General features: G+C 44.7%; 47 protein-coding genes and 9 pseudogenes (2 of these 56 cut by a window edge). 24 read left to right on the top strand and 32 right to left on the bottom strand.

The window, feature by feature from the left end; translation table 11 throughout:
• The 5 genes and pseudogenes from UA76_RS05815 to UA76_RS05835 form a co-directional block, all read right to left on the bottom strand.
• Positions 1-150, bottom strand: the 5' end (the start) of a protein-coding gene (locus tag UA76_RS05815; protein ID WP_047043943.1) for a phosphate/phosphite/phosphonate ABC transporter substrate-binding protein. Its footprint begins 651 nt before the window's first position; the window shows 150 of its 801 coding nt (coding positions 1-150); the start codon lies at positions 148-150; its stop codon lies beyond the left edge, outside the window.
• Between the two features lie 10 nt (positions 151-160).
• A complete protein-coding gene (locus UA76_RS05820) occupies positions 161-853 on the bottom strand; it encodes a CpsD/CapB family tyrosine-protein kinase (RefSeq protein WP_047043945.1) in 693 nt (230 codons plus the stop codon).
• Positions 853-2,893, bottom strand: a pseudogene (locus UA76_RS05825) (SLBB domain-containing protein). Before UA76_RS05825 ends, UA76_RS05820 begins: the two are co-directional and overlap by 1 nt.
• A 55-nt stretch (positions 2,894-2,948) precedes the next feature.
• A complete protein-coding gene (locus tag UA76_RS05830; RefSeq protein ID WP_047044052.1) occupies positions 2,949-3,788 on the bottom strand; it encodes an OmpA family protein in 840 nt (279 codons plus the stop codon).
• A gap of 78 nt (positions 3,789-3,866) precedes the next feature.
• Entirely contained in the window at positions 3,867-4,184 is a 318-nt protein-coding gene (locus tag UA76_RS05835) for an STAS domain-containing protein (RefSeq protein WP_047043946.1), read from the bottom strand.
• A 271-nt stretch (positions 4,185-4,455) separates the two neighbouring features.
• On the opposite strand from UA76_RS05835, the gene UA76_RS05840 reads away from it, so the two are divergent.
• On the top strand, positions 4,456-5,328 hold the full coding sequence (locus UA76_RS05840; protein WP_420340900.1) for a DNA ligase: 873 nt from the start codon (positions 4,456-4,458) through the stop codon (positions 5,326-5,328).
• Positions 5,329-5,394: 66 nt separating this feature from the next.
• Here the strand turns inward: UA76_RS05840 and UA76_RS05845 are convergent, their stop codons facing one another.
• Entirely contained in the window at positions 5,395-6,765 is a 1,371-nt protein-coding gene (locus UA76_RS05845; protein ID WP_047043948.1) for an MATE family efflux transporter, read from the bottom strand.
• Between the two features lie 110 nt (positions 6,766-6,875).
• On the opposite strand from UA76_RS05845, the gene UA76_RS05850 reads away from it, so the two are divergent.
• Positions 6,876-7,484 (top strand): riboflavin synthase, encoded by a 609-nt coding sequence (locus UA76_RS05850; protein WP_047043950.1) that lies wholly within the window; start codon positions 6,876-6,878, stop codon positions 7,482-7,484.
• Between the two features lie 90 nt (positions 7,485-7,574).
• On the opposite strand, the gene UA76_RS05855 is transcribed toward UA76_RS05850, so the two are convergent.
• Together UA76_RS05855 and UA76_RS05860 are read right to left on the bottom strand one after the other, a co-directional pair.
• A complete protein-coding gene (locus UA76_RS05855; RefSeq protein WP_047043952.1) occupies positions 7,575-7,778 on the bottom strand; it encodes a CPXCG motif-containing cysteine-rich protein in 204 nt (67 codons plus the stop codon).
• 113 nt (positions 7,779-7,891) lie between these two features.
• Positions 7,892-8,758, bottom strand: coding sequence for a fructosamine kinase family protein (locus tag UA76_RS05860; protein WP_047043954.1), 867 nt, complete (start codon positions 8,756-8,758; stop codon positions 7,892-7,894).
• 283 nt (positions 8,759-9,041) lie between these two features.
• Between UA76_RS05860 and UA76_RS05865 the strand changes: the two genes are divergently transcribed.
• On the top strand, positions 9,042-9,386 hold the full coding sequence (locus UA76_RS05865) for a DUF3802 family protein (protein ID WP_047043956.1): 345 nt from the start codon (positions 9,042-9,044) through the stop codon (positions 9,384-9,386).
• On the opposite strand, the gene UA76_RS05870 is transcribed toward UA76_RS05865, so the two are convergent.
• Complete coding sequence (locus tag UA76_RS05870) at positions 9,383-9,898, bottom strand: C40 family peptidase (protein ID WP_047043957.1); 516 nt, start codon at positions 9,896-9,898, stop codon at positions 9,383-9,385. The two genes, UA76_RS05865 and UA76_RS05870, sit on opposite strands and share 4 nt — an antisense overlap.
• 98 nt (positions 9,899-9,996) lie before the next feature.
• Here UA76_RS05870 and UA76_RS05875 point away from each other — a divergent pair, with 98 nt between their 5' ends.
• On the top strand, positions 9,997-12,027 hold the full coding sequence (locus UA76_RS05875) for a methyl-accepting chemotaxis protein (RefSeq protein ID WP_047043959.1): 2,031 nt from the start codon (positions 9,997-9,999) through the stop codon (positions 12,025-12,027).
• Positions 12,028-12,093: 66 nt separating this feature from the next.
• Here the strand turns inward: UA76_RS05875 and UA76_RS05880 are convergent, their stop codons facing one another.
• Positions 12,094-12,882: a sterol desaturase family protein gene (locus tag UA76_RS05880; protein ID WP_047044055.1), complete on the bottom strand. Its 789-nt coding sequence runs from the start codon at positions 12,880-12,882 to the stop codon at positions 12,094-12,096.
• A gap of 74 nt (positions 12,883-12,956) precedes the next feature.
• Between UA76_RS05880 and UA76_RS05885 the strand changes: the two genes are divergently transcribed.
• On the top strand, positions 12,957-13,691 hold the full coding sequence (locus UA76_RS05885; RefSeq protein ID WP_075202543.1) for a tRNA-uridine aminocarboxypropyltransferase: 735 nt from the start codon (positions 12,957-12,959) through the stop codon (positions 13,689-13,691).
• A 160-nt stretch (positions 13,692-13,851) separates the two neighbouring features.
• Positions 13,852-14,760, top strand: coding sequence for an N-acetylglucosamine kinase (gene nagK, locus UA76_RS05890; RefSeq protein ID WP_047043963.1), 909 nt, complete (start codon positions 13,852-13,854; stop codon positions 14,758-14,760).
• Between the two features lie 151 nt (positions 14,761-14,911).
• Here nagK and UA76_RS05895 read toward each other — a convergent pair whose 3' ends face one another.
• From UA76_RS05895 to UA76_RS05920, 6 genes and pseudogenes are all read right to left on the bottom strand, one after another.
• Positions 14,912-15,175: a DUF2960 domain-containing protein gene (locus UA76_RS05895; protein WP_047043965.1), complete on the bottom strand. Its 264-nt coding sequence runs from the start codon at positions 15,173-15,175 to the stop codon at positions 14,912-14,914.
• 127 nt (positions 15,176-15,302) lie between these two features.
• The gene (locus UA76_RS05900) at positions 15,303-17,120 is read right to left on the bottom strand and encodes a bifunctional molybdopterin-guanine dinucleotide biosynthesis adaptor protein MobB/molybdopterin molybdotransferase MoeA (RefSeq protein WP_047043967.1); all 1,818 of its coding nucleotides are present in this window, start codon (positions 17,118-17,120) and stop codon (positions 15,303-15,305) included.
• The gene (mobA, locus tag UA76_RS05905; protein WP_047043969.1) at positions 17,117-17,704 is read right to left on the bottom strand and encodes a molybdenum cofactor guanylyltransferase MobA; all 588 of its coding nucleotides are present in this window, start codon (positions 17,702-17,704) and stop codon (positions 17,117-17,119) included. The genes UA76_RS05900 and mobA overlap by 4 nt, the downstream gene beginning before the upstream one ends.
• Complete coding sequence (locus UA76_RS05910; RefSeq protein ID WP_047043971.1) at positions 17,682-18,398, bottom strand: energy-coupling factor ABC transporter ATP-binding protein; 717 nt, start codon at positions 18,396-18,398, stop codon at positions 17,682-17,684. The genes mobA and UA76_RS05910 overlap by 23 nt, the downstream gene beginning before the upstream one ends.
• A gap of 9 nt (positions 18,399-18,407) precedes the next feature.
• A complete protein-coding gene (locus UA76_RS05915) occupies positions 18,408-19,106 on the bottom strand; it encodes an ABC transporter permease (RefSeq protein WP_047043973.1) in 699 nt (232 codons plus the stop codon).
• Positions 19,107-19,882: pseudogene (locus UA76_RS05920) on the bottom strand (ABC transporter substrate-binding protein).
• A 417-nt stretch (positions 19,883-20,299) separates the two neighbouring features.
• Here UA76_RS05920 and UA76_RS05925 point away from each other — a divergent pair.
• The 3 genes and pseudogenes from UA76_RS05925 (at position 20,300) to UA76_RS24010 (ending at position 24,739) form a co-directional block, all read left to right on the top strand.
• A complete protein-coding gene (locus tag UA76_RS05925) occupies positions 20,300-21,760 on the top strand; it encodes a sigma-54-dependent transcriptional regulator (RefSeq protein WP_047044056.1) in 1,461 nt (486 codons plus the stop codon).
• Positions 21,750-23,799 (top strand): annotated as a pseudogene (locus UA76_RS05930) (sensor histidine kinase). Before UA76_RS05925 ends, UA76_RS05930 begins: the two are co-directional and overlap by 11 nt.
• 31 nt (positions 23,800-23,830) lie before the next feature.
• Positions 23,831-24,739 (top strand): GNAT family N-acetyltransferase, encoded by a 909-nt coding sequence (locus tag UA76_RS24010; RefSeq protein WP_052771963.1) that lies wholly within the window; start codon positions 23,831-23,833, stop codon positions 24,737-24,739.
• Between the two features lie 240 nt (positions 24,740-24,979).
• On the opposite strand, the gene UA76_RS24475 is transcribed toward UA76_RS24010, so the two are convergent.
• The 4 genes and pseudogenes from UA76_RS24475 to UA76_RS05950 all read right to left on the bottom strand — a co-directional run bounded on the left by UA76_RS24475 (position 24,980) and on the right by UA76_RS05950 (position 30,227).
• Entirely contained in the window at positions 24,980-25,309 is a 330-nt protein-coding gene (locus UA76_RS24475) for a glycerophosphodiester phosphodiesterase family protein (protein ID WP_238322191.1), read from the bottom strand.
• The gene (locus UA76_RS05940; RefSeq protein ID WP_238322192.1) at positions 25,237-26,520 is read right to left on the bottom strand and encodes a glycerophosphodiester phosphodiesterase; all 1,284 of its coding nucleotides are present in this window, start codon (positions 26,518-26,520) and stop codon (positions 25,237-25,239) included. The genes UA76_RS24475 and UA76_RS05940 overlap by 73 nt, the downstream gene beginning before the upstream one ends.
• Positions 26,521-26,947: 427 nt before the next feature.
• Positions 26,948-27,826, bottom strand: coding sequence for a mechanosensitive ion channel family protein (locus tag UA76_RS05945; protein WP_047044058.1), 879 nt, complete (start codon positions 27,824-27,826; stop codon positions 26,948-26,950).
• A 44-nt stretch (positions 27,827-27,870) separates the two neighbouring features.
• Positions 27,871-30,227 (bottom strand): annotated as a pseudogene (locus UA76_RS05950) (AAA family ATPase).
• 295 nt (positions 30,228-30,522) lie between these two features.
• On the opposite strand from UA76_RS05950, the gene UA76_RS05955 reads away from it, so the two are divergent.
• Positions 30,523-32,115 carry an ABC-F family ATPase gene (locus UA76_RS05955; protein ID WP_047043974.1) on the top strand — a complete coding sequence of 531 codons (1,593 nt, stop codon included), beginning with the start codon at positions 30,523-30,525 and terminating at the stop codon, positions 32,113-32,115.
• 184 nt (positions 32,116-32,299) lie between these two features.
• On the opposite strand, the gene UA76_RS05960 is transcribed toward UA76_RS05955, so the two are convergent.
• From UA76_RS05960 to UA76_RS05985, 5 genes and pseudogenes are all read right to left on the bottom strand, one after another.
• Positions 32,300-32,839, bottom strand: coding sequence for a DUF7840 domain-containing protein (locus UA76_RS05960; protein WP_047043976.1), 540 nt, complete (start codon positions 32,837-32,839; stop codon positions 32,300-32,302).
• Positions 32,815-34,247: pseudogene (locus tag UA76_RS24480) on the bottom strand (Lnb N-terminal periplasmic domain-containing protein). Before UA76_RS24480 ends, UA76_RS05960 begins: the two are co-directional and overlap by 25 nt.
• The gene (locus UA76_RS25145) at positions 34,153-34,551 is read right to left on the bottom strand and encodes a DUF3015 family protein (RefSeq protein WP_157617579.1); all 399 of its coding nucleotides are present in this window, start codon (positions 34,549-34,551) and stop codon (positions 34,153-34,155) included. The pseudogene UA76_RS24480 and the gene UA76_RS25145 overlap by 95 nt, the downstream one beginning before the upstream one ends.
• 295 nt (positions 34,552-34,846) lie before the next feature.
• A pseudogene (locus UA76_RS24015) lies at positions 34,847-36,720 on the bottom strand (methyl-accepting chemotaxis protein).
• Between the two features lie 140 nt (positions 36,721-36,860).
• Positions 36,861-37,676, bottom strand: coding sequence for a formate dehydrogenase accessory sulfurtransferase FdhD (locus UA76_RS05985; RefSeq protein ID WP_047043982.1), 816 nt, complete (start codon positions 37,674-37,676; stop codon positions 36,861-36,863).
• 233 nt (positions 37,677-37,909) lie between these two features.
• Here UA76_RS05985 and UA76_RS05990 point away from each other — a divergent pair.
• The 11 genes and pseudogenes from UA76_RS05990 to cobB all read left to right on the top strand — a co-directional run bounded on the left by UA76_RS05990 (position 37,910) and on the right by cobB (position 49,370).
• Positions 37,910-38,424, top strand: a pseudogene (locus tag UA76_RS05990) (DUF3305 domain-containing protein).
• Positions 38,414-39,034, top strand: a complete 621-nt coding sequence (locus UA76_RS05995) for a DUF3306 domain-containing protein (protein ID WP_047043983.1) — start codon at positions 38,414-38,416, stop codon at positions 39,032-39,034. Before UA76_RS05990 ends, UA76_RS05995 begins: the two are co-directional and overlap by 11 nt.
• Positions 39,035-39,241: 207 nt before the next feature.
• A complete protein-coding gene (locus tag UA76_RS06000; RefSeq protein WP_047043985.1) occupies positions 39,242-40,921 on the top strand; it encodes a 4Fe-4S binding protein in 1,680 nt (559 codons plus the stop codon).
• Positions 40,922-40,958: 37 nt separating this feature from the next.
• Positions 40,959-41,627, top strand: a complete 669-nt coding sequence (locus tag UA76_RS06005; protein WP_047043987.1) for a TorD/DmsD family molecular chaperone — start codon at positions 40,959-40,961, stop codon at positions 41,625-41,627.
• Positions 41,628-41,755: 128 nt separating this feature from the next.
• Complete coding sequence (locus tag UA76_RS06010; RefSeq protein WP_047043989.1) at positions 41,756-41,953, top strand: twin-arginine translocation signal domain-containing protein; 198 nt, start codon at positions 41,756-41,758, stop codon at positions 41,951-41,953.
• A gap of 11 nt (positions 41,954-41,964) precedes the next feature.
• Positions 41,965-44,818 (top strand): annotated as a pseudogene (locus UA76_RS06015) (formate dehydrogenase subunit alpha).
• 11 nt (positions 44,819-44,829) lie between these two features.
• A complete protein-coding gene (gene fdh3B, locus UA76_RS06020; protein ID WP_047043990.1) occupies positions 44,830-45,438 on the top strand; it encodes a formate dehydrogenase FDH3 subunit beta in 609 nt (202 codons plus the stop codon).
• Between the two features lie 14 nt (positions 45,439-45,452).
• Complete coding sequence (locus UA76_RS06025) at positions 45,453-46,502, top strand: formate dehydrogenase subunit gamma (protein WP_047044060.1); 1,050 nt, start codon at positions 45,453-45,455, stop codon at positions 46,500-46,502.
• The gene (locus tag UA76_RS06030) at positions 46,486-46,902 is read left to right on the top strand and encodes a membrane protein (RefSeq protein WP_047043991.1); all 417 of its coding nucleotides are present in this window, start codon (positions 46,486-46,488) and stop codon (positions 46,900-46,902) included. The genes UA76_RS06025 and UA76_RS06030 overlap by 17 nt, the downstream gene beginning before the upstream one ends.
• Before the next feature lie 334 nt (positions 46,903-47,236).
• Positions 47,237-48,456: pseudogene (locus tag UA76_RS06035) on the top strand (ammonium transporter).
• Between the two features lie 176 nt (positions 48,457-48,632).
• Entirely contained in the window at positions 48,633-49,370 is a 738-nt protein-coding gene (gene cobB / locus UA76_RS06040) for a Sir2 family NAD+-dependent deacetylase (protein WP_047043993.1), read from the top strand.
• Between the two features lie 13 nt (positions 49,371-49,383).
• On the opposite strand, the gene UA76_RS25405 is transcribed toward cobB, so the two are convergent.
• The 7 genes from UA76_RS25405 to potA form a co-directional block, all read right to left on the bottom strand.
• Positions 49,384-49,845 (bottom strand): GGDEF domain-containing protein, encoded by a 462-nt coding sequence (locus UA76_RS25405; protein WP_337588512.1) that lies wholly within the window; start codon positions 49,843-49,845, stop codon positions 49,384-49,386.
• On the bottom strand, positions 49,815-50,168 hold the full coding sequence (locus UA76_RS25410) for a hypothetical protein (RefSeq protein WP_337588513.1): 354 nt from the start codon (positions 50,166-50,168) through the stop codon (positions 49,815-49,817). The genes UA76_RS25405 and UA76_RS25410 overlap by 31 nt, the downstream gene beginning before the upstream one ends.
• Before the next feature lie 123 nt (positions 50,169-50,291).
• A complete protein-coding gene (locus tag UA76_RS06050) occupies positions 50,292-51,326 on the bottom strand; it encodes an extracellular solute-binding protein (protein ID WP_047043994.1) in 1,035 nt (344 codons plus the stop codon).
• 179 nt (positions 51,327-51,505) lie between these two features.
• Entirely contained in the window at positions 51,506-52,540 is a 1,035-nt protein-coding gene (locus tag UA76_RS06055) for an extracellular solute-binding protein (RefSeq protein ID WP_047043996.1), read from the bottom strand.
• A 96-nt stretch (positions 52,541-52,636) separates the two neighbouring features.
• Positions 52,637-53,407 carry a spermidine/putrescine ABC transporter permease PotC gene (potC, locus tag UA76_RS06060; RefSeq protein WP_047043999.1) on the bottom strand — a complete coding sequence of 257 codons (771 nt, stop codon included), beginning with the start codon at positions 53,405-53,407 and terminating at the stop codon, positions 52,637-52,639.
• Positions 53,407-54,264, bottom strand: coding sequence for a spermidine/putrescine ABC transporter permease PotB (gene potB, locus UA76_RS06065; RefSeq protein ID WP_047044001.1), 858 nt, complete (start codon positions 54,262-54,264; stop codon positions 53,407-53,409). Before potB ends, potC begins: the two co-directional genes overlap by 1 nt.
• Complete coding sequence (potA, locus tag UA76_RS06070; RefSeq protein WP_047044002.1) at positions 54,248-55,423, bottom strand: spermidine/putrescine ABC transporter ATP-binding protein PotA; 1,176 nt, start codon at positions 55,421-55,423, stop codon at positions 54,248-54,250. The genes potB and potA overlap by 17 nt, the downstream gene beginning before the upstream one ends.
• Before the next feature lie 269 nt (positions 55,424-55,692).
• On the opposite strand from potA, the gene UA76_RS06075 reads away from it, so the two are divergent.
• The 3 genes in view from UA76_RS06075 to UA76_RS06085 are tightly spaced (at most 14 nt apart) and all read left to right on the top strand, a layout consistent with a single transcriptional unit that may run on beyond the window.
• Positions 55,693-56,526, top strand: coding sequence for a hypothetical protein (locus UA76_RS06075; RefSeq protein WP_047044004.1), 834 nt, complete (start codon positions 55,693-55,695; stop codon positions 56,524-56,526).
• A complete protein-coding gene (locus UA76_RS06080; RefSeq protein ID WP_047044006.1) occupies positions 56,519-57,349 on the top strand; it encodes a glucosaminidase domain-containing protein in 831 nt (276 codons plus the stop codon). Before UA76_RS06075 ends, UA76_RS06080 begins: the two co-directional genes overlap by 8 nt.
• Positions 57,350-57,363: 14 nt before the next feature.
• Positions 57,364-57,671: the start of a DUF2987 domain-containing protein gene (locus tag UA76_RS06085; RefSeq protein ID WP_047044008.1), read on the top strand. Its footprint extends 346 nt past the window's final position; only the first 308 of its 654 coding nucleotides appear in the window; its start codon is at positions 57,364-57,366; the stop codon falls past the right edge of the window.

Below are 57,671 nucleotides of genomic sequence, written 5' to 3' on the forward strand. Positions count from 1 at the left end.
TCCGGTTTTTTCACTGAGGTGATCCATAATGGGTGTCCACAGTTCGGCTAATCGAGAAGCTGACTGCTGCGGTACAATTGCAAAAGTAAAACGCTCGGAATGGACAGCGGTAGATGTAAGTAGCAATAAAGCAACGAATAGTGTTCTCATTACTGGATCCTTATGCAACTTGAGATAATAAATCATTTCTGCGAACCCAACTTTCGATTCGACGGCGAATTGAACTAGGCAAAAAAGGAATACGACGTAACTCTCTGATCATCTCTTCACCTAAGCTAGGTTGGTCAACAACATTCAACACAGTACCGAGAAGGTTAATCTTATCGTTCGTGAGCATTTCCGTTGCTTTTTTGACCTGAGATTCTGTATTACTTCCACCGCGTACAACTAGAATCGTACGGTCACACGCCGTCGCAACACTTTGTGCCGGTACATTACCTCGGTTTATTTGTAGCAAAGGTGATGTATCAACGATGACCCTGTCGAACTCGTTTTGCCATTGCAACACAGCATTGGCCATCTGCTTTGGGTCCTTGTACGCCAACAGGGTGGACTGATTTTTGGGGATACTTAATCCGGTAAAGACTTGATGCGTTTTCTTGTGCTCAATCCAAGGCTCTTCGTCAGCGCTGTTTGCCAATAAATCGAAGTGGTCAAATGCGGGGTTAAACAAATTAAGATCGACCAACAAGGTTTTATGACCCCCCAAGAGATAACGCTCGGCGAGGGCAGAAGCCACTGACGTGACGCCGTCACCTGGATTGCAAGCGGTAACGCACAAGGTACGACAGGACTTAAGCTCAGCTTCGAGATACAGTTGTTCAATTTCGGCATGTGTCGCTGGAATGGTCATTACAGAGCTCCTATTAACACAATGGTGGTAGTGAGGCGTAGGATGTCTTCTAGCCCAACTCGCGCTTTTTCTAGGAAACTTTCACGGCGGTCTGGAATATAAATGGTATCGCCAGCGCGCAGCACAGGAAGCTGATAGATATTCGCGGTTTTACTGAACTCAATTAAATCAAAGGTACGCGCTTGACCTTGGCAGCAAGACATATTCACCACGGAGATCTTTTCCAAATAGGCGTTGTCACTTGGTCCACCTGCTTCAGCAAGGATGTCCAGAATAGTCATCGTATCGTTAAAGACATAGCGACCCGGTTTATTGACCGCACCTAAGATACGAATGGTCGATTCTTTTGAGCGGTCAAGCCAGTTTCGATCTTTCTCAGGGATGTAAATGGTGTCACCGGTTTTTACTCTCGGTAGAAGGTTTTCATCGCCAGTTTCAAAATAAAGAGAAAGGTTTAACTTACTAACCTGTGAGTAGGATTTATCGCGATGCGTGATGCGAATGTTATGTATGTCGGCATCTTTTGTCGGGCCATCTGCGGCAGACAAGATATCAAGAAAATGCATATCATCCGTAAAGCGGTAGCGGCCCGGCGCATTTACTTGGCCAAATACGTAAATTGATGCATCTGAGCTTTGGCGAACCCACTGAGATTTATTGTCTGAAGGGTCTTGTGGTAAGTCGTGAACTCGGACAATTGAACCGGCTTGAATGTTGGGTAGCTCGCCGCGAGGGCCGCCTTTTTGAATGAACGCATCAAGGTCAAATACTTCCATCTTGCCATTGCTTGTGACCACTTCTATTTTAGTCGTGTCAGCACGCAGCGTTGGGCCGCCAACGTGGGCAAGTAAATCAATCAGATCCATTTCGTCCGACCATTCGATTCTGCCAGGGCGAACAACCTCACCAATAACGCTAACTGCACGTTCTGGTGCGATTTTCAGCCATGATTTCTCGTTCATGTCCGTTTTTTCGGGAACAAATATAGCGTCGCCTGCTTTGACTTGTGGGGGCTTACGCCTGTAAGGCCTTCAGTGAAAGCCGTGAGGTCAAAGCGAACCACTTGACCGTTCGCGCGCAAGATTCGTATTTGGCGCGATTCAGCGAAGCGAGTAGGGCCTCCTGCATTGGCAAGAATGTCCATAAAGGTTGCCCCTTTTTTGCCTTCGTAGGCGCCCGGCTTAGCAACTTCACCCATGATGTAAACGGTATTTGAGCCTGATTTAATCTCTTCTTCTTGTTTCGGTACAAAAATGGTGGTCCCTGGAGCCAAATCTGGAAGTAGCTCTCGTCGCCACTATCTAAGTAACGTTTTAGGTTGAAAGTCGTTGGATTGTTATTACTGATCACTCGAATTTGCTCGACACCAGCATAGCGAGTTACGCCGCCTGAGCGCATTAAAATGTCGACAAGATCGGTGCCGTTTTTGTATGAGAATGAACCCGGAGCGTTGACTTCACCAAACACTTTAATGGCCATTCGAGCATCTGCACTATCACCTGAGTTGGCAAGTTTTGCTGGGTCAAATTCTTGTTCAATGTTGCCAACAAGTGGTGAAGCAGGTACGAACAAGGTGTCTAATGAATTTAGGTTAGGTAGGGTGCTTTCATCACCACTGTCTAAAAACGCTTTATAGTTGAAGGAAACGCGTTTGCTGCCGCGTTTTAGCAGCATATTGTTAAGCTGTGCACCTGAGCGTAGACCGCCAGCGGCATGCAAAGCCGTTTGAATGTCAGCACTCTGTGGCAACGTATATTCTCCCGGAGACATCACGTAACCTTGAACTGAAACCAATATTTGTTGCTCGGCGATAAACACTTTGGCGTTGGAAAGGTCTCGAAAAACGGAACTCAACGAGTCCAATACAGCCATCTTCAATTGCTCTTCATCGTAGCCCGCAACATATAAAGGGCCGACTTCCGGCAAAGTAATGCGCCCGCGTTTGTCTACTTGAAAGCCACGATTTAACGTTTCTTCACCCGGCAAGTTAATTTGAATCAGGTCTCCGATTTGGACAGTAGACGCTTCTTCTTGCGCCATAGCAATAAAGCTAGTGAGCAGGGTAAGTGTGATGAGCCATGTTGTGTTAAAAAACTTACTGGTAGTCATACAAACCTCCCATGTCAGCTTCTTGAGAGTGATCTTGTGTCGAGATAACCTCGATACTTACGCGGCGATTAGTCAGCCTAACTTCTGGCGCATCGCCTTCGTATAGTGGCAATGAAGAGCCGAGTGATTGAGTGGTAACACGTGAAGGGGCTAGGCCAAAAATAGTAAGGTAACGCTTAACTTGCTTCGCACGATCCATTGCCAATTTTTCGTTATAAGCTTCACCACCAACCGCATCTGCATGCCCGGTTACAGAAAGCTTCAGGGTAGAGTGTTCCTTCAGGATACTGGCTGCGTTAGCAAGGTGACCCATGTACTTGGGGTTAATTTCCGAAGAATTGAAGGCGAATTGGTTATCGACATTCAACAAATTAAACAGCTCGTCAATGACAGCCAGTTGACGGTTAAAGTCGTTCTGATTGCGTGGTGGTACGCATCGTGTCTGAGATTTCACATAATCGAGCTGCAGTTCCAATTCGTTAAGTCTTTTACGTTGGATAACCAAGTCGTTAGCAGCATCTAACAAAAGGCCACCTTCAAGCTCGCGAGCAATGCGGTTTTGTTTTTCTAAAGCTTGCACTACCGCGGCAGGAAAACACCATTTAGCGCCTTCTTGAATCAAAGCATCGAGGTGAAGCTTGGTGAGCTTCCAGTCAAAGCGAAGACCGTGCTCAGGGCCTAGAGGCTCGTCAGGCATTACAGGGCTGAAGTCTGCAGCCATATATTGTTCTGCAATACCGCCGCGACCTGGTTCTGGAGAGCTAGAACAACCGACTATCAAAGCGCTAAATACAATTATGGCTACGTCTTTGTTTATTAATTTCATGCCAACTTCCCCTGTTAGAACCATTATTCACTATGGTTTTTTCTAATCGTTGCTTGAATCTTTAAAAAAGCCTTCCCACTAAGCCCTTGAGTTCACCGGTATTGCTTGACCGATACGAAGTAAGTTGATGATCTCCAATGGTTGGCCAGTTACGTTTTCAATTCTCATGTTTCTTTCACGTTCAATAAGGCGTTTGTACAGGTAAACCAGTGCACCCACACCAGACGAATCTAAAAACTGTACATCGCGAAAATCTAACTCAACCTCATTGTGTTGATCGTTCGAAATCACGTCATCAATAGCGGGTTGAGCGCTACGGCTCCCTTCTGCGTCTAGGTTACCGCTGATCATTAAAGTTAGTATTGAGTCGTTTGCTTCAACTTTGCGTAGTTCCATGGTGCTATCTCCTATCTGTGTTTACCTAGATAGAGCATCTTCCATGCCATATTTATTCTCTTTTAATTACAACTAGTTAAATTCTTGCTGTCGCCATTTCTTATTCTGAGAAAGAAAGTTTCTCAATTTGAGAAATCGCTTTTGTTCATTTTGAGAACACCAACTTCGATTGAAAATGACAGTAAACCCACCATTAACTAACTATGATATCGATCGTATAGGTATGGTATATATATTGATGGTAGTACGTAATCGTGCAAAATGTATGGCCATGAATATCAATAACGTAACTTCAAAGTCTTTTCGTTACTCCTTGGTTGCCATCGCGCTTTTGAGTGCTATGCAATCATTGACAGGCGAGATGTCAAGCCAACAGCCTTTGCTAGTTAATGCCAAAAACTACGAGTCAGGAATTGACATCGATGAGTATTGGCAAAGTGAAAAGCTAGACGGCATTAGGGCGGTTTGGAACGGCAAGGAGCTTTTAACTCGTGCTGGGAATCGAATTTATGCTCCCGATTGGTTTACTAAGCCGTTACCAGATTACATGGTAGAAGGAGAACTTTGGGCAGGGCGCGGCAACTTCCACATAGTGCAGCAAACTGTTTTAGACAAGAAACCGAGCGACGAAGCATGGAAAAAAATCGACTACATGCTTTTTGACATGCCGTCTGCTGCGGGTGATTTTAGTAAGCGTTACTACAACGTCGTTCATTATGTGGACAGTGTTCGTCAGAATCACATCAAGTATATAGTCCATTATCCGATAGAGTCTGAAACTCAATTGTTTACCTTGTTAGATAACGTAGACAGCAATAAAGGCGAGGGCTTAATGCTCCGTAAAGTGAGTCGTCGTTATCAAGCTGGACGTAGTAATGATCTGTTGAAATTGAAGAAGCATCATGACGCAGAAGCATTAGTCATTGGCTACAAAGTTGGGAATGGTAAGTACAAAGGCAAACTCGGTTCGTTATTGGTTCGTTTAGAAACAGGCGTGGAGTTCTATATCGGTTCGGGCTTTACGGACCAAGTGCGGTCGCAACCCCCGAAACTGGGAAGTACCATCACTTTCAGGTACAACGGCATGACGCAAAACGGTGTCCCTAAATTTGCTCGTTATCTCAGGGAAAGGCCACAGCAATAGACGACCGAATATAAAAAGCCCGCAGTCAATGCTGCGGGCTTCTCAATGTTGGTATTCCAGCAGAAACTATCTCTCTGCCATGCTTAACTGAAAGGTCTCTGGTTGTTTGTGCATCCACCTCAGACGCAGGCCCAGCAGCAATGCGGCTGTAGATAAGCCAATGATAAACCCGATCCAGAAACCGTGTGCACCCATTGGATCAACTATCCAGTCCGTCATACCAAGAATGTATCCAATCGGTAACCCTAGAATCCAATAAGCGATGAAGGTTCGGTTGAAAATAGCCGCCATATCTTTATATCCACGCAGTGCACCTGCGGCTACAACTTGAATCGCATCGACACACTGATAAATGGCAGCAAACAGTAACAACTGAAGGGCAAGTTCAATAACCGCTCTGTTATCTGTATACCATAGGGCAATTTGCTCTCTAAATATGACCGTTAAGATAGCGGTAATCACAGACAACCCAAGACCGGTAAAAATGCCCACTCGAGAAGAAATAACCGCGCCTTCAACGCTGTTCTCACCAAGTTTGTGACCCACACGAATACTGACCGCAGCACCAATACTCATTGGAATCATGAACACTAATGATGAAAAGTTAATAGCCACTTGATGCGCCGCAACGGTTAGGGGGCCAAGCGGGGCCACAAGTAGTGCAACCACCGCAAACAAAGTTACTTCGAAAAAAATCGCAGCCGCTACCGGAAAGCCTAGCTTAAACAAGCGAATCTGCGCTTTCAGTTGTGGTTTATGGAAAGTCTTGAACAGCTCAATGTGGGTCAGTCTTTTCGAAGTAAGCACGTAAAACAGCATTAGAGAGAACATAACCCAATAAACGATTGCCGTTGCCACACCACAGCCAACACCACCAAGCGCTGGCGCCCCAAACTTGCCGTACACAAAGATCCAGTTAAGCGGGATGTTCACCAATAACCCAATAAAACCAATGACCATTGCTGGTTTGGTTAACGACATTCCGTCGGTGAAGCTGCGTAAAGTCTGAAATAATAAGAAGGCAGGCACAGCAAACATCACCGCAAACATGTAGCCGTTGGTTTTCTCAGCCATGAGAGGCTCAACATCCATCAAAGACAATATAAACTGAGTTTGGAAAAGAACGCCAATGATAGGAATGGATACAAGCAGTGCTAAAACAATGCCCTGATGAATTTCATAAGGAATCTTAACCTGACGGCCAGAACCATTAAGCTGAGCAACCACAGGAACAAGCGCCATTAGCAAGCCAACACCAAACAAAATGGATGGTAGCCAGATGCTCGCAGCGATGGATACAGCAGCCATGTCGGTTGCGCTCACGCCACCGGCCATTACGGTATCAACAAAGCTCATGCCGGTTTGCGCGATAGATGCGATCAGAACTGGTGTGGCCAGCTTAATCAAATTAACGGACTCTCGTTTATAACGATGCACAAAAAACTCCCAAAACAGCTTTAAAATAGATAAAAATAGGGGATGAGAAGTGGTATGCATAATAAAGAAATGTCACACTAACTACTAACAAAAATTTCAGGCTAAGAGATATGTTTACAGGTATTGTCCAAGGAATGGCACAGGTAGTGTCTATAGACGCGAAAGAAGCGTTCCAAACTCATCGTGTTCAACTTGTTGGTGACATGGCAGCTGGTTTAGAAATCGGCGCGTCAGTGGCACACAACGGTTGCTGTTTAACTGTGACGAAAATCGAAGGCGAAGTGGTCAGCTTCGATTTGATGCAAGAAACGTTGCGTCTGACCAATTTAGGTGACCTTAAAGAAGGCGATCACGTTAACATAGAGCGAGCGGCTAAGTTTGGCGAAGAAATTGGCGGACATAGTATGTCTGGTCACATCTCATCGGTTGTCGAAATTGTAGAAATCATTAATACGCCAAACAATCGAACCATTTGGTTCGAACTACCTGACGATATCGCCAAGTATGTTTTAGCAAAAGGTTACATCGGCCTCGATGGTTGTTCTTTAACGATTGGTCAAGTAGAACAAAATCGATTCAATGTTCATCTTATTCCAGAGACCCTTCAAAGGACTTTGTTTGGTTCGAAACAAGTCGGTGACAAAGTGAATGTGGAAGTTGACCCGCAAACTCAAGCAATAGTCGATACAGTGGAGCGGGTTTTAGCTGCAAAAATGTAAGCTGAGGAATGTGTAGACGTCCACATTACAAAGAATCGATAGACGAAAAAAAAAGAGCACTCGGTGCTCTTTTTTATTTTGAGGAACCAGCTAAAAAACCTGTTCATCATCTGAGTCTATAAACAATTCTATTCGACTATGCTGTTCATCTACCATCATGTTTAAGTGAATTGCATGGCAACAAGCAGGGCAGTCATCATAGAAGTTTTGATTACCGTTACTTGCGTCCAGAGTAATGCTAATAGTGTGTCCACAGTGCGGACAGTTAACCATTTTTTCCGTGTAGTTTCGCATATCTCATTCCTTACATCTTCTAGAGATATTTTCAGCTTAATGAAGTAAGTTTCTTATAGTCATGAATTAAGTACAAAGTTTGAGTTAACCCAAAAATTTACATAAAGACTTGGTTAATAAGTGAGAATTTGTTTCACAACTCTTTCAGCTTCATCCAAATAGTGTCCACCAAACAAGTTGTAGTGGTTGAGGATATGATAAAGATTGTAAATGTCTTTTCTTTGTTCATAACCGAGTTCTAAAGGCCATTCGTCTTCATAGCCTTGATAGAACTCAGGTTGGAACCCCTCGAACAGTTCTGTCATGGCGATATCACATTCGCGATCGCCCCAATAGCAAGAAGGGTCATAACAAATAGGACCAAAAGCGGAGTTCGCGACATTCCCATGCCACAGATCGCCGTGTATGAGTGAAGGGCGAGGTTGATGGTTCGACAAGAGATCCTTACAAACATCGACGAACTCATTCGTGCTAACTAGGTTAATGCCTTTTTCAGTTAACAGCTGAAGCTGCCAACCAATGCGCTGCTCAGCAAAGAATCGGCACCATTTTCTCTGCCATTGGTTAGGTTGTAAGGTACTGCCTATATAGTTGTCTTGATCGAAACCGAACTCTTTTTGCTCTCCCCACCGATGGAGCTTGGCAAGCTGTTGGCCAAACTGATAACTGGCCTTGGCATCGTCTAACGGTTTGGTCACTAGATAGTTGAGAACAATAAAAGCGTGGGTTTTGGTGGTATCGACCAAGACTGGTTCTGGTAGAAACACTGAGTTCGATTCTCTCATTGCGCGAATGTTTTCGAACTCAAGTTCAAAGTTACTGATAAAGTCGCGCTGATTTACCTTCACGAAGTAGCGCTGATCACCATCGCTGATCATGAAGCATTCGCTAATGTCACCACCATGCACCTTAACACGCTCAGTAATGTCGAATGTAAACATCAAACGTTCAGATAATCGTTGAGATATTGCTTGCCACATAGTCACTCCCAAACTTTACGTCACCATTGGCAAGTGTAGGTCAAGTTATGCGGAAAATCTGACTAAAGGCGCAAAGAATTGTTGTTTAATTTCTGAGAATTACCGACTTAATGATTTGAGTCAACTTCTATAAATGAAGTCGGTGCAATGTGACGCTGTACCTCTAAAACGTGGGAAGTATGCAAATTTTTACTATTGTTTCCCTTCGCTTATTGTTAAATGGGTTTGTTGTGTCTTAGTATTAGAATTAAAGCACGGGTAAAACATACACCGGAGATAAAAAGTGGTTGTAGAAACCGATGGATATTTAGCACTTATTGAGCATCTAGCATTCAATTTAGATGTGTTCGCTTCTGACGATAGCGATACAGGGGCAGAGAGTGTCGAAGACGTTGTGACCGATATGATCGCAACCAACATCATGGCTATTTTTGAACAAAACCCAGAGCTACACTCAAGCGTACGTTTCAAACTCCTAAAAGAGACCGATTCAGTACTAGAGGATTTGGGGGAAGTATTGGCAGGCGTTTGGAACAAACCAGCGACCAACGAGCAAATTACCTTCCTCGATGAATATGTTGCTCTGTTAAAGAATCTATTTGATACAGCCGTTGCCAAGTACGACTAGTTCAACTTTTCCATAGGCGAGTGCGATACTCGCCTAAATTGCCAAAACTTAGATGCCCAATATGGGTTGTCTACCCTCGATATAATCACACCTTTTGACGTCGATGCATGCATAAACTGCTTATTGCCAAGATATATCCCAACATGCCTCGTATTAAAGCCTGTTTTAAAGAACACTAAATCGCCGCCTCTTGCTTGTGAAAATTCAACGTATTGACCAATCTTACTCTGATCCTTAGTGGTTCTCGGTAAATTGACGCCTTTAGCATCTTGATAGGCAACCTGAACAAACGCAGAACAATCTATCCCATTCAAACTTGAGCCACCCAAGCGATAGGGTGCACCTTCCCAACGATCAAATACCAATAGAAAAGCATCCATTTTTGGATTCGGTAAAGCAGTACTTGCCTGTGACACTTGATTTGATGGTTTTTCAACATTGAGAGGATTAACACAGCCACTTGTGACTAAGACTGCTGAAAAAACAAAGGGTAAGCAAGTTTTCATTTCCATATTCACTGTCTTATTTTGGTCATTTAACTGAAATGTTTTCGTAATAAAGCACTCATAGAATCACCGACATAAACTTTAGTATGATGTTGGTTCCGTATATGAGCACTGCAAAACAAGGCCGTTTCGCTTTTTCTCTTGTTCACACCATCAGCGCGATATTCCTTACCATTTCTTTGTTAGTTATTACATTATCTATCACAAGTATCAAAGGAATTGAGCGTGTTGGTACACAATTTGAGACTCTGTCAGATAACGCACTCCCTCTTGCATTAACAAATGCCCAGTTAACCCAAACAATCTTAGAGCAGATTAAACAGCTCACCTATAGTTCTGTTGCGGAAGAACAAGAAGCCTTGGACATTATATCTGCCGAAATACTGCGATTGAGCAACAAAAGCGATGAGTTGTCGGAATCTGTATTTCACATCGCTAGCACTTTCGATTATGCGGTCTCGACAGAGCAGCAACAACAGCTGGCAGACAAAATCCAATCCTTACATTCGGTAACGAGCGCAATCATAGCGACCCAATCGTCGCTCATTGACAAGCAAAAGCAAATTAATGCCAAAGTGACCGAGTTTCGTTATGGAGCCAACACCATTGGCCCAGAAATGACCCGTATTAGTTCGTTTTTGTCAGGTGAAAATCCTGAGTCTATCGATGCTGCTAATCGATTCACATCCAGTGCGACAGCGATGGAAAGTACTTTCCTTATGCTATTGATGAAGGATGAGATGGAGGCTGCGGAAGAAGAGTACAAAGAAATGCGTTATCGCTTTTCAAGTATCAACTTAGCGTATGACGAGTTTTCTGATTGGCATCCTGACATCAAAGACTTCGCGAGTTTGGTTGCACCTTTCGATATGGTAAAAGCGGGCTTTGAACCAAATGGTGTTTTGGAGAACATTATGGAAAGGCTTGAACAGCGTCAGGTTCAAAAGCAGCAGTTAGCGGATGCGGCATTAGTCGCTCAAGAGACTGTCACACTCCTGAATGACATTTCGTCTAGGGCTGCCGATCTCATCGAAACCAGTGAAACGGTGGTGAATCAATCCATTACGCAAAACAAAGCGGTTTTGGTGGGTGCAGGCAGCGTTATCGTCGCCATTGTCATTGTTTCTTGGATTGTGCTTCGCCGTTGGGTCAATCGCTCTCTTAAACACATCCGCCGCCAGCTTAACCGCTTGGTTGAACATGATTACTCAGCATCGGTAAAGATTCTTGGTCCAACTGAGTTACAAGAAGTCGGTGGTAAGGTAAATCAAGTGATTGAATCGACGAGTGAATCGCTGCAAACCGTCACACGAAACTGTGAAACCTTGTATCAAAACGCAGAGATTAGTCATAGTGTTGCTGAAGAAAGCGACCAAAGCTTAATCGTTCAGAATCAGTCTTTAGATAGTATGGTATCCACTATTTCAGAACTTGAAGCTTCTATCCGTGAAATTGCGGTCGTCACCAATCAATCACACGAAGATTCCATCACAGCGTCTAACCACTGTAGCAAAGGCGTTGAAGTGATTGAGCTCAACCAAGTTCGACTCCAGCAACTTGAAGAATGTTTGCAACTCAACGAAGAAGCGATGAACGAACTCGATGGTCGAGTCAAACAGATCCGCGATATGGTGGATTTGATTTCAGGTATCGCGGACAACACCAACTTACTCGCATTAAATGCTGCAATCGAAGCGGCAAGAGCAGGGGAACAAGGTCGCGGTTTTGCGGTCGTTGCCGATGAAGTTCGACAACTCGCGAGCGGCACTTCTCAGCAAACGGCGAACATCCGTGAAAAGATGGCCGACTTAGACAAAGCCTCCGAGAAATCACGACAAGCAGTGACATTGTCACGTCAAGAAATGGGACTTGCAATGGAATCGAGCGTTGAAGTGAAACAAACGTTTGATGGTATTGATGATGCGGTAAAACACATCAGAGAGCGAATTGAGCAAATCAGTGTCGCAACGGAAGAACAGCAGCGCGCAACAGCAGATGTGAGTGAATCTATCCATCAAGTCTCTTCGCTAGGCGAGTCGACGAAACTCAAACTTGATACCATGGTTAAGAGCGCGGAAGAAGTAGCAGACATCGCTGGCCATCAACAAGCAATGCTCCATAAGTATCAGTTCTAGAACCTATTGAATTTTTTAAGCAAAAGGTCTGATGAAAAAGCGCACCGATTGATGCGCTTTTGGTTTTTACTTCTGCCTAAATGGTTGGGTGAGCATCTTATCGAGTCTCTGCTCATCGGGAAGTCGAAACTTGTCGATACCAATTTCAACTTCATGGTGGCCTTTTTCTGGTTGTGCTCGGTAGGTTGAAAAGATTCTGTCCCAAATTGATAAGAAGAAGCCAAAGTTGGAGTGCGTTTCTCTTACAATGACTGAATGATGAACACGATGCATGTCTGGCGTTACAATGAGTTTTCGCAGTACTTTATCCATAGACAATGGTAGCTTGGCGTTACTGTGATTAAACATCGCGCTACCATTGAGTATAATTTCAAACGCCACCACCGCAATGACAGGCGCTCCCAACAAAACGACCACCGCGACCTTTACCCAGATTGATAACCAGATTTCCACTGGATGAAAGCGTGCTCCTGTTGTCACGTCGATATCTTGGTCTGAATGGTGCATTCTATGTAGACGCCACAAAATTGGAACGCGATGAAACACGAGATGCTGAAGGTAGATGGTTAAATCGAGCAGCACGACAGAACCGATCACAACCAATGGCAATGGTAGTTCGTACCAGTTAAACAGCCCAAAGCCTGAACGGCTAGCAAACAAAGCAGCTTCAACGGCTGCAATAGGGCTAAGCAGCGCCATCGTTAATCCATTCAAACCGACTAACCCTAAGTTATTGGTCCACCGAAACCACCGGTTCTGTGTTAAAGCTTTCCTTGGGGCGCGTGTTTCCCATACCGCACACAAGAGCAAAATCACTACAAAACAGGTTAAACGTAATACATCGGGGTTGATCACCGCATCCTCCACTATCTTAATCAATTAAGTCTAAGTACAATCACGAACATTTTCTACGATAGTCAGTTTTCATCATGAGAGTTCACGCGTTTCATCGCCTTCTTCAATATCGCCAGTCCATAGCAACACGAGAGTTTTCAGCTCGTGGAGCCAAGATAGACCGGTGTAATCGCTGCCAAGTTTCAAAACAATATTGTCTTTGTGAGTATCAGCCAGACATTGAATCTAATGTTGCGGTGATGCTCATCATGTCGGAGAACGAAGTTTTTAAACCGAGTAACACAGGTCGATTGATTGCCGATGTAGTAAAAGAAGCCTTTGTTTTTCAATGGAACCGTACTGAACCTAGCCAAGAGATGCTTGATGTATTGGCGGATGAACAATACCAGCCATTTGTCGTATTTCCAGAAGAGTACGTTGAAGACAAGTCGCGGTTAATAACGAAAATAGATGCAGCGACAAACAGCTCGAAGAAACCTCTTTTGATCTTTTTAGACGGCAGCTGGCGAGAAGCAAGACGAATCTTTAGAAAGTCACCTTATCTTGCCACATTACCGGTTATCTCGATTAAGCCAGAAGTGGTGTCACAGTATGTGATGCGAAAATCTGACAATGAAAATCATCTTTCCACAGCCGAAGTGGCGAGCCTTGTTCTCCAGCACGCAGGGGAAACTCACGCTGCTGAAGAATTGCAAGACTGGTTTACGGTATTTCGCGAAACTTACCTGCTAAGTAAGACGCGTCTTAAGCCTGATTACACAAGACCCACGTTGAAACTTTTCTTGGAAAAGCGCGGAATCGCGAGGTAGCTCTAATATTTACAAATGCGTTGATTAGCCTTTGCTCAATTAATTAACTGACCGAACTAAATCCGTTTTAGGTCACAGATTGTAGGCGTAGCTATGTGGATAATGCCCAAAGATATTATTTTGGCTGTGTGAGCAATAGCCACTTCTAGGAGAGAAACGTATGTATTACGGCTTTGATGTCGGTGGCACTAAGATTGAGTTTGGTGCATTTAACGAAAAGCTTGAGCGAGTAGCAACGGAAAGGGTCCCTACACCTACTACTGACTACGATGCACTGGTAAGCACCATTGCAGAACTCGTGAGCAAGTATGACAACCAATTTGAGTGTGAAGGAAAAATTGGACTTGGTCTTCCTGGCATGGAAGATGCTGATACGTCAGAAGTACTCACCGTTAATGTTCCGGCAGCAAAAGGCAAGCAATTACGTGCAGACCTAGAAGCTAAGATTGGCCGTACCGTACAAATCGAAAACGACGCAAACTGTTTCGCATTATCCGAAGCGTGGGACGAAGAGTTAAAAGACTCACCATCTGTGATGGGCCTAATTCTAGGTACAGGTTTTGGCGGCGGTTTAATTTACAAGGGCAAAGTGTTCTCTGGCCGCAGCAACGTTGCTGGTGAACTGGGTCATATGCGCCTGCCTATCGATGCATGGTTCCACCTAGGCGACAATCCACCGCTTCTTGATTGTGGTTGTGGCAAGAAAGGCTGTATGGATAACTACTTATCTGGTCGCGGCTTTGAACTTCTTTACGCACACTACTTCGGCGAGCAAAAGAAAGCGATCGATATCATCAACGCACATGCTGAAGGCGAAGAAAAAGCAGTTGAGCACGTCGAACGCTTCATGGAACTGCTAGCAATCTGTTTTGCCAACATCTTCACAGGTAACGACCCGCATGTTGTTGCTCTAGGTGGCGGCCTATCAAACTTCGAACTTATCTACGAAGAAATGCCAAAACGTGTTCCTAAGCACCTTCTTTCGGTAGCGAAAATGCCTAAGATTGTGAAAGCGAAACACGGCGATTCAGGCGGTGTACGTGGTGCTGCATTCCTGAATATCGAATAATTCAATTCGATACACTCCCATTTAAAAAGCGCGCAGCAATGCGTGCTTTTTTGTTAATTGCAATCAACGCAAAAAGAAAAGGCTACTGATTACTTCAGTAGCCCAATTATACTCTTTAGCCTTAACTATGGCAGATAGGTTACGCCGTACTCTATTTCTTCTTACCAACGCCTAAGTTCTCACGCTGCTTTAGCGTGATTTTTCCAAAGCCAAGTTTTCTGAAATGATTGTCACGATAGTTGCGAACGGCCTTAGTGTCGGAGATCGCTTCGATCTGCTGCTCCATCTTTAGGTATTCAGAGATGTCGATGCCTTCTGCTTCAGCAACTGCTTCGTGGATATTGCGATGTTGTTGATAAGAAAATAGCAGTTCTTTCTCTTCGTCTTTGTAGGTGTATAAAATGGTGCGAGCCATAACGGTTCCTAAGTCTCTGTGCTCTATTAATAGAGCCTAACTAAATAATATCTTCATGCCGCCAACAAAAAAGGCCAGCTTAGCTAGCCTTTAGTGGGCGATATACTTGCAACACGTGCTTATAGGCCTAGATTCTGCCTTGTAGTGGGATAATTGTCACGCTTTCTCCCGCTTTAACCGTGTCTACTTCAGGTGTAATTTCGATTAAACAGTTAGCTTCGCTCATGGAGCGTAAGATTCCTGATCCTTGCTTACCCGTGGTTTTTACCGTTAGCTGGCCAAATTCATTGTGTGAATAGACGCCTCGGCTAAACTCGGTGCGACCCTGACGAGAACGTAAAGACTCTTCTGCCAATGCCTGAACTTTTAGCGGCTTCCAGTTGGCTTCACCTTGCATCTTACGAATAGCAGGTTCTACGAAATTCAAAAATGACACCATCACCGCCACCGGATTACCCGGCAAGCCGAAAAATGGCGTTGTATTGATTTGACCATAGGCAAGCGGGCGACCAGGGCGCATGTTTATACGCCAAAAATCAATATGGCCTAACTTATCGAGCGCCAGCTTAATGTAATCAGCATCACCTACAGACACGCCCCCTGAAGTCAGTACCATGTCACAAGTATTGGCTGCGTTTTCGATCGCTTCAATCATCAAAGATTTATCGTCTTCAATGATGCCTAAGTCGACCACTTCACAACCAAGTTTTTCCAGCAGTCCCATCAAGGTAAAGCGGTTGGAATCATAAATAGAGTTCGGCTTCAGTGGGGTGCCCGGTGCTTGAACTTCGTCGCCGGTTGAGAAGATAGCAACACGAATTTTACGTTTGACTCGACACTCGCCAAAGCCAAGTGACGCAATCATACCCATTTCTGCTGACTGTATTTTCGTGCCTGCTTCAAATACTGTTTGGTCTTTTGCTAGGTCTTCACCTGCTTGCCTAACATTTTGTCCAGCACGTATATCAGACGTGGTGAAGGATATTTGGTTTCGCTGGCCGTCGTTTTGGGTGGCTTGCTCACGCATGATGACAGTGTCTGCGCCCATCGGAGTCGGCGCGCCTGTCATGATCTTAACGGCTTCACCCTTTTTAAGCTCCTGTTCAAAAGAATGGCCAGCCATTACTTCGGCCACAACGTTATACGCAGCTTGCCCGATGTCATCACCACGAATCGCATACCCATCCATTGCAGAATTGGTGTATTGAGGTACATTGATTGGTGAAACAATATCTTCAGCCAGAATGCTGCCATAGCTATCCGCGACTGAAATGGATTGAATCAACTCAATTGGCTTAATGGTAGAAAGGATCTTCTCTTGGCCTTGCTCAACAGATAGAAAGGCTGGCGATAGGGTATCGCAGCATGCCGCGTTACTCGCACTCTTGGAAGCTATCTTTGAATGAGATTCAGAAACCGAATCAGATACGTAGTTTGAAACATAGCTAAAAACAAACTGAGCGATTGCATCGACGTCATTAATGTTGATTTGGGGAAGGTCAGTATCTACATCTGAATCGCTTGCCACCGCAATAATGTTACTGTCGTTTGGGTGCAACCAAGGTTTCTCTAATTCGTCACGATGAAGTTCAATCTTTGGAAACGCAATGTTCTTGCAACCCTCAACCAAAATAACGTCGAGCTCAGTCTGATCAAAACGTGTCAGCAGATATTCAAAACTAGCTTCTTCCTGCGGAGTTTCAGTCATCAAAGCATGGCGATTACGAGAAGAGATCAGCATTTGCGTTGCGCCAGCTTTGCGTAATCGATAACTGTCTTTGCCAGGCTTATCCACATCGAAATCATGATGAGCGTGCTTTAGTAAACCAATCGTAAGCCCAGCTTCGGTTAACTTCGGCAGTAACTGTTCAAGTAACGTTGTTTTACCTGTTCCAGAGTACGCTGCAAATCCTAACAGTGGGACAGAGGTTTTGTATTGAGTCATGATTGTAGAGTTCCGAATTGTTCAAGCTCTTCTGGCGTATTGAGGTTTACGAAGCATTCTGGTGAGTCGCTAAAATCGACATAATGGGTATTACACTCTTTGTAGAGCAAAATGATCTTTCGCTCACCCCGTTCCAAAAATGCACTCAGTTTAGGCAATACGCGTCGGTGAAACAGAGTGAAAACAGGCTGGAGATAGTCGCCGTCGTGGGCAACCAAAATGTCGTGTTCTGCTTCAACACTGCTGCAGAAGCGCTCAACAACGTCCGGAGTAATGTTTGGGCTGTCACATGGCACAAAGCCAACCCAATCTGAGGTACAATGTTTTAAGCCCGCATGGATACCACCCAAAGGGCCAGGGAAGTTGGTCACTTCGTCGCCAAAAACAGGGGCGAATTTTTGATAAATGTCGTGGTTACGATTGGCGTTAATTGCGATAGTTGTTACTTGTGGCGAGAGCTTATCAAGAACGTGCTCGATCAATGGTTTCCCATTTAGCTCAATCAACCCTTTGTCTTTTCCGCCCATGCGGCTTGCTTGACCGCCGGCGAGTATCACCCAATTAGTTTGAGTTGGATGTAGCATCTAAATTCTCGTAGTTTGGTTCGCGAATAATTTGTAGAAGAGGGGACTCAACCAGCGTCTTTTCTTTTATCCACCACTGCTTACGGCACAAATCCGTCAACGCGTTTTTCTGATGGCTGGTAATGACTAAGCTCGACCCTCTTTCCAACAGATCTTGCGCCATAATGACCAAACGGTCAATCGACTCTTGATCAAGAGACGCGCTAGGTTCGTCCATCAACAAAATAGAAGGCTTTAGGATCCACGCTCTTGCCATGGCGACACGTTGTTTTTCACCTCCGGATAGCACGGATACGTGCTCGTCGGCCAGCGTTTCTAACCCAACCATACGCAAGGCTTGAATCACGTCATTGCGTTTTTCTTGGTTCGCTTGTCTTTGAAATCGAAGGCCATAGGCGACATTTTGATAAACCGTGCCATCAAACAGGTAAGGGGACTGGTGCAAATAGACCACATTCTTTCTGCCCACTTGAAAAGGTAGCTTAGACCATAGGCTGTCGTTACCCGTTTGGACTTTTCCAGTTGTGGGTTTTAGTAAGCCCGCGAGGATCTTCAATAAGGTCGTTTTCCCTACACCATTATCACCTTTCAAATAAATAGAATCATTTGGGCCAATAGCTATTTCGGGAATATGAAAAAGCACTCGGTCTTTAAAGCGCATTGAGAGTTGATTAGCCGTTAATCGAATCGTCATACAAAGCCTTTACGTCCTTAAATAACCTTTGCCTCTCATGCTCGTCAGTAAGAAGTTGAGCATAAGTGCAAGAGACAATAACACGATACCTAAGGCCACACCTTGAGCGAAAGCCCCTTTGTGGCTTTCCATTGCAATAGCCGTTGGAATGTTTCGCGTAATGCCCATAATGTTTCCGCCCACCATCATCGAACAGCCGACCTCTGTGACAATTCGTGAGAATGCGGCAATGGTCGCCGCCATTAAAGGAAAACGCGTTTCCCAAATCATGGTCATGGCGACTCTTGGCATAGATGCGCCAAGCGTAATCGCCGTTTCTGTAATGCGGCGGTCACTCGATTGAAGCGCGCCGTGCATCATAGAAACCAACACTGGAAAACAGATGATCATTTGACCCACGATCATCGCCCTCTGAGTAAACAGCATTTGCCAATCACCCAAAGGACCTGAGCGCGACAACATCATGTAGAGTAACAAGCCAATCACCACCGTGGGAATTGCCTGTAACGTATTCACGATGGAAAGCAGTAGCCATTTACCGCGAAAATCGCAGTAAGCGAGCAAGAAAGCCGATAAGGTCGCCGGTATCAAAACTAGAGAAATTGCCGATAAAGAAACACTAAAGGAGACCGCAACGATCTCCCATAGCTCTTTATCGAAGCTGACCAATAAAGCCAGCGCATCGAGGGTAGTTTGCCAAAGGGTCATTTACGAGTTGGTCTCGTTAGCATTGGCGACAAATAGCTGTTTTCCGTTCAAACGGAAGTCGTTAATTAGTTTTTGACCTTTATCATCCACAAGCCATTGACTGAAAGCTTTCGCACCTTTTGAGTTAATGGTTGGGTAGCGTTCAGGGTTTACCAAAATTACCTGATAAGGGTTAAACAGCGCCTTGTCTCCTTGATACAGCAAAGACAAATCAAGCTTATTGTTATAGGCCAGCCAAGTACCACGGTCTGTTAGCGTATAACCTTGCATTTCGGAGGTCATATTGAGTGTAGGACCATGCCTTGCCCGACCGAACGATACCCTGAGAAGTTAGGCTCAATTTGGCTTTGCTCCCAAATGCCTTTCTCTTTCTTATGAGTGCCTGAATCGTCGCCACGAGACACGAACGTGATATTTTTCATCGAAATCTGTTTGAACACGTCAGTAACGTTAGACAGTTCTTTGATGTTTGCAGGATCGCTTTGTGGGCCAACGACAACAAAATCGTTATACATAAGCTGACGAGGTTCGATGCCGAAGCCTTTATCGACAAACGTCGCTTCAGCCTTTGGGGCGTGCGTCATCACAACATCAACGTCACCATTTTCTCCCATTTTAAGCGCTTTACCCGTACCTGCAGCAATGACGTCCACTTTGTATCCGGTGTCTTTTTCAAACTCAGGGAGTAGGTAGTCCAGTAAACCTGAGTGGTAAGTACTGGTGGTAGTTGCCAACCTGACATGGGGCGCTTCATCGGCAAAAGAGATTCCACTCATAGAAAGCAGAGTGACGGAAAGGGCTAAAGTAGGGAGCTGTTTCATTGATTATAATTCCATTTTTACTGTCGAACTGTCACCAAATACGCACTTGTTCCGTACGTTACGTCGAGGTGTTGGCATTCGACTAAGCTAACTTAAACGTTGTTATCGGCGCTTCTTCGCATAAACTGTTATACATAGTTAGGGCATTGCCTTACTGCATTCCAAAGTTTTTGCGACACCTTAATGTGCACACGCATATTGCAAAGACAATGCCAATAAATTGGGGCCAAAATGTTCCAATTTCAGAAATCATATCAAACGGTTAGAGTATAAAAACTTGAGTTAGGACAAAATGTCGCAATTTTGCCGATTTAAATCATGAAAATGTTGGTACACTCTGTCTCATCTAACAATAATCATGACGAAATCAGTATGTCTCACTCTACGTTCTCTTCTGCTGTTGAATCGAATACCACCTATCAAGCTTTTTCTGTACTTGTGGTCGATGACGAAGTCGGTATGCAAACCGTTCTTAAAAAAGCCATGTCGAAGCTGTTTTCCAAAGTAGACGCAGTGGGAAGTATTGAAGAGGCAGAAGTATTACGTTGCAAGAATCATTACGACTTGATCATTTTAGATATCAATTTGCCTGGGCGAGATGGCATTGAATGGGAAGAAGCGTTTAACGATCCAGACAAGAAAGCAGATGTCATCTTCATGACAGGATATGCGGATCTTGAAATCGCCATCAAAGCACTCAAACTTGGTGCCACAGACTTTATTCTTAAGCCATTCAACCTTGACCAAATGCTGTCTTCGGTGAAACGCTGCATGGATAAGCGGCTTAACGAGCGTATGCAGTACGCTCTGCAGCGCGATTTCAATCGTCGAATTACAACCAAGTTGGTCGGTGGTTCGGAGAAAACCAAACAGTTAAAGCAGCTGATGAATCAATTTGCTCCCTCACGCGCATCGGTACTCATTGAAGGAGAGTCGGGCACGGGTAAAGAACTCGTTGCCAGAGGCGTTCACGAGGCCAGTAAACGCTCAGGCCCATTCGTTCCTATTAACTGCGGAGCCATCTCACCAGAGCTATTAGAAAGTGAGCTATTCGGTCATACATCGGGAGCGTTCACTGGCGCTAAGAAGAGCCGAGAAGGCATGTTCCGTGTTGCCAATGGAGGAACTCTGTTTCTTGATGAGATAGGAGAAATGCCACTAAGCATGCAAGCTGCGCTATTGCGAGTGTTAGAGCAGCGCACAATAAGGCCTGTCGGCAGTGAAAAAGAGATCGCTGTAGATGTTCGAGTTGTGGCCGCAACCAACCGAAACCTTCAAGAGGAAGTCGAGAAAGGCAATTTCCGCTCAGACCTTTATTACCGTCTCAATGTACTTAAAATCGAAGTGCCACCGCTGCGAGAACGTAAAACAGACTTGTTAGAATTGGTGCCTTTCTTCACCAATATGCTCACCGCAGAATTAGGCGTTGCGGATCCAAAATGGGCACACGAAGATATGGCTGCTATGTTTGACTATGAGTGGCCGGGTAATATTCGCGAACTCAAAAACCTTATTGAGCGCTGTTTATTGATTGGAAAGCCACCAGCCCATCATTGGAGAGAAGTGAATGGAGGCGTTTCAGCCGCTAACATCACTATGACCGTAACAAGCAGCCAACAGATCCCTGTCATGCCAGAAGGGCGCGCCGACTTTGGTGAAGGTTACCCTAACGACTGGACACTTAAATCTGTGGAGAAGTCCCACATTCAACAAGTCGTCTCCCATTGCGATGGCAACAAATCTGCCGCCTCACGAATCTTGGGTGTCGCGCGTAAAACATTAGAGCGTAAATACAAAGAATGGGACAGCGAGGACGCATCCTATGCCGAATAGTCAAGACTTGCAGAGCATGGGCTTGCTGCAAAAGTGGCGCTATAGATTCAAAACCATGGTTCGATATCGTCTGCTGTTTTTGACCTCGGCACCGATCATTCTTACGCTGCTAGCATTGATTGCGATTACCATCTATTGGTCGATTCACTACACATGGAACAGTGCACTTATCGATGTGTCTGAGCGACTCACCGTTGCCGATAACACCATTACTCTTATTCAGCAAAAACAGTCTAATGCGGTGACGGGCTTTGCAAATTCTTACGAGTTCCAATCTAAGATCCGTTCTGAAAATGTCGATCTGAATGAGTTAAAAGCTTGGGTCAAACAACAGCCATTAACAGATGGTCTGGATTACCTGTTATTTGAAACCCCTGAAGACGCGCTAGGTTTATACGTTGAGTCTACGCAGCCTCAAACCTCCTTTGAAGTCGTAGATGAACAAACACTTTACGCAATTGCGCCTAGCCTCGCCGAGAGAGCTAAAACCAAGATGATTGCCAATGACACGGAAGAGAAACGAGGACTTGTCAGTCGCACAATCTTTCCACTGTATTCCGACAATCATGAACTGCTTGGTTATCTGCATGCCGGATCCCTGATCAATAACAGTAGTGAACTGGTTGATACCATTCGCGACGTCATTTATCCGATTCAAGATGCCTCAAGCCCGCACATTGGTACCTTAACTCTATTTCTAGAAGATCTACGTATCAGTACCAACGTGCCTTTAAACAGTGATGAGCAAAGAGGGCGCGCAAGTGGCTCGAAAGTGTCCCAAGAAGTTCAACAAGCTGTATTAGTCGAAGGTAAACGTTGGGTCGATCGCGCCTATGTTTACGATGCTTGGTACATTACGGCTTATAAGCATTAAGAGACAGCAATGATGAGATCGTTGGCATGCTATACACAGGTTACCTGCTTTGGCCATTCATTAAAGCTACCTAACAAACATCATTGAGATAAGCATTGCCACTCTGAGCTTACTGATCATTTCTGGCTTTATGGTGTATCGAGGATCACGCGATCTTTTTCGTCCTATCGAACAAATTCATAAAGTGGTCAAACAGGTGCAAATGGGCAAGAACAATCGCATCGGCAGCCTTGGTTTGGACGACAAACACGAGCTCGCGCAACTTGCAAAGCAGTTCGACAACATGCTCGATTCCCTTGAATCACGCAAAGAAGAGATTGAACGCGCCGCTCAAGATCTTGAATGTAAGGTCAACAAGCGAACGGCTAGCTTGAAAGAAAAAACGGAACAGCTTGAGCATCACATCAATTTGTTAAACCAGACGCGAGACAAGCTGGTCACCAACGAAAAGTTGGCCGCGCTGGGGGAGCTGACTGCTGGAATCGCCCATGAAATCAATAACCCAACAGCAGTGATCCTCGGTAACGTCGAATTGATCCGTTTTGAATTGGGGGAAGACTCGCTACGCGTCAATGAAGAGATAGACGCGATACTTGAGCAAATTGATCGCATCCGAAACATCACTAGGAGTCTGCTGCAATACAGCCGGCAAGGTGGCGTACAAGACCAAATTACTTGGCAGCACGTTAATCCAATCATTGATGAAAGCATTACCTTAGTAAAAACGGGCAGTAAGAAGAAAGAGATTCAGTTTGTTACTCAGTTAGACGCTCATACATCAGTGGAAGTGAATCGCCATCAACTACTTCAAGTACTAGTCAACTTACAAATGAACGCCATTTACGCAATGAAAGGTGAGGGCGTTTTAACCATCACCAGTCGTGATTGGAATGAAAACGGTGAGAATCTCGGGGCAGTCATCGATGTGATTGACGAAGGCTGTGGTATGAAACCCGCTCAACTGCAACGTATCTTTGACCCGTTTTATACCACTAAGCGCGATGGAACAGGGTTAGGGCTTTCTGTCTCTCAAAGTATTCTTAGTGAGACTGGTGGCGAGATTCGCGTTTCGTCCATTGAAGGCGAGGGAAGTACGTTTAGTATTTATCTACCTAAGAAATATGAAAAAGAAGAGCTTTGCGTGACGGCTGTGGGCATGTCTTAGGCTCTTATTGTGTAAACCCGAACAAAGAACTATGAACAACAAACAGATTTTGCAGCTTATTATTCAAGCGTCTCGCCATCTTATCTCGATTCTTATTGGCGCCGTCGCCGGTATTCTATTTGCCCTATATCACCAAGGTTCGATATTGGACATCGCACTATGGAGTTACATTGGCTCTATTGTGATTATGCTTGTGCTACTGCGAATCTGGCACGATGAATCATGGGCGCATAGTGTGTTTACCTCTTTCGTATCCGCAAGCCTTAGTGCACAGCTATTGTATTTTACTGTCACGTATATTTTGATTAATCATTACCTTACCGTGCCAGTTAACCAAATTAGCGACTTTGTTGTAGATAATGCTTCCTTTAAAGCATTCACTGGTTTCGATGTATTGAACGCAATTTTTGGCCATTTGATGCTTTTGGTTGCTTACGGCTACCTTGATGAAAAATTTTATAGCAAAAAAGCGGTTCAACGTTCATTAACGTTCGAGAAAGCTAAAGGTGACGAACTTCCTAAACATTTACTCCTCGATGCAGATCCTGATATGGAGACTGTTAAGACCTATATTTACGATGGCATAAACTATGTCGCGAAACGAAAAGGCCAAATAGTCGCCCTATGTTGTATCAAGGCATTAGACGAGTCGGCTAATGTGATGGAGATTCATAACGTTGCAGTGAGTGAGTCATTTAAGGGAAAAGGTTTAGGCACTTGGCTCTTAAAACGAGTCATCCAAGATCAAGAGTCCGCTGGCACTGCTAAGATTGAACTCAGTACAGGAGCATTTGGTTATCAACTTGGCTTTTATCAAAGAGTCGGGTTTCGAGTCATTAAGGTCTTCAAGAACTACTTCACCGACAATTACCCTGAGCCGATTTTTGAAAACGGCATTCAACATCAAGACATGTTGAGATTGTCTATCGATTTGCAATAGGAAAGTTGAAGAAAGGAAGTTAAAAAGGCAAACAGTAAACCTAACTTTGAAAAAGTATAGGGTCGCATGATGCGACCCTATTGATTAGATGATTCCTTTCGTTTTCTGTTTAAGTAGTACAGACATCCGAGCTGGACCACTTTTATCGATAACCAGATCATCGCCTCAAGTATAGCAAGGTAACGGCTAATTCATAGACTTACGATATTAAGAGAGGAGCCATATTCACAATTTCTATCGCTAGATCGACAGCCAATAGCGTAATGTAAGCAGCGCACGTTGTGAGAAGTCCATAGCTTCAATATCACGTTTCACTTGGTTCGCCATTTTCGGCTCGTCGGTAATAATCCCGTCGGCACCTAGCAATAACAAACGCTCCATAGCTGGGCGGTTATTGATCGTCCAAACTAACACCTCTTGTTCGCGCTGTTGTATCTCGATAATTCGCCAAGCTGTTAACCATTGGTCGCTGACCATTAGCATATCAACGTCACGCTCTAGGGCAGACTCGCCGACACTTGCCGCGTAAATAAGGGCGTATCGCAGTTTGCTAGGTTTATCTTCCCCCATGACATCCATAAACGCTCGAAGCAAGTCAGCATCAAGCTCGACACCACCATAGCTTGGTCATAGCTAACCAATAGCTCAGCCAAGACTTTTGCTAAACGTGTACTGGAATTGTAACGTTTTAACTCAATATTGAACTCGATGTCGGCAGCGTACTTATCAAGCAAGTCCTCCAAAAGTGGAGGCGGGGTTAAAGTGGCGTTTTGATAAGCCTTAACAATGTCCGCGTAGTTCGAGTTCTCGACTACTATCGGGCTGCCAGCCATTCTTCCAAGGTCGCGGTCATGAAAAACGATGATCTGACCATCTTTGGTTACTTGAACATCAATCTCGGCACTCCGTACACCCAAGGAAATCGAGTACTCAACGCCAGCCTTGCTATTCTCGACGTGGGCAAAACCACCGGCGCGATGGGCAACCACGTAGCCAGAAGTGTTGGTTTGAAGATGCTTAACAAAATCACGGACGTCAGCCAAGCCATTGAATATCGTAAATCCAATAAGAATCAGCGTTAATGAAAGAAAAATTTTGCGGTTACGTGTTGTTTGCTGAAGGCCAAGGGTGCGCTCTTGTTCGTTAACCAACTTCATTCGCTTGGTTTGCAAGCGCAGAACGTAGTACTGACAGCTTCCGTAAATGAAGCGGTCAAAAAAGCTAAGAAGGAAGGTCACAATCACCAGTAACACGCTGGCGAACAAAATCCACAGATATCGGTCTGGATCATACGTTGCCCAATTGAGGATTGGGCCAAGTAAGAATAGGAAACTCCATGCGAACGTTGCCGCGACCGCTACTCGCACGAACAACCAGGCAAAGTGGCCGATTACGATATGAGGGTAAATGTTTGAACTTAGTCGACGAGCCTGTTTGAACAACTCCCATTGAGAACAATTTTGGAAAAGACTTAAAGGAAGCGCTAGCCACCAGTTAGCCCAATACCGCACTACCACTAATACAGCAGGCAAGGTAATCAAAAACAGTAATAATACTGCTAGCCATATCGTGCTCATTTGATTGGAAAGGTAATAGTTAATGTCCCAATCGTTGAGCATTAATCCGTAAATCCATCGGCCACACCAAACTAAGGCCGCCAGCAGAAGACTCACACCAAAAGACTGAGCCAATACTACTTTGGCTACCCGCCAGCTTCTTTGAAGGATTAACCCGAGGGTGTCGACAACCGATCTTTTTCCAAGGTCGTGTTGTGCCAACATAATACTGATCGTTGATTGCTCAACGAAAAATGCAAAGCTAAGTTGGCTAACGAACCACAGACTGAGCAAGAAACCAACGGGGACAAGAAGAACGAAAGCAACTCTTGATTTGCAATGGCGCTAACACCATAGAAGCTCATCAGCTTAGATGTGACCCAAAGATCAAGAGGAACAAACAGAGTAAAAAGGGCGCTTCGAACCAATAGAAAACTCATAAGCATACGCAAGCCATTAGCTTTAAGTCGATGCCACATGAAATAGAGAATGTGTCGTGCGCGGTGAATGAATGCGTTGGTCAAAGTGTGTAGTGCCAAAATTTGGATAAGTGTTAAGGCCTTTGATTATATCACGGATTAGATCGCCCTTAACGCTAGAAAGAATAGTTGTACTGAACTAGAAGCCCCACGAATCTAATGTATCGTTTGTGCTAACTTTCAGATTGAACCGCGATGCGCGGCGGCAAAATACCATGCTTTTTAAACTCCTGCATAACGCGCAGAGTAATATCGGTTTCGAATAACTTCTCATACGCCGTATCCACAACGTAGGCTTTGCAAGTTAACTGGATAGCTAGGTAGTTATCAGTAATGGTTTGTTTCACCAACACGGTGACAGGCTTAGGCAGATGAATATAGCGACTGGAAGAGGCCGCTTCTTGAATCAGATCGCGCGCCAGCGTGATGTCTTCATTCATACCGACATAAAATGGAATAACGACCTGCATATCGAGCGCACCGTAGTTTCCGCTAACAGTCACTTCATTCAAAAACTTGTTATTTGGAATGGTGATGATGTCATCATTCAACGTTCGCATCCGCACCGAGCGCAGACCGATAGCGATGATGTCGCCATAATTGCCTTCAAACGTCACCCTGTCACCGACTTGGAAAGGTCGATCTATCATGACCGTCATCCCCGCAATGAAGGAAGCTGCCAAGTCTTTCAAAGCAAAGCCGACCGATACCGCCAGCGTACCGCCAATGAGCGCGAGAATGTGGTCGTTGATGCGAAAACTGAGCATAAACACCATCAAACCCGCCGTCATATAGATGAAGAACTGTAGGAACGATTGAAGCTTTTGTAGCAGCATGCGGTATTGCACAAACTGACTGCCCACACTTTCAACCATAGAGTTGATGAACTTCAACAATAGCCAGGTTGCCGCCACAATCAACAAAGAAAAGAACACGCCACTCCAACGGATTAAGCTCGCGAACTGCTGAATGTTGTCGACGCTCGCCACCTCTTCTGTGGCAAAAGCCATTGGGGTGACGAAAACGAATAATATGGAAAATAGTCGAGTCATTTTTTCACCAGACATTACTTAAATAATCTTTACTTAACCAACCATCACTTAACCAACAAGTGTTGGCGATCCAACACGTTCGTTATGTGCCTAAACCAATGATCAGAAACTCTGGCCTTGTCTTCGCTCCATTCGATGTATCCACGACTTTGAAAATAACGCAGCGTGCCGATGACTTCTGCAATAGTCAGTTGTGTACATTCAGACACATCCTCAGGTGATGCGATTTCGAGTTGAACGATTGAGCGCAAAACAGCCAGCATAGGCTTGGGCATTTTCTCAAGCTCTTGGGATTGAGGTGCGTTAAATAGGCGTACAACGACACGTTGACTTTCTTTGTCGCGATTAAGCGAAAAGCGGAAAAAGCGCAGGGCAACCGAAGGGTTCCCATCGGAATAGTGCCAAAGGATTCGGTAGAAACCCAGTTTCGCTCTTTCTTCTTCACTCACATCGGCTTGATCCCACTGCTTGGGTACAACAAGACCATCAAAGTGCAGCGAAGGTTTGTCAGGCTGATTTATTCGACTGTTTAATAGAGACTGCATTTGCGCCTCGTTCCATTTGGGAAGAAAAGTCACCCAATCAAACAGCAAACGTTCACCACGTGCACGATCAACAAATCGCCAACTGGCTTTTTCAATAGCGATGACTGCGCGATGATTCTTACGAGAACGCCTTAGTAGGTTAGTCAACTTAATGAGACCCGTTAATCCACCGACTTTCGGCTTAACCAATCTTTGTGCATTATCAATAGCGAGCAGATACGTTTCTTTGCTTTTTCTTAACCGTGCCAGAACCTGAATTTCTGTTGATTCTTTATCTAAGCCTAGGGCTAGGGCGAGTTCGCTAATCAATTCGGAATATCCAGCGTAAGGGCAGTTGAGATAAATCGGAGTGGCATTTTTCACTTTATACAAAAGGGTATTAAGCAAGGTTGTGGTTCCCACACCACGCTCGCCACTGAGCACACAAATCGCGGGGCTGTCGGTCAATACATACTTAGATAACTCTTTAATTTCATCTTGCGCATACTCGATTAACTCACTGTCTGGGCTGCCTGGCAAAACGTAGTCAAATGTCTCTTCGCCACGTACCCGAGCTAGATTATGATTACTTCTGTCTTGATTGGTTTGCTTAGCCACTTCGATACGAAATAGGTAGGCCAATATTTGGCTGAAGGCCGTGTATCGGGAAAGCGAGCCGATTAATTTATGTTGCAGAGTGTGGAGCGTAAGCCACGATGCACTGATAGCGGTAGCCACAATACTGATCAAGACAGTTCTCTGATGCGACACGGACCAATTAACAACGCTCGGCCTATCCTCGATGCTTCGACCGATTCAAACACCTTTTGACGCCATAACCTCAGCACGGATATAAAAATCAGCGCAAACCACAGCACCACAACATTGTAAATCCAGCTATAAATTGTTGCTTCGCCTACCGTACGTGCCGAAATTTGAAGAATCACACCGGCAACAATAAAACTCCACACAAAGCGGCGAATCGTTGAAAGTCTTAAGGCGGTCAGCTCTTTGCTGCTTCGCAAGCTGTGTCGGTACGTGAACTCAAGAATAAAGCTTACCGCAATCGATCCTCCAAGGATCCACCACGTAAAGATTTCAAGAAATATTAAATGACTCAAAGTCTCTATTTGAGTCAGAACTCGAAGCGATAGGGTAATCGCAAATAGCCAAGCAATGGCTTTATTGGCACGGCTTACATACCAAATCGCACGAATCCAAATTGGCGGGTTCGGATTGTTATCAAGCTGATTCTCTTTAAATAGCGTGATTAATCGCTGGCTATTTGCCAGCCACCACACTAGAGCAAAGTAAATCATCAACACTTTTAAACCCACCCAAATCACCGGAATGGGTGAGACAAGAATGTCATTGAATAGAGATTTAAAGCTTTGAAGCTGATAATGAACCAAATACTCCAAATTCAACGTGGTTAACTGCCACTCGTGTTGGAACTGACGCACTCCATAAGGGCCAAAGCCTGTTAGTTGATTGCGCAGTTCATTAGAAGTAAGAGTGAGAAGCTGTTGTTTCGATTGGCTTAAACTATTGAGGGTAAGGTAACTCTTTTGTACGGCCACCCAATTTTCTTTACTTGCATCAGATCGATAGATAACCAGATGTTCATCAAACTGTTTGGTCTGAATAGTGAGTTCATTAAGCACGCGCCCCAAAAGTTGATCGACACGTTTGATGTCTGAGGGCGTCATAAATAAAGGGTCGGGAAGAACATAAACTTGGCTAGCCAGCTCAGCAGCCGCATCATGAATTTTCAAATCATCATTGGGGTTAAAGTCCCAATTGGCGCTTGCTTTTAATGACACAGTCGCGAGGGCCAAGAAAAGACACAAAAAAGCCTGTCGGAATATCGGAGGCATAAAATCGACTTATAACGGTATTGGTTAAATTTAGTGTAGACGTAATTACACGGAAAGAACTGATTTATATGGCAAATGAAGGTTAACTGTGTAATCAACACGTCAATATTTCACCTTATCTTAAATTAACGACAAGACAGCAGATTTGATTCACAAACTGACGTAATCCATCTCTGTGAGCAACTATGGCAGCGGAAACTCGCCTTAGATAGGCCTAGAAAGCAAATCAACACTTGAAGTTAAGCCGAGTAACCAGTACCGTGGCGCCGATTTTTAAACTTTTTAGGTACGTATTTTGATCTCCACAGCGAATATCACTCAACAGTTTGGTGCTAAGCCACTTTTCGAAAATATCTCGGTTAAATTTGGCGAAGGTAACCGTTACGGTCTTATCGGCGCAAACGGCTGTGGTAAATCAACATTCATGAAGATCCTTAGCGGTGAACTTGAGCCAACTGGCGGTAACGTTAGCTACGATCCAAACGAGCGCGTTGCGAAACTAAATCAGGACCAATTTGCTTACGAAGAATACACAGTTATCGACACCGTTATCATGGGTTACAAAGAGCTGTGGGAAGTAAAGCAAGAGCGTGACCGCATCTATTCACTGCCAGAGATGAGTGAAGAAGAGGGCATGCTAGTTGCGGATCTAGAAGTTCAGTTCGCAGAGATGGACGGTTACATGGCCGACTCTAAAGCAGGCGAACTACTACTGGCTGTAGGTATTCCTGAAGAGCAACACTATGGTTTGATGAGCGAAGTAGCTCCAGGCTGGAAACTTCGTGTTCTTCTTGCGCAAGTACTGTTCGCCGACCCGCACATTATGCTACTCGACGAACCAACGAACAACTTGGATATGGATACCATTCGTTGGCTAGAAGATACACTAAACCAACGTAACTGTACGATGATCATCATCTCGCACGACCGTCACTTCCTAAACTCAGTGTGTACACACATGGCTGACTTAGACTACGGTGAATTGCGTGTTTACCACGGTAACTATGATGAGTACATGACGGCTGCGTCACAAGCTCGTGAACGCCTACTGTCAGACAACGCGAAGAAGAAAGCACAAATCGCTGAACTACAAACCTTCGTTGCGCGTTTCTCTGCAAACGCATCAAAAGCCAAACAAGCGACATCACGTGCTAAACAGATTGATAAGATCCAGCTAGACGAAGTAAAAGCGTCAAGCCGTCAAAACCCATTCATCCGTTTTGAGCAATCTAAAGAGCTGTTCCGAAACGCTTTGATTGTTGAAAACCTAACTCAAGGTTTTGAAGAAGACTTGTTCTCTAACTTCAACGCGATTTTTGAAGTGGGTGAGCGCGTTGCTATCATCGGTGAGAACGGTGTGGGTAAAACAACACTACTTAACACGCTTGCAGGCAAACTAGCGCCACGCGGCGGTGAGTTCAAATGGTCTGAAAACTCGAACATCGGCTACTACGCGCAAGACCATGCAGAAGACTTCGAAAAAGATATGGATCTAATGGAGTGGATGGGGCAATGGCGCCAAGAGGGCGACGATGAGCAAGTTCTACGTAGCTTCCTAGGTCGCATGCTGTTCTCTCAAGACGACATCAAGAAGTCGGTAAAAGTCCTATCGGGTGGTGAACAAGGCCGAATGCTGCTTGGTAAGCTGATGATGCACAAGCCAAACATGCTACTAATGGACGAGCCAACCAACCACATGGACATGGAGTCGATCGAATCGTTGAACAATGCACTAGAACAATACAAAGGTACCTTGTTCTTCGTTTCTCATGACCGTGTATTTGTAGACTCGCTAGCTACTCGCATCATTGAAATAAAAGACAACAAGATCACCGATTTCAAAGGCTCATACGCTGAGTTCCTAAAAACTCGCGGCATTGAAGGTTAAATACTTCAAATCTTACTAAACACACTAGAAAAGGAGCTCAATTGAGCTCCTTTTTTTGTAGGACGTTAGCCGCGGTAATTGTTGTTACCTTCATTTGCTCCGTCGCATTGTTCCAAAGCTCTCTATAACTGAAAATATCGTTGATCTTAGTTGGTTTAATCAGTGCAGTGACTGATAGCACCTCTTAAAAGTATCGGTTGTAATAGATACCTACTAATTTGTCATAGCTTTTCTCGATACTGATTCGGATGTCCGCTTCATTGCTGATGTAATAGCGCGAGTCCCCAAATAAGGTATAGTCCCAACCACTACCATTTAAACTCAGTGAAGGCACTATTCGAAGGTGTGTTTTCCAACGTTCAGGCCAATTGAATAGTACGCCTAACGGAAGCTGAAGGTCTGAATCATCAAGGTAGGCGAAATCGATCTGCCCACCAAGCATGGCATAGGCTGAAAGGCTGTGAGATTGACGAGTTGCGAAGCCTAAATAGCCTTTAAAATATGGGCGGTAACATTCATCATTCTCGCATTCACTATGCTCAAGGGAGAGCGCGAATTGCCATGCTAAGCGATCGTTTTCAAACAAAGACACATCATTAGTGTTGAGTGAAGCTACATTGAGAAAATCCAGAGATTTAAGGCGGAGTTTGTCATGGGTAAGGTGAAGCTCTGTATCCATTACTGTCAGAGCAGAATCTTTTAATCGTGCCGCATCGATAGACAAAAAGTCATAATACGCGCCATAACCGCGTAGCTGACATAACCGCCATAATCGTTGCTATAGCCAGTTCCGGCACCAAGGTTTATAGGTCGCTGAGCCAAATGAGGAGGCTTGGCTTTACTCTCCGGCCATTCAACACTAAAGCTGTCAAGTTTCAGTCTTGCCAGCAATAGCTTTCGTTTCTGTTCCTTGTAATTACTGTCTGCCTCATTCTGGGTGACTATCAACAGTTCTGTATATTCGGTTAACACATCGAGAACCTTCGCTTTTTCATAGTCCGAAAAAGCCTTAGACCGCATAAACTCATCCAATTCTGAAAGATCTTTGGCTATAGAGAGAGCTTGCTGTTTTTCTGAATCATTAAGGGCAAGGTACTTGTTTTGGATTCGGCTGTACTTTGATTGGCGTTGCTTAACCTTGGAAACCAAAGGCTGTCCATGGTGTTGAACGTCCGGAATGGCATGGAATATATCAATGGGCATATCCCAAGGTTGAAATCCGGTATCAAGAGGCTTATCCAGAACAATACTTAAAATATCTTTAAACGCGGTAGAGCAGTTATCACTTAGGAAGTAATAGCTAAATTCTACATCTTGTAGTTCAAAGAGATGCGCTTGTATCAACGCCACTTCTGGTTGAGTTAGGCTAAGTTCATATTCCCATAATTCCCGCTGCTCATTCTCAGCATAATTCCCAGTATGAAGGTAGTAAGTCGCCGTGGTATACGTGGCACTATAACCACCAAATATCCCATATAAAACATATTTTACTGGATTGTCATCAGGCGCGCATTGGCACCGAAATTAATCCCTGTATCGAGTAGCTCTATATCCGTTTTGTTGTCGCCCTGGCGGTTGAATTTCATCATCAGATGACCGAAAAAAGAGGCGGGGTTTCCAAGATATCCAGTGACATAAACAAGGCTGACTGATTCAGCTTTACTGTGCTGAATCCATTGCTGATAGTCTTCGCAATCTTGTAGAGACAGTGCTAAATCGACACCGAAGTTTTCTTTAACCCAGATGTAGCGTGCAGGGTAACGGCAATGTGCCGTGGTTGATGGCGCGGTAAAAGCGCTAAGAGTCGCAATTAGCTCTGATTCTGGATCAGAGTGGCCATGTTCGGAAAGGAAAAAGTCTGTACTAGTGATGGTGCTTCTGCCATTTTTAAAATGCAGCAACTTCGACCACTGGTTCATCTGCTCTTCATTCAGTGAAGACGAACCCAATGCAGACCAAGAAGACAAAAGAGCAACAAAGATCAGTAACCCCAAGCAAGACGACACGCCATTGCGTGTCGTCTGTTGGTTAATGCAGCTAAGACGCCGCGCACTGCTGTGAAGCATGTTTTGCGACAATGCGGTAATAACTGTCAGCCTTTTCGTGATGAGGCATTTCAGCGTAATGATCATCTGCTAACACTTGTGCGAAATCACTTCGGATTCCTTGACGTACTGCCTGTTGCTCTTCTTGCCCACACTCAAGGATATTCAACATCGCCACCATATGCTCGCCGTTACCTTGCACTGTTTCTTGTTCCAACTCTGGGTAGCTCTGTCGATAAACTGTGCGGCAGCGTAAAAAGGACCGGCACACGCCCCAGGAGTTGAATAATGAGAAATAGATGCAGTTGTACCTAAGTCCCAAGTTACATTGGTGGTAACGGCAAGCCAGCCGTTTGCATAGCCATTGGCGACCCAATGCCCTAATCCGCATCCTTTATAAATGCCATCTAAAGAAGCATTAGCTTGGGGCAGATAAGCAAAAGCCATAATGATCAAAGCAAAGATTCTGTTTCTCAAAATAGACCCCTTGTTCAAGCTCAATAGAGCGGGGCAAACAATTAGCCCGCTGCGTTCTTTAAACTTTAGATGCAAATTGAGAAAAGTAAAAACAAACCAAAGCATGGTGAGTTGTTAATCTTACATTGGAAGTTGCTACGAACTGGCAAACCAAACCCTTGATCTTACGTAGTATTTCTATACTCAGCATTAGCGTTCTCCTATAGATGTCAGTACTTAAACTGCGCGACAATCTTCTCGAGCTTGTCACTCACATCGTTCACTTGAGTGCTGCATTGCGCTGCTTGTTTCACCATCTCATGGGTATCACCGGCAAGATCTGCAATCTGAGTGATGTTCCTATCGATCTCTGCTGACACCATGGATTGTTCTTCAGACGCTGTCGCAATCTGACTATTCATATCAAACACTTCCGAGATATGCTCAGTGATAAGCTCTATTGCCTTGACCACTTCATCGTTCTTGTCGTTAGTAAGATGTGCTTGTTGTAGGCTGTTTTGCATCAATGAGACCGTTTCTGATACACCTTTGGTTAAGCCAGTGATGGTTTCCTCAATCTGATGAGTAGAATTGTTGGTGAGAAGGGAAAGCTGTCTAACTTCATCGGCAACTACTGCAAACCCCCGTCCGTTATCACCAGCTCTAGCCGCTTCTATCGCAGCATTGAGAGCGAGTAGGTTGGTTTGCTCAGCAATTCCTTGAATAGACGCAATGACAGTGTGGATCTCTTTGCTTTGCTCCTCCAAGGCAGAAACTTTTTGCTGTGATGCCTCAATGTCTTTAGTCAATTGCTCAATGTTGTGGTTAGAATCCGTAGTAATTGTTAGTCCTCTGTCTGCTTCATCTTTTACGCGAGAGGCAGTTTGAGCGGCACTCTCAATATTGGCGGTAATCTCATTTGAGGTCATCACTAGCTCATTAACCGCTGTGGCAACTGATTCCGATTCCATCTTTTGCTTGTCGCGTTGCCCATACTTTCTCTAGAGGATTGCTCACACAACTCAGAACTGGATTTGAGCACATTCATAACTTGTGCGATATCGCGAATGTTGTCATGAAGTTTGGAGATAAAAAGATCAAATGCATTAGCAAGTTGTGCTAGCTCATCGCTGCCTTGGGCATTCATTCTAACCGTAAGATCACCTTCGCCACGAGAAATGTCTTCCATTAACGCGGTGATTTGGCCGATACGTACCGTAATGCTTTTGGCTACAACAAGCAGCAAGAAAGATACTAGCCCAGCAATGACCGCACCAATCATATACAACTGACGTGTTATTTGGCCTGACACCTCGTCAATCACAATTTGAATCTGATCTTGAAGACTTTTTATTGCGGCCTCCGTTGCGTGCACATTATCACGGAGAACACCCAACATCCCCTGAGTTGGGCTCAAACCGAGGCTATCAAATGCGGCGAATAGGGTGTTACTACGTTCGATATAATCAAGATGAAGTGCTAGCAACTGCGGATCGCCCGCGACCAGTGAACTTAGTTCTTGCGCATAAGCGTTAAAGTCCGCAAGTATTTCAGGCGTTGGCTCCGCTAAGTAATGAAAGTCAGCTTCGACCAACTGCAAGTAGGCAACTTTGATGTCGTTGTCAGCCTTACGAACGACACCTTCTTTTAATACTTCGCGAGCTTGGGTTTGCTCACCTTTTAATCCTTGTGTTTCATTGCCCCCAATCTCAACTACGAGGTCAGCTAAAGCGTGAAATTGGCTTTGATAGGTACTCAGAGTTTGTTCAATGGTTTCCAGTTGCCCGCTTTTGGATGTTTGGTATTGACTAAGGTATTGATTTAAAGACGCGATGCGCGCACTTAGCGAGCGGAAAGTTGTATCAAAGCGCTCGATATATTTGGGATCTTTACGAGCAAGGAAGTCTTTTTCATGACGCCTTAGCGTGAGGAGCTCGATTTCACTGGCCTGATTCTGTTTCGCTGCGTTTTCAACTTCCCCTAAACGTTGAAAGCTATGTTGTTGATAAGCAGCGTAAGCGAGCACACCAGTTACAAGTGTGCCAATGATAAAATACAATTTCGTTTTGATAGAAAGCGACTGGAATAACGTTGAACCCTGCATAGGTCCTCCTTCTGACGTTGTGCTCCGCTTTATTACAGATTAATGACATTTTTATTACTGCGGATATACAACAGATAGCACTAGAGGGAGGATTTGCAAGGTTGCTTATTAGGAAGTTTTAAGTCGAAATAGGGGGTGCATTAACCCTTAACATCGAACTCAATTTTGTCTGCACCGCTAAAAACTTGAAAACGCAAGCCTTTCGCGCGAGCAATAGTAGTAATACCAAATTTATCGGCCAATTCTAATCCCATTTGGGTAACACCCGAACGAGAAAGAAGCACTGGAATTCCCATTTGTGCGACTTTTATAACCATCTCAGAAGTAAGACGACCCGTGGTGTAGAAGATCTTATCTTTACCGGTTTCTTGATTGAGCCACATTTCGCCAGCCAGTGTATCCACTGCGTTATGACGGCCAACATCTTCGACAAAAGAGAGCACCTCGTCGCCTTTACATACCGCACAGCCATGAACCGCACCTGCTTTTTTGTAGGTGTCGTTATAGTGGGTAAGGGCTTCAAGGGCCGTATATATCTCAGACTGCTTAATGGGCGTTTGCGGAACTTGATAATTTTCTAGCTGCTTCATGACATTTCCATACATGGTGCCTTGGCCACATCCTGATGTCACTGTTTTCTTCTTAAGCGCTTTATCAAGATGATCGGTATTCTCTTTAGTAATCACAGCTGCGGTATTTGTTTCCCAATCAACGATTACAGATTCGATTGATTCAATGTCAGAGAGAAAACTCTGGTTTTTGAGGTAACCAAGCACCAATGTTTCTGGCCTCGAACCCAAAGTCATAAGGGTCACAATCTCTTTCCAATTAAGCATCACGGTAAGAGGGCGTTCACATGCTATCTGCTTAACAAGCTTTTCGCCATATTCATCGAAGACTTCTACTTCAATGGTTTGTAGTGGGTTTTCAGTTGTTTTAATAATGTTGGGTTTCACTACTTTCTGATCCTAATTGTGAGTCTAACGTGCCTAATCTTATTGCTGTTTATATAGGTATGAATATTGCTTGATGCATTGCTGTTATAAACAAAGCTAGGCTGCCTTTAAAGCGTTATCACCATACTTTAATTCGGTGTATTTCCCAATAGAGGTGCCCACATTTTTAAATCTGGTGCTCACTTACGCCTCCAGACAAAGCCAAAAGCCGCATTAAGCAAAGGTTGAGATAAATGAACTTAAAACAAACGTCAGCGCCGACGGTTAACGATCAGCCCCAAGATTTTGAAGAGAGAGTCATTGAGAAAAACGACCTTGAGAAAACAGAAGAACTTTGGCCACTCAACTGCATACTGGAGTCCAAAAGTATTGAATCTAGTCGTTGGGTGACGACGCAATGGGAGCTAAATGGGTTTGAGCTTAAACCAGTAACCTCAGTGCAAGCTTGGCCTATTTAGAACTGTTTAAAGACGAAAGAACAGACTACCGATTTAATCTAAGTTCCCAACAGCCTAAGTTGTTTTTAGTGTTAGATAATAATGAAAGTAACGAACAACCAAAGATCGTTAGTCTTACTGCCTCTCAAAGCGTTGCTGCGCAGTACTTGGACGGGGACTACCTTGTACTCTCACACGACATGCCGTTAGCGATCCAAGCGTGGATGGAAGCTTTCATCGGCAGGCATGGCGAGCTCTTAGAACAAAGACGTAAGAAGCGCAAAGGAGCGGGGCGTTCCAGTGGCAAATAACTTCTTTTCACGTTGGTCCCAACGAAAACTAGAACCAGAACAGGCTACGTCGCAATCCACTGAGCTAGAGAAAGCAGAATCTAGGGTTGAACATTCAACTAGCCAATTTGAAGCTGACGTTGTATCTGCGGGGGATTTGGAGCTACCAACCGAGGCATCGACCCTTAATTCTGTCAGTGAAGAATCAACAGAGGGTTCGCTAGCCAATTTACTCGCTTCAGAGGTGGAATCGTCAGTTAAGAAAGCGGCCATGCGAAAACTGTTTCTGAGTGAAGAGTTCAACCAAGTTGACGCGCTCAATGACTATGATCATGATTTTAAAGCCGTTAAATCGCTTTCTTCGGATGTCGCTGAGCGACTACGTGACTGGGTTAACGATCATGATGATGAAGAACCAGTTGCAGACTCGCCTCCATCCCAAATAGACGCAGAAGAAGAGGGCGAGAACCTTGAATTAGGAAATAGCTTAGAGAATAGTTCTGAAACCAGTAACGAATGCGTTGGCGGACAAGGAACAGAAGGCGTTCAAGAGGACAAAAAACAACAAGAAGAGAATCTCGAACAAAGACCAGATGATTATAAGGGACAAAATATACCATATAAAAAGTAGGTACATTTTGACTCACGTAATCTCATCTATGAGTGGGACAAATTGTCTCACTTATAGGTTTGGCACACAGACTTACAAAATCATATTTAGCTGACAACCATTAACCTACTGTTATTTAAAGCTTTAACATCTATTTTTAAGTTGGTCTACTAATTGCTATGCACTCAGTAACGAGCATCAAATCATGTTCAACACTGGAAGCGAACCATGCTTAGAGAAACACAGCTTAAAGAACTATTACAAGAATCAAAAACAACGAATGGCAAAGCAAGATGGTTTGCTGTTAACAATACGGTAGAACTCACTAATCTCGTCCCACCTACAGTTAGCTATGAAAGTGGAGGCCATACACTCCTGATTGGCCCTACGGCAATCATACTCAGTGCTGCAGAACAACTGTCTGAGATGTCATCACTGACTCTGCTATCAACAGACGGTATCCCTTCAAAAGAGCACCACTTGTATTTTGCTAACCGAATCGAAGTCTCCGGTTTTCTGGGTACATTTGAAGTCGTTGTTGAAAGTGGCGTTACACAATCAAGCCTTGCTCCCATTGCGATTAATCAAGACTGTTTCGATATCGTCCTAGATCTGTCTTTGAACGGATGTATGAGCGAAGAAGTTCCTGTACCGGGTTATTACCCTGTAGGCAGGGGCTATCCAAGCCTTGCTGATGCACTATCCGAGATCCCAACGTTGATGGGAACCTTTGATAAACCGAAATATTTCCGACTTGATACCGACCTATGTGCTCATAGCCAACGTGGCGTAAAAGGTTGCGAACGATGTGTCGACGCGTGCCCTGCGGGCGCGTTGTCTAGCCAAGGTAATGACAAAATAGGGCATCGAATCGAAATCAATCCGTACCTTTGCCAAGGTATCGGAACTTGTTCAACGGCGTGTCCTACAGAAGCCATTCACTACGCGCTTCCAGAGCCTAAAGCGACCCAAAAATTCATTGAACGCACACTAGCAAACTATCGCTCTCAAGGTGGTACTGACGCCATAGTGCTGTTCTGTAGCTCTCGTCATGAGACCTACAACGTGATGGCGCTAAAAGCCTTGCCTGACAATGTCGTTCCAATTGTGGTTGAAGAGCTTCCAAGTGTTGGTATTGATACATGGTTTGCAGCTTTAGTAAACGGAGCAATGCAAGTGTTGTTTGCGGCGAGCCAACACATGCCAAAAACGATCCTAAAGGTACTTAATGGGGAAGTGGCTATTGCCCAAACTCTCCTTGAACAATTAGGCATGAACAAATCGATCGTAGACATTCTTTACTTGGAATCGCTACGTGACGCTAAACCAACCTTACTTAATGACAACCTTATTGCACCCATCGGGGAGTTAGAAGGAAGTAAACGTGAACGCCTGTTTCAAGCTCTTGACGCTTTAGCAGAACAGCCTAGCGATGCATCTCCAACAATCACTCAACTACCAAATAATGCACCATACGGCTCTGTCGATTGTGAGAGTAAGGATTGCACCTTATGTATGGGCTGTGTGGCGGTATGTCCAACCCGTGCGCTTCATCATGACGGAGACTCGCCATCGCTTAACTTCATTGAGCAAGACTGTATCCAATGTGGAATGTGTGAAAAGGCCTGTCCTGAGAATGCACTGACTCTAAACCCAAGATTTAACTGGGATAAAGAGACGCGTCAGAGCGTACAAACCCTGCATCAAGAGAAAGCAGCAGAGTGTATTCGTTGTCATAAGCCATTTGCACCTCAATCGATGATCACCATGCTTCAGAATAAGTTACGCGGTCACTCTCAGTTCAATAATGAACAGGCAATCAACCGAATCGCAATGTGTGAAGACTGCCGAGTGATTGATGTGTTTGAGTCGATGGCTGAAGACCCAACTGAGCAACTTAAGTACTGATTCACCGATATAAACCGCAAAAAATTAGGAAAAACCTATGGACAATCATCATTCTCAAACTGGTGAATCAAATACGCTCAGAGCGGATGTTTATCTTTTGATCGCCGCTTTGCTCAGACAAGCACCAAGCCAAGAGCTGCTTGGATTTATTGCTTCTCTAGAAATTGAAAACAATGGCAGTGACATGTCGAAGGCTTGGCAGTCCATCATTACTGCCGCAAACAAAGCAGATACAGAACAGTTAGCCGACGAATACCAGCAGCTTTTCATCGGTATCGGCCGTGGTGAAGTGGTGCCTTTTGCATCTTGGCACTTAACAGGATCATTAATGGAAAAGCCCTTAGCACTGATTCGACAAGATCTCGACCTGTTGGGTTTTGAACGAGAAGACACCGTTAAAGAGCCTGAAGATCATATGGCAGCCATTTGCGAAGTGATGGCGCATCTCGCGCAGGATGCCTCTAATGGAGAGCAAGAAAGCCTGGCGAATCAGCAAGCCTTCTTCAATCGCCATCTAAGCACTTGGTTTACCAAGTTCACCGAACAAGTGCGCCAAGCGCAAAGTTCTAATTTCTATCTGACGGTGGCTGATCTTATGGACACGTTTATTAACATTGAGAAAGTCATGTTCAGCGACAAAAAGATCACCAACAAAAACAAGTTAAAAATCGATGTGAAAAATCTAATCGACTCAGTAGATAGCTGACAGTTACTAGTTAATTCAGATCATTAGAGGTACATCAGCAGCATATATTAAGACGTAGCCAAAAATAAGACGTACCCAAAAAACATAAAGTCACCCATAGAGCAATAAGAAAGGGTAAGGAAGCAATAATGAAAAACGATAAACAAGTCGACAACAGTCGCAGAGAGTTACTCAAAGGAATGGCCACCGCAGCGGTTGCAGGTGCGGTCGTAGCGGGCACTACCACCGTTGCGTCAGCTTCTGAAGAGAAACCGTTAGACGTTAAGAAGAAAAAAACGGGCTATCACGAAACTCAACATATTCGTGACTACTACGATTCACTATAAGGAGCGATAAAATGAAACTAACGAAACGCTCTGACAACGTCAGTCGCGAAACCAATCAACTTGGCATCAGCCGCCGTTCATTCATGAAAAACACCTCGCTTGCTGCTGGTGGTGCGGTTGCAGGCGCATGCTTGCTATCTCCTGGAATGATCAAAAAAGCCGAAGCCAAATCGGTTCCTGCCGATGCTCAAACTGAAATCAAACGTACCATTTGTAGTCACTGTTCAGTGGGATGTGGCATTTACGCGGAAGTACAAAATGGCGTGTGGACTGGGCAAGAGCCCGCGTTCGACCATCCTTTCAACGCTGGTGGACACTGTGCAAAAGGCGCTGCTCTGCGTGAACATGGCCACGGTGAGCGTCGATTAAAGTACCCAATGAAGCTTGAAGGCGGTAAATGGAAAAAGCTTTCATGGGAGCAAGCCATCGAAGAGATCGGTAACAAAGCGTTAGAGATTCGCCAAGAGTCAGGGCCAGATTCGGTTTACTGGCTAGGCAGTGCGAAACACAACAATGAACAAGCGTATATGTTCAGAAAGATGGCGTCGCTTTGGGGTACGAACAACGTTGACCACCAAGCGCGTATTTGTCACTCAACTACAGTAGCCGGTGTAGCAAACACTTGGGCTACGGCGCCATGACAAACTCTTTCAATGACATGCACAACTGTAAGTCTGCGCTGTTTATCGGCTCGAACCCAGCAGAAGCTCACCCAGTTGCGATGCAACATATCTTGATCGCGAAAGAAAAGAGCAATTGTAAGATCGTAGTAGCGGATCCTCGTCGCACTCGCACAGCAGCGAAAGCCGATCACTATGTCTCTCTTCGCCCAGGTACCGATGTCGCGTTCATCTGGGGTATTTTGTGGCATGTGTTTGCTAACCAATGGGAAGACAAAGAATTCATTCGCCAGCGTGTGTTTGGTATGGATGAGATTCGTGAAGAAGTTGCTAAGTGGACACCTGCTGAAATTGAGCGTGTTACTGGCGTAACGGAACAAGAAGTCTATCAAACTGCAAAACTGCTTTCTGAGAATCGTCCGGGCTGCGTAGTGTGGTGCATGGGTGGTACACAACATACAACGGGTAACAACAATACCCGCGCGTACTGTGTATTAGAACTCGCGCTGGGTAACATGGGGCGTTCAGGCGGTGGTGCAAACATCTTCCGTGGTCACGACAACGTGCAAGGTGCAACAGACCTAGGCGTTCTTTCACATACACTACCGGGCTATTACGGCTTGTCGGAAGGTGCGTGGAAACACTGGTCTAAAGTTTGGGACTTGGATTTCGAGTGGGTGAAAGACCGCTTTGATCAAAATAAATACCGTGGCAAACAACCAATGACCAACATGGGAATTCCCGTTTCCCGTTGGATTGATGGCGTATTAGAAAACAAAGATAACATCGAGCAGAAAGATAACATTCGCGCCATGTTCTACTGGGGCCACGCGGTGAACTCGCAAACTCGCGGTCCAGAAATGAAAAAGGCGATGCAAAAGCTCGATATGATGGTGATTGTCGATCCATATCCAACAGTTGCTGCAGTAATGAATGATCGCACTGATGGTGTTTATTTGCTTCCAGCCACCACTCAGTTCGAAACTACGGGGTCGGTCACCGCGTCTAACCGTTCACTACAATGGCGTGAGCAAGTGGTTCAGCCCCTGTTTGAATCTAAGCCTGACCACGAAATCATGTATCTTCTTAGTCAGAAACTAGGCATTGCGGATCAGTTGTTCAAACACGTGGAAGTGAAAAACAATCAACCTGTGATTGAAGACATCACTCGTGAGTTCAACAAAGGCATGTGGACCATTGGCTACACAGGCCAAAGCCCTGAGCGTATCAAAGCGCACACAATGAACTGGCATACCTTCCACAACACGACGCTAGAAGCAGAAGGCGGACCAGCACACGGTGAAACGTACGGGTTGCCTTGGCCATGCTGGGGTACGCCAGAGATGAAACACCCAGGCACCCATATTCTTTACGACACTTCCAAGCATGTTGCGGATGCGGCGGTAATTTCCGCGCGCGTTTTGGCGTTGAATTTGAAGGCGAGAGTTTACTAGCAGAAGACAGTTACTCTAAAGGCTGTGAACTTGAAGATGGCTACCCAGAGTTTAATGACAAACTCTTGAAGCACCTTGGTTGGTGGGACGACCTTACAGAAGCTGAAAAGGCGGCAGCTGAGGGTAAGAACTGGAAAACGGACCTATCTGGCGGTATCCAGCGTGTTGCTATTAAGCATGGCTGTATCCCTTACGGTAATGCGAAAGCACGTGCTGTAGTGTGGACTTTCCCAGATCGAGTACCACTGCACCGCGAGCCGCTATACACACCTAGACGTGACCTTGTCACAGATTATCCAACTTGGGACGACAGTGAATCTATTTACCGTCTACCAACGATGTACAAGTCGATTCAAGACCAAGATAAGTCGGGCGAGTACCCAATCATCTTAACTTCCGGTCGTTTGGTCGAATATGAAGGTGGTGGTGAAGAAACACGTTCAAACCCTTGGCTAGCGGAACTTCAGCAAGAAATGTTTGTTGAAGTGAATCCGAAAGATGCGAACGACAATGGCTTCAAAGATGGTGACATGGTTTGGGTAGAAGGTGCAGAGAAAGGCCGTATTCATGTGAAAGCGTTAGTGACACGACGTGTGAAGCCGGGCATGGCGTTTATTCCATTCCACTTCGGCGGCAAGTTCCAAGGTGAAGATCTAAGAGACAAATACCCTGAAGGTACAGACCCATATGTGATTGGTGAATCAGCAAACATCGCCACCACCTATGGCTACGATCCTGTGACTCAAATGCAGGAAACTAAAGTGACTCTTTGTAACATTCGTAAAGCGTAAGGATCTGAACAATGGCTAGAATGAAATTCCTTTGTGACACCCAACGTTGTATTGAATGTAACGGCTGTGTCACGGCATGTAAGAACGAAAACGACGACGCATTAGAGTGGGGCATTCAGCGCCGCCGCGTAGTCACCATTAACGATGGCGAGCCGGGTGAGAACTCAATCTCGGTGGCTTGTATGCACTGTACCGACGCGCCATGTAAAGCGGTCTGCCCAGCAGATTGTTTTGAGCATACAGAAGACGGCATCGTGCTTCACAATAAAGATTTGTGTATTGGTTGTGGCTACTGCCTATTTGCTTGCCCGTTTGGCGCGCCTCAGTTCCCTAAACAGGGTGCATTTGGCGAACGCGGTAAAATGGACAAATGTACCTTCTGTGCAGGCGGCCCTGAAACTGAGCCGGGATCTGTGGAGGAGCGTCAGAAGTATGGTGCAAACCGTATTGCTGAAGGCAAGCTGCCAATGTGTGCGTCATTGTGTTCAACCAAGGCGCTGATTGCTGGTGATGCACAGAAAGTGTCTGACATTTTCCGTCAGCGAGTAGTTGAGCGCGGCGCGAAAGACGCAGGTTGGACGAACGGTGAAGATCTTTCTTACGACGCGACTAAGAGCTAATCATGGAGAGAGACATGTTAAAGCGATTCAAGCAAACATCTCTCATAATGCTGTCAATATTGGCAGCATTACTCCTTAGCATGCCGCTAGCCGCTCATGCTGAATCAAACCCGCCTTCAACGGCAGAAAGGGAAATGACTCAGTTGGCTGGCGCAGACTTTTGGCGTCAAGTGAGAGAGGGGCAAGAGGGGTATACAACGTCTCAGTTCCCTGAGCATGGGGTGTTGATCAGCACACCAGGCCAAACTTGGTACATTCTTAAAGAGAAGTGGATGTCACCAGCAGGTGCAGTTGCCATTTTTGGCAGCATTTCAGTGGTCATCTTAGCCTACATTATCGTTGGCCCTGTGATGTTGAGTGCTCCTCGAACGGGTAAACGTATCAAACGTTGGACAAGATTGGATAGGGCGCTGCACTGGAGCATGGCCTTCACCTTTTTGACACTGGCGTTCAGTGGCTTGATGCTGGTTTACGGGAAGCATTTCCTTAAGCCGTATGTCCCAACTGAGCTTTGGGGCTTCATCATCATGTTGGCTAAGCAGTATCACAACTATGTCGGTCCGCTATTTGGCGTGCTGTTGGTTCTGATCTTGTTCAAGTGGTGGCGTAAATCTATCTTCGCTAAAGTGGACTTTGTCTGGTTTATGAAGCTAGGCGGAATGGTGGGTAAACACAAAGGTTCGCATCCCTCAGCAGAGTTCTCAAACGCAGGCGAAAAAGCACTGTTCTGGCTATTGATTGTGGTGGGTACAGTTGTCGCGCTAAGTGGTTTGGTTTTAGATTTCCCAATCTTTGGCCAAACTCGCCGCGATATGGAACTGTCAAACCTAATCCATATGCTCTCTGCACTGATCCTGATATGTGGATTTGTCTTCCATATTTACATCGGCCTATTTGGTATGGAAGGTGCATTGGAAGGCATGGTGACAGGTGAAGTCGACGAGACATGGGCAAAAGAGCATCATGATTTGTGGTATGCAGAGGTGATGGAGAAAGAGCAGTCAACAACGCAAGAGTCTAACGCAAACAATAAGGAGGCTAAGCCAGATGAACAAACCGCATAAAGGTATTTGGGTTGCCTACATACTCAGCTGTTTTACGCCTTTTACTTGTTTAATATCTGGCGTTATAGCGATTGTTTACGCAGGCTACCGACTTGATAAGAATGAAGATGGCGAAGTAGTAAACTCCCATTACTACGGTTTAATAAGAACCTTCTTTCTAAACTTAACCTTCTTTGTTGTATTGATCGTCACTGTTGCGACTGCCAATGGTGTACTGGTTGGGGTAAGTGATTATTGGTACAAGAGTACAATGCTCGACAAGATCGCCTACGCCATCCCTTATGTTGGGATGTGCTTTGCATTCGCCGCTATCATCCTTTGGTTCGTGCGAATGTACCGTGGAATGAAGCAGCTTAAAAACAACCAGCCGTTAAATATAACTACTGGCCCAAATCTATAACAGATCGACCTATTGAAAAGCGCCTGATTCTTCTGGCGCTTTTTTTGTGCCTAAAATTTGCGCGATAGTGGTGCGCATTATATTGGTGCAATGCATCATGACAGTGCATAAAAATCAGCAAAAAAATACACAATAAAATCATGGATATAGATAAATTAAAGGATATTTTATTTATATTATTCATGCAGTTAAATGACTTACGGCGAAGTATTTTGTTACATAACTTACCATTGGTGTGATTTTTGCCTAAACAGCTCAGCCATAACTGCTCTGAATTGGAGCAGCATAAATCAACATGCACATTTTACGTGCAACAAAATGGAGTTGTTTTTTAATGAGCGTTACAGCCGACCAAGTACATGGAGCAGTACAGGTTCTCACTCAGAGTTCAGATACCTTATTTTTACTATTGGGTGCCATCATGGTTTTCCTGATGCATGCTGGATTTGCTTTCCTTGAAGTAGGGACGGTAAGACACAAGAACCAAGTCAACGCACTGGTAAAGATACTTGCTGATTTTGGCGTCTCTGCCATCGCCTATTTCTTTATTGGGTATTGGGTGGCTTACGGTGGCCACTTTTTCGCGCCTGCTGAAGAGCTATCCCAAGGCAACGGTTATGAGCTCGTTAAGTTCTTCTTCCTACTAACCTTTGCGGCTGCTATTCCAGCCATCGTATCTGGTGGTATTGCTGAACGTGCCAAGTTCTACCCGATCTTAATTGCAACCTTCTTTACGGTTGGGTTGGTTTACCCTGTATTTGAAGGCATGATCTGGAATGGTAACTTTGGCGTGCAGGCTTGGTTTGAGGAGACATTCTCAGCCGGCTTCCATGACTTTGCAGGTTCCGTTGTGGTACACGGCGTAGGTGGATGGATTGCTTTGGTTGCGGTTATTTTCCTAGGTATGCGTAAAGGGCGTGTACGCGCTGGTAAACACACCAACTTCGCGCCTTCGAATATTCCATTTCTCGCGCTTGGTGCTTGGATCCTGTGTGTAGGTTGGTTTGGTTTTAACGTCATGTCGGCTCAGCAACTCGAAGGTATTAGCGGTCTAGTGGCGATGAACTCGTTAATGGCCATGGTAGGCGGCATCATCGCTGCATTGATCGCCGGTAAAAACGACCCAGGCTTTATCCATAACGGTCCGCTGGCTGGCCTTGTGGCAGTATGTGCGGGTTCAGACCTTATGCACCCAATCGGCGCCCTCATCACTGGCGCAATTGCAGGCGTTGTGTTTGTTTATCTGTTTACCTACCTGCAGAACAAAACAAAGATCGATGACGTTCTCGGTGTATGGCCACTTCACGGTGTTTGTGGCGCATGGGGCGGTATTGCTGCGGGCATCTTTGGCCAATCTAGCCTTGGTGGGTTAGGGGCGTAAGCTTAACTGTGCAAGTTCTAGGTACATTGCTTGGCATTTCTGTCGCACTGATTGGTGCATTGATTGTTTATGGCGTTATTCACTCGTTAACCGGCATTCGCTTAAGTGAAGAAGACGAGTTCAATGGTGCCGACTTAGCGATTCACAAAATTTCAGCAACTAGCGAAGATTAACCCAGATTTTTCTTATCAAAACATCATAATTGAGAGCGGCTTACAGCCGCTCTTTTCGTTCCACGTCACAGAAACAAATTAACCCTAACAAAATTGCGACTATGGTCTAATCGCGAACGCTTCAGGGCCTTTCCAATCGGTGCTAATCTTAAAGAAAAGCCAATGGAAGGTTGTTTATGAAATTTCCGTATCGAAACATTGTTGTACTTACGGGCGCGGGTATATCCGCGGAGTCAGGTATTCAAACATTCAGAGCTCAGGATGGGCTTTGGGAGAATCATCGTATTGAAGATGTAGCAACTCCAGAAGGTTTTGCAAAAGATCCTGATTTGGTTCAGTCGTTCTACAACATGCGCAGAGAAAAACTGCAATCTCCGAATATCAAACCTAATGCAGCTCATATCGCTCTTGGTGAGCTAGAAAAGTACCTCGACGGAAAGGTCACGATCATCACTCAAAATATCGATAACCTACACGAACGTGGCGGAAGCCAAAACGTCATTCACATGCATGGCGAGCTACTGAAAGCGCGCTGTAGCGAGTCCAATCAGGTGATCGAACAAAAAGGTGACATCGTCACAGGGGAGATGTGTCATTGTTGCCAGATCCCATCTCAAATGCGACCTCACATTGTTTGGTTTGGCGAAATGCCATTAAGAATGGGGGATATCTACGCCGCTCTAGAAGAAGCCGATCTGTTTATCTCAATTGGCACATCAGGCGTGGTATACCCAGCTGCAGGCTTTGTTCATGACGCGAGAATGCACGGAGCACATACCATAGAGATAAACTTAGAACCAAGTGCCGTTGAAAGTGAGTTTGCGGAAAAACGCTACGGCAAAGCTAGCATCGAAGTGGCTAAGTTAGTGGACGAACTGCTATCACACCTGCCTGAAATCAAAAAGCAGGCATAGCGCCGGGGTCTAATTAAGACGTTTCCTCTTTGTGGCGCTGCTTCATTTTGTACATTTCTGCGTCGGTTGACTTTAACGCGTCGTCAAGCTGTGAACGACTTGTCGTCTGAATACCATAGCTATAGTTAATCGGTTCTCCGTGTAAAATTGAAGACAGCGCCTGCATGTAATCTTGACCGCGTCCTTCTTTCACTGTTACCACAAACTCATCACCGCCCACTCGAAAACACTGCTCATCCATTTCACAGGCTTGCTTTAAGGCTTGCGAGAAGCGTATGAGTACCAAATCTCCAACATCATGACCTTTAGTGTCATTGACTCGCTTCAGACCATCTAGGTCGAAATAGATTAAATCAAAATTCTCGAGAGTAATTCGTGACAGTCGCTTGCGATTGTATAGGCCAGTTAACTCATCAATACACGCGCTCTCCTTGGCTTTCTTGATTAAGTCCGTAATTCCAAACGCAATGAGCAAGTAGCAACCTGACGAAAGCCATCTTCAATCATGGTGTCGAACAGTTCGTAGGTATCGGCGATATCATCCAAGGTTTTGAGTTCGGTGATGATGTCATAAACGCTAGTAAAAATAAGAATAATGATGCCAATATGCAGTTTCTTGCTGCTCAAAATGACAGACTTTGCAATTACGTAAATGTAAACAACAACCGCAAGGGCGACACTTTCGAACACTACATCGTAAATAGAGTCAATTTTGGCGCTGTTGGTTAGAAACAACGAAAACAGGACTGCAAGAGAGAGCCCTAAGAGCGCGAGAAGCATTAAATTGTCTTTCCTCATTCACACATCCCTTGGCAATTGTTAATACTAATAATAGCGCAAAAATAAAGCGGCCTAAGCCGCTTTAACAAGAAATAACGTATTGTATTGAAACAAAATCCAAAGGGGATTAGACCACTTGAATTAATTGCCGACTTTGAGTCTTTGGAAGTAGTCATCATAAAGCACACTTGCTTCACCGACTTCATCTTGCCAAGTACCGCTGTCCATCACTTCTTGTGGTGGGAAGATACTTGGATCATTGGCAAACTCTTCAGGCAGTAGAGGATAGGCAGACTTAACTGGAGTAGGGTATCCAATCTCAAGCGCAATCTTCGCAGCGTTCTCAGGGCGAAGAAGGAAGTCAATCATCTGATGCGCCGCCTCGATGTTTTTAGCGCCAGAAGGAATAGCTAGGCTGTCCATCCAAAAGATTGCGCCTTTCTCTGGCCATACGATGTCAATCGAAGCGCCTTCTTGGCGTGCCATGTAAGCAGAGCCATTCCAAAGCATACCAAGCGACACTTCACCGGCTAAATATGGGTTAGCTGGGAAGTCAGAATTGAATACCAATACGTTTGGCATCAGCTTACGTAGCTCTTGGTAAGCCTCTTCAATTTCCGCAGGGTTAGTTGTGTTAGGCGAGTAACCCAGTTTAGTCAGAGCAATATGAAAGACTTCACGTGAGTCGTCCATCAGCATTAACTGGCCTTCCCATTTTGAGTCCCAGAAATCGTCCCAGCTTACTGCTGAATCCTTATCTAGCATATCGGTATTGATACCAATACCCGTTGCACCCCAAATGTATGGGATAGAGTAGGTGTTACTAGGGTCGAATGGCTTATCCAGATAGTTTGGATCTAAATCAGCAAAGTGCGTTAGCTTTTCTTTATCGATTGGCTGAAGCATTTCTTCTTTACGCATTTTCGACACAAAGTAAGTCGAAGGTACAACAAGGTCATAGCCTGAGCCTTGTGTTTTCAACTTAGCGTACATACTTTCGTTAGACTCGTAAGTTGAATAGATCACTTTAATACCAGTCTCCTTGGTGAAGTCTTCTAAAACTTCATTTGGAATGTATTCAGACCAGTTGTAAAAGTAGAGCTCTTTGTCGGCAGCAAAAGTCGGGGAAGCGAAGATCGTTGCGGCTAAAACGCCCGCATACAGTTTAGTTTTCATCTCGTATCCGTTTAAATTATAAGTTCCTGATTGTTCGGATAGAAAGATAGCACAAACGAATAGATTTATTTAGATTTTTGCTAAATAGATCATAAACAAACACTGTATTAGCTATAGACTTTACTGATTTATCAGTAAGTATACGAAAAAGGCGACCTATTCGGTCACCTTTTGGTGGGTTATTGGCCCGCTTTTAGTTTCAAGAAGTACTCTTCGTACTGGAATGTACTGTTGCCAACTGCGTCTTGCCATTCGATACGGTCCAAATCTTCTTGGCTAGGGAACAATGGCTCGATGTCTTTGAATTTCGCGTTAGACGCTTCTACACCCGTTAAGTACCCTGCATTGCGAGAGATTTGCTCTGCGATATCTGGGCGAAGCAAAAAGTCGATCATCTTATGCGCCGCTTCTACATTCTGTGCACCAGAGGTGATCGCAAAGTTATCGACCCAACCAATACCGCCTTCTTTCGGGAATACCAGTTTGATAGGTAAACCTTCTGATAAAGCAGCTGCCGCAGAGCCATTCCAAATCATACCCAAGCCCACTTCTCCAGACATGTAAGGAGCGCCTGGATTGTCAGAGTTAAACAGTAATACGTTTGGCATCAGCTGTTTTAGCTCTTCATAAGCGGCATCGATTTGTGCAGCATCCGTTGTGTTACCTGAGTAACCGAGCTTCTTCAATGCGATGTGGAACACTTCACGCGTGTCATCCATCAGCATTAGTTGACCTGCTAGCTCTGGCTTCCACAAATCCGCCCAGCTTTGAAATTCAGCTGGATCGTACATATCTGTGTTAACAGCTAAGCCTGTGATACCAATGACATGTGGAATAGAGTAGTCATTATTTGGATCGTAAGGCTTATTCAGATAGTTTTTGTCCAAGTTATCAAAGTTAGTCAACTTAGACTTATCAATCTTTTGCAACATACCTTCTTCGCGCATTTTAGCCACGAAGTAGGTTGACGGTACGACGAGATCGTAGCCTTTGTTGTGTGTTTTTAGCTTGGCATACAAGGTCTCATTAGACTCGTAAGTTGAGTAGATGACCTTAATGCCTGTTTCGTCAGTAAACTGCTCAAGAAGCTCGCTGTTGATGTACGGCCCCCAGTTCATGAATACCAATTCTTGATTATCTTTCGCACTTACTGCTGTTGAAAACAGAGATAAAGCGCATGCACTACCAGCTAATAAAGTAGCCCATTTTTTCATTGACGTTAGCTCCAAACTAAACGTGCCCTAAGGCAGAACAAAGAAAAACAGAATGGTAAAGACCATTCTGTTTCCATCGATTAATGCGTTGTGTCGTTATTTGACTTTTTCTCTTGCTAGCCATTGAGAGGTTAAAACTAGCACCAAAGAAACAACTAACATTATCGTTGCAAGAGCATTCACCTCAGGGGAAATGCCCACTTTAACCATCGAGTAGATCTTCAATGGTAAAATTTCATACGTAGGACCAGTCACAAATGAACTGATGATTACGTCATCCAGCGATAGGGTAAAGCTTAATAACCAACCCGCAGCGACCGCTGGTTTCGCTAGTGGTAGAATGATCTGTTTTAAGATCGTCCATTCACTAGCACCTAAATCTTTTGCTGCTTCCAACATTTTTACGTCGAAGCCATTGAGTCGGCTGTAAACCGTAACAACAACAAACGGCAAACAAAACGTAATGTGAGCAATCAACAAAGTAAAGAAACCAAGTTTGGCGCCCAACACTAGGAACAACGCGAGCAAAGAGATCGCCATAACAATATCAGGCGACATCATCACCACAAACAGCATGCCGTTAACGACACCTTTGCCTTTAAACTGATAGCGGAATAGGGCAACTGCGGTCAAACTACCAATAATCGTCGCCGCGGTTGCGGAAAATACCGCTACATTTAATGAGTGCCAAGCAGCTTGCATCAAGCTGTCGTTGTTCACTAATGTTTCGTACCACTTTGTTGTGAATCCACCCCATTTCATACCAAATTTGTTGGCGTTAAATGAGTTCACAATGAGCACGATAATTGGCAGATACAAGAACGCATACACCAATGTCATAAAGCTGAATCGAACACTACGTCCCATTACTCAAGCTCCACTTTTTTATTCAATAGCTTACCCGCTCGGTAGTAAGCATAAAGCATGATTGCCATTGCAACCGTCAATGCAATACTGGTCGCTGCACCAAATGGCCAATCCCTTGCGTTGAGCACTTGGCTCTTAATCACGTTACCAATCAATAGGTTCTTAGCACCGCCAAGAAGGTCTGAAATGTAGAACATTCCTAGTGCTGGTAATAGAACCAATAGGCAACCACCGATAATACCTGGCATGGTTAGTGGCAAAACAACCTTAATGAAGGTCTGCCATTTATTCGCACCTAAATCTTTTGCCGCTTCGATGTAAGTATCATCCAACTTCTCAATTGCTGAGTAGAGTGGAAGAATCATGAAAGGCAGCAAGATATAGACTAAGCCAATCATCACTGCGGTTTCTGTGTACATTAAACGCAGTGGTTTATCGATAATATCTAGCGCTAGCAAACCTTTGTTCAGAACACCTTGAGTGCCCAATACAATTTTCAAACCGTAAGTACGAATTAAAGAGTTCGTCCAAAACGGTACGATAACCAAGAACAGCATCACTGGTCGCCATTGCGCAGGCATCTTCGCCACAATGTAAGCAAACGGGTAACCAATTACTAAACAGATCAAGGTTGCCACGATTGCCATGTAGAAGGAGTGCCAGAGTACTTTCGCGTACAATGGATCCATCAATCGCGCATAGTTATCGAGTGTGAAGGTCATCTCAATAAGGTTGGCTTCATCTCGAGTCAGGAAGCTGGTTCCGATGATCATAATGTTCGGAAACAACACAAACAGTGTCAGCCACCCTACGATAAGCGCAATAATCGCGTTTTGCAGATTAATCTTGTTGCTCATCTTTCAATACCACTTCCCAGCTTTCTACCCAGGTAATTGCGACTTTTTGGCCTAGAGAGTGGTCCACATCTGGATCGTCTTCATTGAAGAACTCACTCACCATTACGCGCATGCCAGATTCAAGTTCGATGACAGAATCTAAAGTCATGCCTTTGTAGGTACGTTCAGTCACGTGGCCCACAATACCTTTTTGCTCGCTCTCTTTAATCTCTTCGATGCGTAAATCTTCAGGTCTCAACAACACTTGAAGTTTATCACCGGCTTCAACAGGTTGGTCGTAGTACACAACCGAATTGACACCTTCGATGGCGGCTTTTATGCGTTTCTCATCGATGCGTTCAACCACTTCTGCATTGAAGACGTTAATCTCACCAATGAAGCGAGCAACGAACAAGTTCTTCGGCTCTTCGTAGATTTCACGAGGTGAACCGTCTTGTTCAATCACGCCATCACGCATAACAATGATGCGGTCAGACATAGACAAAGCTTCTTCTTGGTCATGGGTAACGAAAATGAACGTGATACCCAATTGACGCTGAAGTTGCTTAAGCTCGATCTGCATTTGCTTACGAAGCTTATAGTCCAGTGCCGAAAGAGACTCGTCGAGTAACAATACCTTAGGCTTATTAACCACAGCACGAGCAATCGCGATACGCTGCTGCTGACCACCGGACAATTGGTGCGGTTTACGGTTTGCCATCTTTTCTAGACGAACCATGCGCAGTGCTTCCATCACACGAGGTTCAATCTCGCTCGAAGCGACCTTCTGCATACGCAAGCCAAATGCAACGTTATCGAACACCGTCATATGTGGGAATAGGGCGTAGCTTTGAAATACTGTGTTTACATGCCTTTGTTCAGCTGGAACTTGTGTAACGTTTTGCCTGTCTAGCGTGATTTCACCGCTATCTACTGACTCAAATCCCGCAATCATACGAAGCACTGTGGTTTTACCACAGCCTGACGGGCCTAAAATCGTGAGGAACTCACCGTGATTTACATCAAGATTAAAACCACCAATGATCTGTTTACCATCGAAACTTTTGTCGATGCCAGATAAACGGATAACTGGCTGATCTGCTGTTTGTTTAGCGTTCAACGTCTGTATTTCTCCACCTTGTATTTGGTTATTAAAATTTATGGTCAATAGCCGTCTCATCAGAGGCGCGAATCATAATCACCAAATTTGTGAATGCAAAGCGTTTTTTTAGTAAAAACCGAAAATTTTTTTAAGGTCAAAGTAAACATTATTTACCATACTAATTTAATGATGTTTACAGAGGCGTTAATTGATTAATTATCAGCCAATTAAGCAATAATGCAAGCGTATGGCAGTGATCAGATTTTAGTAATCGAGCGGTTGCAGTATAATGACGGCAATTTTGTTTCAATCACTTAGGTGCCTCTCGGTATACCCTGGAAGACATAATGAATAACGACATCGAAAAAGATTTCAACATCGGCGGAAATGTAGAGCGTGCGCTCTCGGGTGACTACGACCTAAAAGTCGCGGATGTACTGTCCGAAGCATGGACGAATACCATCAAGAATTTTATCTCTTTCTCTCCAGCTATTATCGCTTTACTGTTCATTCAACTTGCCATTTTTTACATCGCGTTAAAGCTACAACTTGGTGACCCTGCGGTCATTCTTGATGCCTTATCAAACCCAGAAGCGTTTAACCAAGGTATTATTCAGGCAATCTTTGTGGCCAACTTCAGTTATGAAGTGGTTAGCGCACCGATTTTTGCGGGTGTCAGTCTGATGGCGATGAGCCATGCAGCAGGCCTAACAACTAAATCGCGTCACATTGCTAAGGGGCTTCAATACACGGTACCAGTTATTATTGCGACGCTTTTCAGCCTGATCTTGCAAGGTATCGTTGGGGCTTTATTACCGCTTCTGTCTCTTTACCTGTCACTTGCCTTCAGTAACTCTATTTTGCTGATCTGTGAAAAACGCCTGTCGCCATTCCAATCACTACTTTTGTCTTTAAGAGCCGTAAACAAAAAGATTTTCGCGCTGGCCAGTATCTACCTTGTCGTCATGATGATGTTCGTTGCTGCAGCTATGTTATACGGCATCGGCTTGATCTTTGTTCTGCCATTCTTCTTCCATGTGAAAGGGGTGGTGTACCGAACTATGTTTGGCATCCGTTTGCAAATCGTGGCATCTGAATCTCCTCACTCAGACGATGATGACAATAACGACAGCAACAACAATGACCAACAAAACAAAGATCCAAAGGTTTTCGATGCATAAGTTCACTGGATTAACTGCTGCTGCGCTCTTTACTGGGTGCAGCCTTTTTGTTGTCTACGATTACGAAACAGAAACCAACCAACCGAAAGTTGTCGTAGAAGAGACCGAAAGCAAAAAGAAACCAAAGAAGAAAACTGCCCGTGATAAAGACGGCAGCATTGATTTCGCAGCCATCACCGATGTGAACGAAAAGAAACAAGCATTCTTTGACTACTTAAGGCCTGGTATCGAGCTAGAGAATAGCCGTATTACCAAAGAGCGACGCAGGCTCGAAACTATCGATGCTCATTTCGATGAAAACGACGTTACCAGTGAAGATTTGGCCTATGCGAAACGACTCGGTAAGCTTTATCGATTGCCGGTCCCTGATTCTGGTATCACGCAAGATTGGCTTACGAGTATGTTGCTAAGAGTCGATGTTCTACCCGAAGCGCTAGTCCTGACTCAAGCGGCCAACGAATCTGCTTGGGGAACATCTCGTTTTGCTACCGAAGCCAATAACTTTTTTGGCCAATGGTGTTATACAAAGGGATGTGGATTGGTTCCACTTCAACGAGTCGAAGGCATGACACATGAGGTAGCAAACTTTGATTCAGTACAACAGTCTATTCATGGCTACTTTATGAATGTGAACCGTAACAATGCCTATCGTGAGTTACGAGACATTCGATACAAGCTTCATATCGACGGTCAGGATTTGTTAAGTCACCAAACTGCCACAGAACTGACTCAAGGATTGCTTCGCTACTCTGAACGAGGCCAAGCCTATGTCGATGATTTGAAAGCGATGATTCGCCATAACCAAGGTTTTTGGCTCCAATAAACGAAACTATAACAATGAAAAAAATATCAAGCCTCATTTTAGCGGTAGCAGCGCTGACTCACTCTTCAGCTTTTGCTGAAGAGTACCGCTTTACCTACTCAAAACTTTATGCCCAAATGAAAGTCAATGCGGAAGAGGGCTACGACGATGTTAAAGTCGGCTTCTTTTTCCGAGATGCCAGTGACGGCTCATTGTGTCACATTGAAAAAACTTGGATGGAAAAAGAAGAGAAATACGAAGAGATTCAAGTGAGCCCAAGTAATGAAGTACTCGTTCCACTTGATAGCCATTTAAGACGCGCAAACCCTCTGGTTTATGTTCA

It is taken from the genome of Vibrio mexicanus, assembly GCF_001012815.1.
Taxonomy (GTDB): Bacteria; Pseudomonadota; Gammaproteobacteria; order Enterobacterales; family Vibrionaceae; genus Vibrio; species Vibrio mexicanus.

What these genes read in the sequence shown, in the direction of transcription:
- UA76_RS06080 (WP_047044006.1), top strand. Translation starts at nt 56,519, where the DNA reads ATGCATAAGTTCACTGGATTAACTGCTGCTGCGCTCTTTACTGGGTGC.
- fdh3B (WP_047043990.1), top strand. Translation starts at nt 44,830, where the DNA reads ATGGCTAGAATGAAATTCCTTTGTGACACCCAACGTTGTATTGAATGT.
- UA76_RS05855 (WP_047043952.1), bottom strand. Translation starts at nt 7,778, where the DNA reads ATGCGAAACTACACGGAAAAAATGGTTAACTGTCCGCACTGTGGACAC.
- UA76_RS05840 (WP_420340900.1), top strand. Translation starts at nt 4,456, where the DNA reads ATGAATATCAATAACGTAACTTCAAAGTCTTTTCGTTACTCCTTGGTT.
- UA76_RS05945 (WP_047044058.1), bottom strand. Translation starts at nt 27,826, where the DNA reads ATGACTCGACTATTTTCCATATTATTCGTTTTCGTCACCCCAATGGCT.
- mobA (WP_047043969.1), bottom strand. Translation starts at nt 17,704, where the DNA reads ATGCTACATCCAACTCAAACTAATTGGGTGATACTCGCCGGCGGTCAA.
- UA76_RS05910 (WP_047043971.1), bottom strand. Translation starts at nt 18,398, where the DNA reads ATGACGATTCGATTAACGGCTAATCAACTCTCAATGCGCTTTAAAGAC.
- UA76_RS06010 (WP_047043989.1), top strand. Translation starts at nt 41,756, where the DNA reads ATGAAAAACGATAAACAAGTCGACAACAGTCGCAGAGAGTTACTCAAA.
- UA76_RS06000 (WP_047043985.1), top strand. Translation starts at nt 39,242, where the DNA reads ATGCTTAGAGAAACACAGCTTAAAGAACTATTACAAGAATCAAAAACA.
- UA76_RS24010 (WP_052771963.1), top strand. Translation starts at nt 23,831, where the DNA reads ATGAACAACAAACAGATTTTGCAGCTTATTATTCAAGCGTCTCGCCAT.
- UA76_RS06030 (WP_047043991.1), top strand. Translation starts at nt 46,486, where the DNA reads ATGAACAAACCGCATAAAGGTATTTGGGTTGCCTACATACTCAGCTGT.
- UA76_RS06005 (WP_047043987.1), top strand. Translation starts at nt 40,959, where the DNA reads ATGGACAATCATCATTCTCAAACTGGTGAATCAAATACGCTCAGAGCG.
- UA76_RS06025 (WP_047044060.1), top strand. Translation starts at nt 45,453, where the DNA reads ATGTTAAAGCGATTCAAGCAAACATCTCTCATAATGCTGTCAATATTG.
- UA76_RS05885 (WP_075202543.1), top strand. Translation starts at nt 12,957, where the DNA reads ATGAGAGTTCACGCGTTTCATCGCCTTCTTCAATATCGCCAGTCCATA.
- UA76_RS24475 (WP_238322191.1), bottom strand. Translation starts at nt 25,309, where the DNA reads ATGGGGGAAGATAAACCTAGCAAACTGCGATACGCCCTTATTTACGCG.
- UA76_RS05860 (WP_047043954.1), bottom strand. Translation starts at nt 8,758, where the DNA reads ATGTGGCAAGCAATATCTCAACGATTATCTGAACGTTTGATGTTTACA.
- UA76_RS05835 (WP_047043946.1), bottom strand. Translation starts at nt 4,184, where the DNA reads ATGGAACTACGCAAAGTTGAAGCAAACGACTCAATACTAACTTTAATG.
- UA76_RS25145 (WP_157617579.1), bottom strand. Translation starts at nt 34,551, where the DNA reads ATGCGGATTAGGGCATTGGGTCGCCAATGGCTATGCAAACGGCTGGCT.
- UA76_RS05830 (WP_047044052.1), bottom strand. Translation starts at nt 3,788, where the DNA reads ATGAAATTAATAAACAAAGACGTAGCCATAATTGTATTTAGCGCTTTG.
- UA76_RS06055 (WP_047043996.1), bottom strand. Translation starts at nt 52,540, where the DNA reads ATGAAAAAATGGGCTACTTTATTAGCTGGTAGTGCATGCGCTTTATCT.
- UA76_RS05870 (WP_047043957.1), bottom strand. Translation starts at nt 9,898, where the DNA reads ATGGAAATGAAAACTTGCTTACCCTTTGTTTTTTCAGCAGTCTTAGTC.
- UA76_RS06075 (WP_047044004.1), top strand. Translation starts at nt 55,693, where the DNA reads ATGAATAACGACATCGAAAAAGATTTCAACATCGGCGGAAATGTAGAG.
- potC (WP_047043999.1), bottom strand. Translation starts at nt 53,407, where the DNA reads ATGGGACGTAGTGTTCGATTCAGCTTTATGACATTGGTGTATGCGTTC.
- UA76_RS05875 (WP_047043959.1), top strand. Translation starts at nt 9,997, where the DNA reads ATGAGCACTGCAAAACAAGGCCGTTTCGCTTTTTCTCTTGTTCACACC.
- cobB (WP_047043993.1), top strand. Translation starts at nt 48,633, where the DNA reads ATGAAATTTCCGTATCGAAACATTGTTGTACTTACGGGCGCGGGTATA.
- nagK (WP_047043963.1), top strand. Translation starts at nt 13,852, where the DNA reads ATGTATTACGGCTTTGATGTCGGTGGCACTAAGATTGAGTTTGGTGCA.
- UA76_RS05925 (WP_047044056.1), top strand. Translation starts at nt 20,300, where the DNA reads ATGTCTCACTCTACGTTCTCTTCTGCTGTTGAATCGAATACCACCTAT.
- UA76_RS05895 (WP_047043965.1), bottom strand. Translation starts at nt 15,175, where the DNA reads ATGGCTCGCACCATTTTATACACCTACAAAGACGAAGAGAAAGAACTG.
- UA76_RS06050 (WP_047043994.1), bottom strand. Translation starts at nt 51,326, where the DNA reads ATGAAAACTAAACTGTATGCGGGCGTTTTAGCCGCAACGATCTTCGCT.
- UA76_RS05850 (WP_047043950.1), top strand. Translation starts at nt 6,876, where the DNA reads ATGTTTACAGGTATTGTCCAAGGAATGGCACAGGTAGTGTCTATAGAC.
- UA76_RS05820 (WP_047043945.1), bottom strand. Translation starts at nt 853, where the DNA reads ATGACCATTCCAGCGACACATGCCGAAATTGAACAACTGTATCTCGAA.
- potA (WP_047044002.1), bottom strand. Translation starts at nt 55,423, where the DNA reads ATGAGACGGCTATTGACCATAAATTTTAATAACCAAATACAAGGTGGA.
- potB (WP_047044001.1), bottom strand. Translation starts at nt 54,264, where the DNA reads ATGAGCAACAAGATTAATCTGCAAAACGCGATTATTGCGCTTATCGTA.
- UA76_RS05900 (WP_047043967.1), bottom strand. Translation starts at nt 17,120, where the DNA reads ATGACTCAATACAAAACCTCTGTCCCACTGTTAGGATTTGCAGCGTAC.
- UA76_RS05940 (WP_238322192.1), bottom strand. Translation starts at nt 26,520, where the DNA reads ATGTTGGCACAACACGACCTTGGAAAAAGATCGGTTGTCGACACCCTC.
- UA76_RS05915 (WP_047043973.1), bottom strand. Translation starts at nt 19,106, where the DNA reads ATGACCCTTTGGCAAACTACCCTCGATGCGCTGGCTTTATTGGTCAGC.
- UA76_RS25410 (WP_337588513.1), bottom strand. Translation starts at nt 50,168, where the DNA reads ATGAGGAAAGACAATTTAATGCTTCTCGCGCTCTTAGGGCTCTCTCTT.